Source organism: Streptomyces sp. NPDC030222, assembly GCF_055573115.1.
In genome coordinates this window covers 1-55,104 of sequence record NZ_JBVICA010000012.1, presented here as the reverse complement: position 1 = coordinate 55,104, position 55,104 = coordinate 1, and the positions used below count along the sequence as shown (strand labels likewise).

Genomic DNA, 55,104 nt, shown 5'->3' with positions numbered 1-55,104 from the left:
TGCTCGCCGTCGTCGCCCGGCACACGTTCGGCATCGACCTCGGGAACGAGACCGCGGACATCATCACCGACATCCTGGACGCCGCTCCCACGGTCGCCTTCGCGGCCGACGTCGGAGTGACCGTCGTCTTCGGACTGCTGTGGCTGCTGGGTGTGCTGGTGCTGGCGCTGCTCGTGTCACGCCGTGCGCCGCTCCCCGTGCGGCTCGTCCGGTACCAGGAGCCGGTGCGGCCGGCAGCGCACGCGATGGTGCTGCTCCTGCTCACGTACGTCGTGCTCGGGGTACTCACGGCCCTGGTGGTGGCGGGCACCCGCGGTCGTCCTGCCGAGACGTTCGCCGTGATCCTGCTGGGTCTGCCCAATGTCGTCTGGCTGGCGTTCGGGCTCGGGCTGGGCGGCGTCTGGGAGGGCAAGGTGGAGACACCGCTCGGGCTGCCGATGCCGGGGGTACTGGACAAGGTGCTGAGGGGCTCGGAGGTCAGGACGCTCAGTATGGGGACCCTCGCCGAGCACGACGCCAGGGTGTGGTGGCTGGCGGTCGTGGCGGGGGTGGTGCTGCTCGCCGCGGCGTTCGTCATGGCCGTCCACTCGTCCGCCCGGACACGGCCCTGGCAGCACGCCCTGCATCTGGGCGTCGCGCTGGTGCTGACCATGCTGATGATCTGCCTCACCACCCGGATCTCCGCCCGGCTCGGCCTCTCCCTGCTCGGGATCGGGGACGTGAGCGGGCTGGGTGGTGAGGTGCTGCTGCGGCCGCGGTGGTGGACCAATCTCGGATTCGCCCTGCTCTGGGGGCTGATCGCGGGCTTCCTGGGCGGTCTGCTGGCCCGGCCGGTGCACCGGCGCGGCCAGGTCGGCGCGGACACCGCCCCGCCCGCCCCTACGGTCCCGCCGGAACCGCCCAGTCCGCCCGGACCGTAGGGACCACCCGGCCCGCCGGACCGTCGCGGGACGCCACGTAGCCAGGACTCCGTCGGGAACCCCGCCTCCGCCGGACCGTTCACCGGCCGTCCCACCGGTGCCGCGGCGCGGGGAACACGGGCAGTGCCCAGCGGGGAGGCGGCGGGGGCGCCCCCGGCTCACCGATGACCGGTGTCGCCGTGACGACCAGGGTGGGCGGATGCCCCTCGTCCTCCGCCCCGGGGGCATCCGGGGCCGCCGCACCGGCGACCCGGAGCGCGGACACGAACTGCAGGCAGGTGTCGTACCGCTCGTCGGGGGACTTGGCGAGCGCCTTCGCGAGGACGCCGTCCAGCGCCCGCGGGAGGTCCGGCCGCAGACTGCTGAGTACGGGCGGCGGATCGTACTGGTGGGCCCAGAGCAGGGCCATGTCGTCGTCACGGCGGAACGGCGGCGCCCCGGCCAGCATCTCGTGGACCACACAGCCCAGGCTGTAGACGTCGCACCGGCCGTCGACCGGCCGGCCCGAGATCTGCTCGGGGGCCACGTAGTCGAGCGTGCCGACGAACTGTCCGACGCTGGTGAATCCGGTGAGGGACAGCGACTTCTTCGTCAGCCCGAAGTCGGTGAGGTACACGTGCTCGGGGTGGTCGCTGTCGGTGCCCTCCGCGACGAGGATGTTCCCCGGCTTCACGTCCCGGTGGACCAGGTCGTGGGCGTGGGCCGCGTCCAGCGCGGACGCCACCTGGGCGGCGATCCGGCCCGCCGCGTCGACGGGGAGCGGTCCCTCTCGGTCCAGCAGGGCCCGCAGGTCGCACCCGGCGACGTAGCGCATGGCGATGTACAGCAGGCCTTCCGTCTCGCCGGCCTCGAACACCGGCACGATGTGCGGATGGTCGATGGCGGCGGCGACCCGGGACTCGTGGGCGAAGCGCTGCCGGAAGACATCGTTTCGGGAGAGCTGCGGCGCCAGCAGCTTCAGCGCGACGGTGCGGTCCAGACGCAGGTCCCTGGCACGGTAGACGACGGCCATGCCGCCGCGGCCGAGCTCGCTCTCCACCTGGTATCCGGCGATGCGCCGCCCGATCAGGTCGGATGGCCGTCCGAAGGGCGTCTGCGCGGCGTCGTCGCCGTTCACGTACGGTCACCCGTCGGCGGGACGATCCGGGTCGGTTCCGGTGCGGGCGTTACCGGCGGCCGGTCCGGCCCCGGCGGCGGGTCCTCCGGTGCCCCGTGCGCCGCCGAGGGCCCGGCGGACACGGCGTACGTGGTGAAGCCCATCCCGTCCGCGTACACCCAGCGATCGTGATCGGGGTCGTACAGCCACACGGCGTCCCCGTCGACGACGACGCCGACCCGCAGGTCCCGGACGCGGCGGCGGAAGGTCTCGGGGTCCGTCCTGCCGGAGGCCAGCTCCTCCGCGGCCTGCCGGTAGCGGTCCAGGGTGCCGGCGGCACGGCCGAGCAGCGGCCGCGGATCCGCGGCCCTGGCGGGCGGCCGGCCCGCGACGGGCGGCTCGGCCGGCACGGGCACCAGCAGCCGGCCGTCGACCCACGCCGACCAGCCGTTGGAGCACAGGACCCGGCCCCAGTCGCCGCGCCGTTCCGTCAGCTGCACCGGGAGGAAGGGGTCGAGCGGTTCGGTGGGGCGTGAGGTGTCGGGGGTCTCCCATGTCGGGAGTCCCTCCCGGGGGACGACATGGGTGGGTACGAACTCGGGGTCGAGAGGGCCGGGGGTCACCATGGGCCGCCCCTATTTCCGCATGATCGCGGGTTCATGGCGCCTCAGGAGCCGGGCGACGAGGAACCCGAAGACCGCGGAGAGCACGACGAGCATCGCCAGGTCGATCAGCCATACGTCCACCTCGTGTGCGAACAGCGGGTCGGCCGCGAGCTCCCCCGGCACGATCCTCGACAGTCCGATGGTTCCGGCCATGGCACCGAGCGCCCACCGGGACGGCACCAGCCAGGAGAGCTGTTCCAGGCCGGGCACTCCGTCGAGGCGCAGCAGCGCGCCGCAGAACACCACCTGGACGATGGCGAGGAGTACCAGCAAGGGCATGGTGACCTCCTCCTTGCGCACCAGGGCGGAGACCACGAGCCCCAGCATCATCGCGGTGAAGGAGAGCAGCGCCACGGAGAGGGCGATCTCCGCGAGCGGCGGCAGCAGGACTCCTCTCCCGTTCGGCGCGTTGGTGTCGACTCCGGCGAGCCCGACCAGGGTGAGGACCACGGCCTGCACCACGGTGATGGTGCCGAGCACCACCACCTTGGACATCAGATAGGCGGAGCGCGACAGCCCCACGGCGCGTTCGCGCTGGTAGATGACCCGTTCTTTGACGAGCTCGCGGACCGCGTTGGCGGCGCCGGTGAGCACCCCGCCCACGCAGAGGATCAGCAGGACGTTCATCGCGCTCTCACGGGTCAGTTCGCCGCCGGCCAGTGCACGGGCCATGGCACCCATCACGAACGGCAGGGCGATCATGATGACGAGGAAGGTGCGGTCAGCGGCGAGGGCGGCCGCGTACCGGCGGACGAGGGTCACCAGCTGCGCGCCCCAGCTCTGGGGCTTCGGCGGCGGGACGACGGCGGCGTTCTCCTCTTCGGGGTGCGGTATCCGGGGCTGCGTGGTGGCGCCCTCGATGTACCGGGCGTGGTACGCGGACTTCCGGTACTGCGCGGCCCAGTCCCGCGCGCGGTCGTTCTCGAAGGCCTCGAACGCCTCGGGCCACTCCGCGAAGCCGAAGAACGGCAGGGTGTCCTCGGGTGGTCCGTAGTAGGCGATGCGTCCGCCGGGGGCGAGGACCAGCAGCCGGTCGCAGACGTCCAGGCTGAGCACGCTGTGGGTGACGACGATGACCGTGCGGCCGTCGTCTGCGAGCCCGCGCAGCATGTGCATCACGGAGCGGTCCATGCCCGGGTCGAGCCCGGAGGTCGGTTCGTCGAGGAACAGCAGGGACGGCTTGGTGAGGAGTTCCAGCGCGACGCTGACCCGCTTGCGCTGGCCGCCGGAGAGGCTGTGGATGGGCAGGTCGGCGCGCTCCTGGAGGCCGAGTTCACGGATCACCTCGTCGACCCGTGCCCGGCGCTCCTCCTTGGCCGTGTCCTCGGGGAAGCGGAGGCGGGCGGCGTAGCCGAGCGCGCGGCGCACGGTGAGCTGGAGGTGCAGGATGTCGTCCTGCGGCACCAGCCCGATGCGCTGGCGCAGCTCGGCGTAGTCGCGGTAGAGGTCGCGGCCGTCGTAGACGACGGTGCCATGTTCGGCGGGACGCAGCCCGGTGAGCGCGTTCAGGAGGGTGGACTTGCCGGCGCCGCTGGGCCCGATCACGGCGAGCAGGCACTTCTCGCCGACAGGGAAGGAGATGTGGTCGAGCAGCGTCCTGCGGCCGCCGTCGACGGTCACGGTGAGGTCCTGGACGTCGAGTGAGACCTCGCCGCTGTCGACGTACTCCTGCAGCTGGTCGCCGACCAGGCAGAACGCGGAGTGGCCGATGCCGATGATGTCCCCGGACACCACCGGGGCGCGGGTGACCGGCCGGCCGTTGAGGTACGTGCCGTTGTGGCTCCCCAGGTCCGCGATCTCGTAGCTGCCGTCAGGGCGGACGTCGAGTTCCGCGTGCCGGCGGGAGACGACCAGGTCGTCTATGACGAGGTCGTTGTCCGGGGCACGGCCGATGCGGACGGTCCGGGTGGGGAGCGGCCTGACGGTCGTCGGCCGGCGGAAGGTGCCGGTGGCCGCGGGTGCGGAGACCTCGGAGGGCCGTGCGGCCGTGGCGGGTGGCGGCGGGGGCGGCGGTTCATGGCCGACGAACCGTGCACGGGGGCCTTCGGAGGGGTGTCCGAAGGAGATGACGCTGCCGGGGCCGACACCCCAGGCGTCGATGCGCCGGCCGTCCGCGTAGGTGCCGTTGGTGCTTCCCTCGTCCTCCAGCGTCCAGTGGTCGGCGTCGGCCCGCAGCAAGGCGTGGTGCCAGGAGACCCTGGCGTCGCTGAGGACGATGTCGCTGGAGGGGTCACGGCCGATGTGGTAGATCCGGCCCGGGCTCATCACCGTGGAGTCCTCGCCGGTTTCCAGGACGAGTTCGGGCGCGGTGGGGTGCTGTGGCCGCTCTCCCATGCCTGGATCTTATCGATGTATCCCGGTGTGCGCCTGATGTCATCGGTTCCGCGGAACTGCCGCGAACCTCGGTCCGGTAGGCGTCGGCAACAGCGCGAAAAGCCTAGGGGGTGCGTGGGGTCTCGGGATCCCGGCAACGAGGGCCGGTGAGCCACCCGGGGCCGCGATCCACCGCCGATACGGTGAATCGCACGGCGACAGCCGGCTCGTTGCCGTGCGCCACGGCCCCGCGCCGCGCACCCGCCGACGAGACGACGTCCGCCGGCGACACTGCTGCACACCGAGGCGGGGAGGAATCCCCGGAATTCGATTCCGGACCCGCTGCCGGACGAAGCGGAGCGCAGGCGGCCAGCGCCGTGGCCGCCGCCCATGACAGGCCACGGCACCGGCCGCAGTCCATTTCCGGCCAATGATGCCGGCCGGTAACTTCGCGAAATCGGCATATCGCCGAAACGGGCAGCAGAAAGCGGCCGTCCGGGCTTCATCGACCGCACACCAGCAATGATGAACGACGCACGTCCGAATATCTTCGGTCGGTTCTTGGGAAAAATTTCCAGCGAAATCAATGGACTTCCCGTCCGGATCACCCGCAGGCCGTACAGGGGGCGCCCGACCAGATGAACAGGAACGCACTGCGAGCCTTCCTGAGCGAACGGCGCGCCCTCGTCGACCCGGAGGTGCACGGTTTCGTCCGGCACCGCGGCCAGGGCCGGCGGGCCCGCGGGCTCTCCCAGCACCAGGTGGACCAGCTGCTCCACCGGACCATGGGCACCTACCACCGGCTGGAGTCCGGCTCCTACCCCAACCCGCCCGCCGCACTGCTCCGGGACGTCGCCCGGCTGTTCGGATTCAACGAGCAGGAGTGGGTGGCGCTGTGCCGCTACGCGTTACGGGCCGACCCACCGGGTCCGCTGAGCCCGCTGTCCGGCAAGGAGGTGCCGGGAGTGTGGCAGGAGGCGGTCGACGGCATACGGCACATCGCCTACGTGACCGACTCCTCGTGGAATCTGCTGGCCTGCAACACGCCCTTCACGGAGCTGTTCCCGGACGGCCGGATCCCCCGCAACACGTTGCACTGGATGCTTCTCTCCCGGGAGGCCCGGAGCATCCTCACGGACTGGGAGAACGCCTGGGTCCCGCTCGTCCTGTCGCAGCTGCGGGCCGGTCTCGCCGCGGGCCCCGGCGACACCACCCTGCGCCGGATCGAGCAGACGGTCATGGACGACCCGGTGACCGGCAGGCTGTACGAGACGTGCAGCGCCGCCCTGCGCGCCGACTGCGAGGAACGGCCGCTGCGTCATCCGCGCAGGGGGCCGGGATGGGCCACGATGTGTGCCGCCCAGCCGACGACCGCCCCCGGGGCCCGGATGACGATCCTGATCTTCCACCCCGGCCGGCGGCGCAGCGGGGGGCCGACGGGAATGCTCCGGGCGAACTGACGGCAGCCGTCCGCGGCCGCCGCCTCTGCCGACCGCCGCCGCGCGCGGGCTCCGGGTCGCCCGGTGGCGGCTCGGGTCACACCCGCCGGTCGGAGACCACGGCGGTCAGTCCGTAGTCGAGTTCGTACCCGTCGACGAGCAGCGCCTCGACGGTGCGGGTGGCCGGATCGATGTCCGCCACCAGGCCGTCGCCCGCGAAGCGGGGGTACCCCGAGGCGCCGGTCTGGCCGGTGGCCGTGACGATGCCCGAGCGGATCGCGGCCTCCGGCGAGGGCGTCTCGCCGCCGCCCTCGAGATGCGCCGGCACGAGCAGGACCTCGAAGCGCTGTGGCGTAGTGCTCATGCCACGACGCTAACAGGGTGTGGCGCCACCGCTCGCGGAACGCGGCACAGCCCGTGAGGGGTGTCCGCGTTCCGCCCCTGCGGGGCCGGGATCAGACCCGGCGCGCCACGCCCGCGTAGACGGGGATCGTGTCGTCGCCGTCGGCGGGCTCCTCGAAGGCGAGCTCCGGATGCCAGCCGGCCGCGAGGACCACCCCGGGCTCGACCGGTCGCAGAGCGCCGAAGAGGCTCTCGATCTCGCTCCTGGAACGGGGGCGGAGCGTCACCCCGCCAGCCTTGTACAGCTCGACCGCCCGTGCCGAGCCGGTCGGGTCGAAGTCGCCGGTGACCTGCGAGATCACCAGGCAGCTGCCGGGCGCGAGTCCGGCCGTCAGCCTGGCCGCCAGGCCCGCGGGGTCGTCCTCGTCGCCCAGGAAGTGCGTCAGGGCGATCAGGGAGACGGCGACCGGCTCGTCGAAGTCGAGGGTGGACTTGGCGAGTTCGAGGATGCGGTCCGGGTCCCGTACGTCCGCCTGGATGTACTCGGTGACCCCTTCGTCCGTCGAGCGCAGCAGGGCCTCGGCGTGACGCAGCACGATCGGGTCGTTGTCGGCGTAGACGATGCGGGCCTCGGGCACGATGCCCTGGGCGATCTGGTGGAGGTTGGGTTCGGTGGGGATGCCGGTGCCGACGTCCAGGAACTGGCGTATGCCGTTCCGGGCGAGCCAGGCGGTCGCGCGGTGCATGAACGCCCGGTTGACGCGTGCGATGTCCCGGCCGCGCGGTTCGAGGGCGAGGAGCTGTTCGGCCAGCGCCTCGTCGACCGGGTAGTGGTCCTTGCCTCCGAGGAACCAGTCGTACACCCGGGCGGGGTGTGGCTTGCTGGTGTCGATCCGGGCGGCTACGGGCTCGGTTCCGGTCATGCGGCGCTCCATTGGTCAGTTGGTGGTCGCGGGGGGACGGGGACTGCGGGGCAACGGGGTCACGACATCAGGAAGTCCGCCTGCCCGGCCTTCGCCCCCTGGATGAAGGCGGTGATCTCACCGGTGGTGTAGATCAGGGCGGGACCGCCGGGATCGCTCGACTGTCGTACGGCGACTCTGCCGTCGGCCAGCTTCATGGCCTCCACACAGTTGCCGCCGTTGCCGCCGCTCCAGGGCTTGTGCCAGCCCTCCGTCGGGAGGTCGGCGGCGGGCATGCCGTTGTATATGCGATCCATTCACAGCTCCTTGCGGAAGTCCCTGAGGATTTCCTTCGTGCGTTGTGCAGTTGCCGCCTGGGCGGCCATGCGGTCCATGACCTCGAGGTGGGTGGCCACTTCGGTGCGGGCGTCGAGGTAGACGGCGCCGGTCAGGTACTCGCTGTAGACCATGTCCGGGAGTTCGGGCACGGCGAAGCGGAAGAGGACGAAGGGTCCGTAGGTGCCGGGATGGTGGCCCGAGGAGAACTCGGCGATCTGCAGCGTGACATGGGGCAGTTCGGCCGCGGCGAGGAGCCGGTCCGCCTGGGCCCGCATCACCTCGGGTTCGCCGACCGGCCGACGCAGCACGGTCTCGTCCATGACGACCCAGAGCCTGGGGGCGTCGGGCCGGGTGAGCAGCGCCTGCCGTTCCATGCGCAGGGCGACGTGCCGTTCGATGTCGGCGGGCCGGGTCTGGCCGATCGCCCCGGACTGCATGACGGCGCGCGCGTAGTCCTCCGTCTGGAGCAGTCCGGGCACGAACTGCGGTTCGTAGGACCTGATGAGCGAGGCCGCGCCCTCCAGGCTGACGTACATGCTGAACCAGTCCGGCAGGATGTCGTGGAACCGCTGCCACCAGCCGGGCTTGTTGGCCTCCTCGACGAGGACGAGGAAGGTGTCCAGTTCCTCGCCGCCGATGCCGTAGGCCTGCAACAGCATCTGGACGTAGGGGATTTTGAGGGCGACCTCCGCTGTCTCCATCCGGCGGACGGTGGCGGGGGCGACGCGCAGCACCCGGGCGGCCTCGTCGCGCTTGAGGCCGGCCTTCTCCCGGAGGTCCTGCAGGCGCCTGCCGAGAACGACCTGGCCCACGGTCGGTGCGGACCGGGGTTCACTCACGACTGCCTCCCGGGGTGAAGTTGCGTGCAGTCTGTCATGCGCTGACAGACTGACACACGGCACTCTGCACTTTTCATAGTGGCTCTTGCTAAGTGGACATCTTGGGTACATAGTGACGGTCGTGAATCGGTTCACACGACTGCGGCACGGAGGGGGAACGGCGACAGCGCCGTCGACCGCGGCCCCCGCCGACGTCCGTGTCGTGCCGGAAGGCCCGGCGCCGTCACCGGCCGCGCACCTTGCGGACGTCCGTGGTGCGTCGTACGGCGCTTCTCCCCCACCGTTAGGAATGCGCCGTGGTCTCTGGTAGCGCGATGACCTCACCTCCCGCCCTGCTCGGACGGCAGCCGGCCTTCGAGCGGTACCGCTTCGAGCTGGCCGCCCGCCCGGATTCGGTGTCCCGGGCCAGACATCTGGTCCGCACCCGGCTGGACACCTGGGCCGTTGACCGGGCAACCGGCGACACCGCGACGCTCGTGGTCTCGGAGCTGTTCACCAACGCCGTCGTGCACACCGCGAGCGGTCGCATCGTCTGCGAACTCCTGCACGGCAGGAGCGGACTGCGCATAGCCGTGCAGGACGAGGGCCCCGGGCCGGGCGACGGCCCGCAGGTGTGCCCGGCCCCGGAGGACGAACACGGACGCGGGCTGCTGCTCGTGGCCGCCGTCAGCTCATCATGGGGCTCCCAGGTGGCGGGCGACGGAACGGGCCGGATCGTGTGGGCGCAACTGCCGCACACCGACGGGCCCGCATGAGCCGTCCGACGACGCTCGACCTCCTGGCCCGGCTCTCCCGTACGCGGGGCCGTGCGCCCTCGGGCTCGGCGCACGGGCCGCGGCCACTGCCGGTTCCCGGCGCGCTCACGACCACACTCGGCTGCGATGCGGTGGGCATCCCCGAGCGGTTCGGGCTGCGCCTGATGAACCGGCTCCCGAGGGTCGGCTGCGTGTTCGCGGAGTCCGGTGTCTGGTGGTGGATCGTGCCGTCCGGCTCCGACGTCGAACTGGCCTGGCCCGAGCCCGTGCAGTACGTTCCGGGCGCCGTGGTGCGGGCCGTGCGGCCCCGGCTCGTCCGCTGCCCCGCGAGCGGCAGCCCGTACACGCCACCGATCCCGCTGTACCTGATGTCCTGTCAACTGACCGGTGTTGCACCGGTGTGGTCACGCCGCGGAAGCGACCGGTTCGAGGGCACGCTGCGCGGATGAGCGGCGTCAGCCCGCGGCGTGGAGGGCGAGCAGCAGCCGCCACACCTGCGCGGCGAAGGCGTCCGGACCGGCGTCGACCAGTCCGTGGAGCCAGTCGGCGAGGATCCCGGTGAAGACCGCCGCGACCGCGGAGCCCACCAGGTCCGGATGGGGTGCGCCCGCCCGGGCCCTCTCGTCACGGGAACGTTCGCGCAGTTCCCGGTGGAGGAGCTCGCCGAGCGGCCCGCCACCGCCGGGCCGCAGCAAGGTCCCGTAGAGCGCGGACCGCTCCCGGACCGCGGCGAGGAACTCGACGAGCGCGGCAGGCGGGCCCGCCGGGGGTGGTGCGGTGCGCTCGGCGTCCTGCCAGGCATGCAGGGCGTCCACCGCCTCGCGCACCAACTCCGCGCAGGAATCGACGGCCAGCGCCTCCAGATCGTCGTAGTGAAGGTAGAAGGTCGCCCGCCCTACGCCTGCCCGCCGGACCACGGCGGAGACGCTCAGCTCGGCGAGGGTCCGGCCGGCGCACTCGTCGAGCAGCGCCTCGCGCAGCCGTCCCCTGGTCCGCGCGGTGCGCGGGTCCACGGTGTCGCGCGCCGTCATCCGGCGACCAGCACCGCGGCGAGCGCGACCGCGCCGGGCAGCGCCTGGGCGACGAGGATGCGGCGGTTGGCCGTGAGTGCGCCGAACACGCCCGCGACGACGACACAGCACAGGAAGAAGACCTGGACGCGGAATCCGGCGGGCTCCGCGGCCACGAGCCCCCACACCAGACCGGCGACGAGGAAGCCGTTGTACAGGCCCTGGTTGGCTGCGAGGGGCGCGGTGCGACGGGCCGTGTCGGCGTCGAACCCGGAGAGCCGACGGCCCGGCCCGCGCTCCCAGAGGAACATCTCCAGCACCACGAAGTAGCAGTGGATCGCCGCCACGACCCCGACGAGCACCTGTGCCGTTGTCCCCACCTGTCGCCTCCTCCTCGGCCCGGCCCGGACGCACCCGAAGCCATTTCCTGGACAACTGTACAGGAAGTCGCCGACAGGCTGAGCCCGGGCTACTGGACGCCGTGGCCGACGGAGTCCAGGAGCCGGGCGGTGTGCAGCCGGCCCGCGTACTCGACCAGGCGGATCAGTACCTCCTTGCCCGAGTCCCGATCCCTGGCGTCGCACAGCACGACGGGGGTCCCCCGGTCCAGATCGAGGGCTCCGGAGACGTCCTGGGCACCGTAGGCACGGGCCCCGGGGAAGCAGTTGACGGCGACGACGAAGGGGATGGCACGGTGCTCGAAGTAGTCCACGGCGGGGAAGCAGTCCTCCAGCCGCCGGGTGTCGGCGAGCACGACCGCACCGAGGGCTCCCTGGGCCAGCTCGTCCCACAGGAACCAGAAGCGGTCCTGGCCCGGGGTTCCGAAGAGGTAGAGCGACAGCCCGGAACGGATGGTGATGCGGCCGAAGTCCATCGCCACGGTCGTGGTGGCCTTGCGGTCGACACCGCCCGTGTCGTCGACGGACCGGCCCGCCTCGGTGAGCACCTCCTCGGTACGCAGCGGACGTATCTCGCTGACCGCTCCGACCAGGGTGGTCTTGCCCACCCCGAATCCCCCCGCGACCAGTATCTTCAGAGCGAGGCCGGCTCCGTCGTCGCCGACCGGGGCGGAGTGTTCGGGGGACATCGATCACTTCTCTCGACGAGTCAGGGGCGCGCGGGGCTCTCAACGGGAGAACCGTGCGCCAGTACGAGTGACGCATCATGGCAATGAATGCCCCGGCCTCGAGCGGACCGACCGTTCTCTACGGGTAGTGACCGCTGGACCACCGTTAGTTGACCGTATCGGCACGCTTTCCAGTCCGTTGGTTGCTTCTGCGGCCATGCGTAGAGCCGCTCAGCTGCGCTCCCAGGCAGCTCGCCAGCAGACCGGAACAGGCCCCGGGTCCGGTCCCGGCCGAACGTTGGTGAACCTGGCCGATCCCGTCAGGCGGCGGCATCCATGGCGTATGAAGTGGGGGCGCCGAAGTACGTTCGCCTCGCTCAGACCATTCAGCATCGCAACGAGGACGGCACGTACGCGCCCGGCACCCGCGTGCCCAGAGGGAACCAACTGGTGCAAGCTTCGGGATGTCCCGCCCGACCGTCGTCCGGGCGCTGGAGCCGCTGAAGCGCGACGGCCGGCTGGAGTCCCCCTCCTGATCCTCGACGTCCCGGACGTCATGGTCGACGCGATCACGGGTTGGGAGCCTGGCGGAGCGGCGCGCATGCGGGCCCGCCACATGCAGGTCGCGGGGACGCCGCTGCGCAGAGCGGCGCAGCAAGTCGGAGACGTCGTCTGGGAGCAGCCGGGCACGGGTTCGGAAGCCGAGACGGACGAACGCCGGAGGGCCGGACCACGTGATGCGGTCCGGCCCTCTGAGCCGGCGAGGGATACGGGATTCGAACCCGTGAGGGGTTGTTCCCACCACACTTTCCGATCACGGTGGTGGTGGACGTCCGCGCTACCGGTCGACGGCGCCGATCCAGCGCAATACCGCCGCGAGCGTTCCGTCCTCCAGGGTGCAGAGGACGTCGATGGCTCCACGGTCACCCGGGTACGGCGGGATCCCCGCGGCGGTCAGCGCCGCATGGAGCGTCAGCTTGCGCCGGTCCGGGGCCGGCAGCCGACGGGAGAGACGTTCCTCCGCATGGGGCGCAGCGAGCAGGAAGTCGTTCTCGGCGCGGGCGAGTTCACCGTCGCCTGCGAACGGCGGCGCCCCGAAGTCCCGAGCGAAGGGCTCGGAGAAGTCCCGTGAGGACGGCCGGGGGAAGTCCTGCACGGACGGCTCCGGGTGGTCCTGCGCGGCCGGACAGCGGTAGGGGTCACGGAGCGCGGTCGGGCTCGTCCACGGCGCTGCGGTGTACTGATCGTTCATCAGGCTCTCCTCCGTGGGGCGGAATGGTGCCGGGGAGGACCGCCCGCGCACACGGTCCGGTTGCACCCACGGCCAGGGATCCCCCGATCGCACCAATCGGCATCTCGTCGCACCGTCAGCTCGTCATCACGCCATCGGGTCCGCCCGGCCGCGGCGGCGGACCAGCCGAGCGGGCCGGGCAGGCCGAGCGGGCCAAGCGGGCCGTGCCGACCGACAGGGCCGACAGGGCCGACAGGGCCCGAGAAGCCGAGCAGAACCGGAGGGGGGCCTCCCCTTTCAGCCCATCGCCACGGTGATCAGGACAACCGAGTCCTCCGACGCCTCCACCACGTGACGGGCCTGCGGCACCTGCAGCAGATCGCCGGTCCGTGCCTCCCAGTCGTGGCCCCCGGACGACAGCCTGACACGGCCGAGCAGCACCTGCAGCGTGGCCTCACCGAGGTTGTCGTGCTCGCTGAGCACCGTGTCGGCCACCAGCGCCACCACCGTCTGCCTCAGCCTCCGCTCATGGCCTCCCACCACCGTGGAGGCACTCCGCCCGGCCGATGCCGTCCGGGCCGCCTTCAACTGCTCACGGGCAATCGCGTCGAGCGAGAACTTCTCCATGCCGTCCAGCTTCGCGGACCTCGCCGTCATCCGCGCATCGGACCGCGCCGACCGCCCGTGTCCGGTCCTTCCCGTCCCTCCCCGTCCGTCACCCGGACACCACGCAGGGGTTGCTGCGCCCGGAGGACCACGGGACGGTCGGAGCATGGCCACGAACCACCGCATAGCCATGGACCTGGGAAGCTCCACCGTCCGGCTGCGCTCGGACGACCAGATCTGGCGGGCGCCCCATCTGGCCGTCGTGGACGAGGACGGCCAGGTCCGTACGTGGGGCGACGCCGCCCGGGTCCTGGTCGGACGCACCCCGCAGCACCTGCGGCTGGTCAGCCCCGTACGGGCCGGCGCCGTGTGCGACTTCGACGCCGCGGTGTCGCTGCTCACCGCCGCCCTGCACGAGCGGGCGCAGGGGAAGCGCAAGGGGCGGCCCGGTGCGGGGGTCATCTGCGTGCCCGACGGTTCGACGGCCATGGAACGCAGTGTGCTGCGCCAGGTGTGCGAGGACTCCGGGATCAAGCAGGTGGAACTGATCTCCCAGTCGGTCGCGGCGGCTGCGGCCCTCGGTGTGGAACAGGACCAGCCGTCGGGGTCCATGCTGGTGGACGTCGGCAAGGACCGTTCGACGGCGACGATGATCGCATTCGGCTCCCCGGTGGAGTCGCGGACCGTGCGCCGCGGATCGGGTGCCGTCAACGATCGCCTGGTGCAACGCATGCGGGAGGAGTACTCACTGGCGATCAGTACCGAGGCCGCCGAAGAGGTGAAACTGGCCGTGTCGGAGACCCGCGGTCCGGTCGCCGTGCGGGGCCGGGACCTGGAGCACGGCACGCCCTGTGTGTACGAGCTCAGGCCTTCGGAGATGGCCGAGCTGCTGCACCGTACCTATGAGGACGTGCGGCAGGTGGTCACCGAGGTGCTGGACGCGAGCCCGCCCGAGCTCGTCGACGACATCCTCGACCGTGGCCTGCTGCTGTGCGGCCAGGGATCCTTGACGTACGGCCTGGGCGACTACCTCCGCGAGACGCTGCGGCTGCCGGTGCACGAACCGGTGATGCCGGGGGACGCATGCGTCGAGGGGGCATGGGCGCTGAGGCAGCGAGGCTCCGTGCCGGCGCACCGGTCGGCCGAGGTGCCGGAGGACGCGGTCGGCTGAGGTGCCGGAGAACGCAGTCGGCCGAGCCCTGTGCCGCGTGAGACGCCGGGCGCAGTACCCCGCGCAAGGAACCAGCCCCTGTTGCCGCGTGGGAGACCCGTCCCTGTGCCGCGGGAGGAGGGGTGGCCCGGACGGCTCAGAGGACGGGCGGCCAGAGTCCGCGGACGGTTCAGAGCGCCACGGGCCGGCTCAGAGCGCCCGGAGACCCTCGATCACCTCCCTCAGGATCCGCACGTCCGGAAGGACGGCGGCCGGCACCGGCCGGCGCACCTTCACGCGGCCGCCGTCGAGGAGATCCCCGAGCAGCACACGCACCACGCCCACCGGCAGGTCGGCACCGGCGGCGAGTTCGGCGACCGACCGGGGCAGGTCACGGCAGAGGGCCAGCAGCATGCGGTGCTCCGGGCCCAGCAGTGACTCGTCGGCGTCGTCGGGCGGGGCCTCTGCGACGACCAGCGCGACGAGGTCGAACCACGGCCCGCCGCGACCCGGTTCGGTCCGGCCCCCGGTCATCGCGTAGGGGCGGACCAGGGGGCCGGCCTCGGCGTCGTACCAGCGGCCGCCCCGTGGGGGCTCGGTCATCGACGTCGTTCCTCCATGCGGGACCGTCCCGTCAGCCCGCCGCGGGGGGCTGCACGGGGTGGCGCGGTGGGGTGCCCAGATGCTCACCGACCCGGCTGACCAGCCGGGCCATCTCATAGGCGATGAGGCCGACATCGGCGGCCGCCGTGCTCAGCAGGGCCAGGCAGGAACCGTCGCCGGCGGCCGCGACGAACAGGAAGCCGTCGTCCAACTCCACCATCGTCTGGCGGACCCCGCCCGCCCGGAAGTGCCGCCCGGCGCCCTTGGCGAGGCTGTGGAACCCGGAGGCGACGGCGGCCAGGTGCTCGGCGTCCTCGCGGGACAGCGCGCTGGAGGCGCCGACGGCGAGGCCGTCGCCGGAGAGCACCACCACGTGCCGTACGTCGCGGACCCTGGCCGCGAGATCGTCCAGGAGCCAGTCGAGGTCGCCGACGCGGGGCGCGGTGTCGGTCCTGTGGTGCTCGATCATGCGGGGTCTCCTTCGCTGGAATCCGTGCCTGCGCTGGAAGAGGTGTCCTCGGCGTGCGCCGTACGGGAACGGCTGCCGGAGTACGGAGGGGCGGCGCCGCCCCGGGCCCAGCCATGGACGTACGCCGTCATGCGGTCCCTGGCCTGTTCGGGGCTGCGCTCGTCGAGGGATCCTGCGTCGTGCTCGTCCGCGGGTGCGGGGGCGTGACGCAGCTGGTGGGCGAGGCAGGCCTGCCGGACCCTGCGCGGGAGAACGCCCGGTTCGGTGGGTCCTCCGTGCGGCGGGACGCCGGGGACACCGCCGTGGACCGCCGGGCCGGGGGTGCTCACGAGCCCGCCGGAGGCGGTCCGGCCGGGGCGGGGCCGTAGCGCGGTGACTCCTTCGGGGACGGAGCGGTCGGCCGCCGCGACGTCCGTGTCCGGCGGCCCGGGCGCATCGCGGCGGGCGAGGCGCTCATGTCTCGTGTCGCCGACGGGTGTTCCGGTCTCCTGCGCCCCTTCCGGCTGATCGCCTTCGGTCCGATCGGTGTGACGAGCCGCCGACCGCTGGGGAGAAGACGGTTGCTCCGCAGGATCGGAGACGGGTCGGCCGCTGGCCGGGGTTCGGCCGGTCGACGCCGAAAGCGGTCGTGCCGACGGCGCCGGCTCGGTGGCGCCCGCCGTCACCGTGGTCGTGTGGAGCAGCGCGGTGGGCAGCAGGACGACCGCGGTCGTGCCTCCGTACGGCGAGGTCCGCAGCCGTACCTTGATCGAGTGACGGGCGGACAGCCGGCTCACCACGAACAGTCCGAGCCGGTCGCTGTCGAAGAGGTCCAGGGACTCCGACTCCTCGATCCGCCGGTTGGCCTGCGCGCGGGCTTCGCTGCCCATGCCGAGGCCCCGGTCCTCGACCTCCAGGACGTAGCCGTTGCCGACGGGTTCGCCACTGATCCTCACCATGGTGTGCGGGGGTGAGAACTGGGCGGCGTTCTCGACGAGTTCGGCGAGGAGATGGGTGAGGTCCGCCACCGCACCGCCGTTCACGGCGGCCTCGGGGAGGTGGCGGACCTCGACCCGTGCGTAGTCCTCGATCTCGGACACGGCGGCGCGTACCACGTCGGTGAGCGGCACGGGCATGCGCCAGGCCCGGCCGGGGGCTGCGCCGGACAGGATGATCAGGGACTCCGCGTGGCGGCGCATCCGGGTGGTGAGGTGGTCGAGTCTGAAGAGGTCGTCGAGCTCCGCCGGGTCGTCGGTGCGGCGTTCCATGCGGTCCAGCAGGGAAAGCTGACGGTGCACCAGGACCTGGCTCCGCCGGGCGAGGTTGACGAAGACCCCGGAGATCCCGTCGGCGAGTTCGGCCCGTTCGACAGCCGCGTCCAGGGCCGCCCGGTGCACCGTGGTGAGAGCTTCGGCGACCTGTCCGATCTCGTCCTGCGGGGGAGGTCCTCCGGGTGCCTCGGCCGTGACGTCGAGCTTCTCGCCCGCCCGGAGCCTGCGCATGGCCCGGGGCAGTTCGTGCCGGGCGATTCCGAGGGCGCCGTTGCGGAGGCTGACGAGTTCGACGACGAGGCCGCTGCCGATGCGCACCGATATGACGAGCGATACGGCGACGGCCGCGAGTCCGAGCAGGACGGCACCCTCGGCGGGGGTGAGGGCTTCCGGGGCGACGGCGTCGTCGCCGCCGGGGGTGTCGTGGGCCGCCGTGCCCGTCTCGATGTCGCGCATTCCCCGGCGCACGTCCGAGAGGGTCCGCTGCCAGGTCGCGGGGACGGCGCGGGCGGCCCTGCGCCCGGGAGTGGCGGCGAGCACCTCGTCCTCGGCGGCGGTCAGAGCCGCGTAGGTGTCCGACCCGGTGAGGGACTGCCAGGCGGTCCGCCGGGGGCCGGGGAGATCGGGGCCGGCGGACTCGATGATGCTGCGGCGGGTCTCCACGGCGCCGGTCAGCCGTCGCAGCTGTGCCGCGTCGAGTGTGCCGGTCAGTCGTGCCGAGGCGAGCAGGGCGTCCTCGCGGGACAGCATCTCGTCGGCCCGGGCGAGTTCGTGCAGGACACGGGCGTCCGTGCCGCGGCCGGTGTCCCGGATGCCGGTGAGCGCACCGGACACGCCGAAGGCGGTGGCAACGGCGTCGGTGTAGCGCCGGTAGGTGCCGTCACGGTCGGCGCCGCCGTCGAGGAGGTCGGTGCGCAGCGCCGCCAGTTCGCCGACGCCGGCGACGAACCGCCCGAGGCGGTCGGCGAGTTCGGGCGGCAGGTCGCCCCCCTCGGCGACGGTGTGGCCGTCACCGAGGACCAGGCCGGCCACCGCGCGGTCGGTGCGACGGGTCTGCTGCCGGAGGGCGGTGGCGCGGTCGTCCGTCGGCGCGGCGGCCTGGACCACCGCGGCGCGGCGCTCCGCCTGGAGGTGGGCGACGGCCACGGCGAGGGGCCCGCCCACCGTCCGGTCGGCGTGCCGGGCCCGGCTCTGACGGGCGATGTCCTGGGCCGTGGTGACGGTGGCGAACCCCCAGAGGGCGAGGAGCGAGACGACGGGCACCATCAGCAGGCAGACGATCCTGGCGCGGACGGTCCGCGGGCGCAGTCGCGGCCGCCGCCGGGGGGACGCCTCCCGATCGCCCGGGGGGACGGGGCCCGCCGGTCCACCGGGCGATCGGGAGGGCTGGTCGACGGCGTTCCGCGGCAGGCCGGACATTCCGTGCTCGCACGGGGTGTCCTGCTCGTCTGCGGGTGGGCCGGCGTGCGCACGCCGGCCACGGGACGCCCGTCCGGGCGGCGCGGGCGGCCTGCCGGCGCCGGAGTTCCTGCGGGGTGTTCGCACGGGGGTCCTCGCTTACGGATACGGGGATGTGGTGCGCCGGGCCGGCCGCGGGGGCGGCCGGTTGACGGGGCGGGGCGGCGGGGCGGTGACCGGCGGGTGGGCGGTGGACGGGCCGACGGACGTCGCCCCGGCGCGAAGGCGGGAAGCCGACACGGGGAGGGTGTACCGGCGGGGTGGGGGCGGTGAGGCCCTGGCGGTGGCCGACGGAGGTACGCGCTACCCGCCGGGACCGGTGCCCGACGGAGGTACGGGAACTCCGGCGCAGCTTGCCGGTTCTCCACCGCCTCCCCGGGCGACGGGACGTTCCTCGCCTACGGCCCCGCGGTCCCGAGCCGTTCCGCCATGGCGTAGGCGGCACGCTCGCGGGCGGTCGGGGACAGCGCCACGAAGGCAGAGGTGAGGAAGAGATACGACCCGAGGCCCACGGCGAGGGGGAAGACGAACTGCATCGCCGTGGCCCCGGGAAGCACGTCCCGCGACGGGACCACCTGCACGCTCACCGCGATCATGCCGGTGTAGTGCATGCTGCTGACCGCCGCTCCCATGACGAGGGACGCGGCGGCTACGGACACCGGTGACGTGATGTTGAGGGCGGCCCACAGGGCTGCCGTGGCGGCGACGACGGCGACCACCACGGAGACCGCGACGAGTACGGGGTCGTAGTGCACCGCGCCGTGGAGCCGCAGCGCCGCCATGCCGAGGTAGTGCATGCTCGCCACGCCCAGTCCGGTGGTGAGTCCGCCGACCAGCAGGGCTGCGACGCGGTTGCGTCCGTAGCCGACGGCGAAGAGCCCGCCTCCGACGACGACCATCGCGACGACGAGGCTGAGGACCGTGAGCGGGACGTCGTAGCGGATGCCGGTCCCGGTGACGCGGAACCCGAGCATGGCGACGAAGTGCATGGTCCAGATGCCGGTGCCGATCGCGGACGCGGCGGTGATCAGCCAGTTGCGCCGGGAGGATCCCCCGGCCTCGAGGGCCCGTACGGTGCAGCGGAGCCCGAGTGCGGCGCCGATGCAGGCCATCGCGTACGACAGCGCAGGGGTAAGCCAGCCGAAAGCGGCGTGGTCCAGGTGTCCCATGGCCAGGGGACGCTAGTCCCGCCGGGAGCGCCTGGCGGGGGCGCATTGCGAAAGCTGCCCGAATATGACACAGAGATGTTCCCGAACGACCGCCCGCGCTCGAACCTGTGCGCCGGACGCCCTCGCCGAGCATGAGGGATCATGGCCCCATGGCCGAGGACCGTAAACACGTGGACGACCGCGCGTACGTGGACGACCGCGCGCATGGAGACGACCGCTCACACGTACAGGAGTTCTTCACAGCCCGCGCGGCGGACTGGGACAGCCGCTTCCCCGACGACGGTCCCGCGTACGCGGCGGCCGTCGCGGCACTCGGGCTGCGGCCCGGCGACGTGGTCCTCGACGCGGGCTGCGGGACCGGGCGGGCGCTGCCTCCGCTGCGCGCAGCCGTCGGCCCGGCCGGCACGGTCCTGGGGCTGGACCTCACGGCGGCGATGCTCGCCGCGGCCGGGCGTGCCGGGCGTGACCGCGACGGGCACCTGCTGCTCGCCGACGTCGCCCGGCTCCCGCTGCGCACCGGGGTCCTGGACGCGGTCTTCGCCGCGGGACTGATCGCCCATCTGCCCGAACCGACGGCGAATCTACGGGAGTTGGCCCGTGTGGTGCGCCCCGGCGGTCTGCTGGCCCTCTTCCACCCCATCGGACGGGCCGCCCTGGCCGCACGGCACGGTCGCCCGGTCACCGCCGAGGACCTGCGCGCCGAGGCCAACCTCCGCCCGCTGCTGGCCGGTTCGGGCTGGCGGATGACCTCGTACACCGACGAGGACGCGCGCTTCCTGGTGCTGGCCGTGCGCGCGGAGGGAACGGCTGCGGACGGATCATTCGGCGGGTGAGGCCTGGCGTCGCTCGTGGGGTACGGGGCAGCCGCGCGCTCCCGGCACCGGGAAGGTGCCGAGCCCGGCCACCTCGTAGCCGTCCGGGTATCCCTTGATCTCGGGGTTCTGCCGTGCGTAGTGGGGCGCCCTGCGCGGCGGCAGCAGGCGCACCGCCCGGGCCCGCAGCCGGAGCGCGCCCCCGACCAGCGCCCGCACCGCGCCGGAGGGCCGTTCGTACCGGAAGGCACGCAGCAGGGAGTCGTCGAGCAGGGCCAGGCTCGCGGAGCGCACCAGGGGTGCGAGCGCGCGCGGATACCAGGACGCCATGAGGTCCAGCGTGGCGTCGGAGACGGAGCGTGCCGCCTCGTCCCATCCGAAGTGCTCGGCCTCGTAGGAGTCGAGGCAGCGCTCGAACTCCTCGTAGGACTGCGGGACGTCCTGGATGCCCAGGTGGTGGCCGAGCGTGCGGTAGTACGCGGCGCAGGCACGCTGCTCGTGCGAGGACAGCCGGCGCCAGCCGTAGCTGTCGAGCCAGCGCTTGGGCATGACGACGAAGGTGCACAGGACGTAGCGCATGTCGTCGTTGCTGATGTCGTAGCTGCGGTGCATCCGGTTGATCCGGCGGATCGCGGTGCGCCCCGTGTCGCTGTCGAAGCCGTGCTCGACCACCGCGTCGAGGAGGAGCGCCGTGTCGTCGTACCGCTTCTGGGAACGCTCCGTCAGCTCCGCGGTCTGCGCGAGCAGGCGGCCGATGCTCGGAACGGCGTAGGTCCGGTAGAGGGCGAGCTCCAGTGCGCGGGTGAAGTCCCAGGGGAACTCGTACGTCGCCGTCAGGCGGTAGATCCGCAGGAAGTCCCTCTCGGGATCGAGCTGCTGGATCTCCTTGAGCCGGTCGTAGCGCTTCACCGGACCACATCCCCTTCGGTAGATCGGGATCCAACTCTATTGCCACGGGGAAGACTTCGAATGTCGCACCCCTGCTCGACCGATAACGAAAGCGAAGGTGGTCGCGTGCTCGCCGCACTCCGCAGGATCATCACCGTCGGCCGCCGCCGCGCCGTCGCTCGTCCGGCACCGCCGCCCCGGCCCCGGCCGCACAACATATTCGAGGCCGCTGCGGCCTACGTCGCGGCCTCTGCCGAGGACGACGAGCGGGGAATCGACGAGGCGGCCGGCTGGGTCTCGCCGGAGGCCCTGTCGTTCGGGGTGAGCGAACTGGCGCGCCGCGCCGTGCTGGCCCTTGCACGGGAGCGCGGGGAGTCGCCCCGGGTGGTCGCGCACGCACTGCTCGGGCTGCCCGTCACCGCACCGGACCGCCGCGCATGATCATCGGGCGGCTGCGGGGCCTTTCCGGCCGTTACCCCTCGACGTGCCCGATACCCACTGGTTAGGGTGCGCCGACGACGAAGCAAAAGGGAGGATTCCGTGGCCGCCACCGACGACGCCGCAGCCGTCCCGCAGGGCGCCGCCACGGCCGGTGCGGACGACTATGACGACGCGCTGCTCGTACTGACCGCGACCCTGCTCACGCCCGCGAAGTTCCCGGGCGTGCTCGGCGACGACTTCCCCGAGGCCTGCGCCACGCTGGGTGTCCCGCCACACGCCGAGGGCTACGGAGTGGTGCTCGGGCAGGACGGCAGCGGTGCGCGCTGGACCGTCGTCGTCGACGACGTCTCCCTCGTCGCGGTGGCCATCGCCTCCTGGGACTGCGGCATGGAGTACGACCTGTCGCCCGACGAGCGGACGGTCGTCGCGGCGCTGCCCGGCTGGCCGCTGGCGCTCGCCGTGGCGGCCCCGAACGTCCCCGCGCCGCACGATCCGGAGCCGGAGGAAGGCCCGGACGGCAGCCCGGTCGTGCCGCTCAGCCCGCCCGACGGCTCCCGGTGGGGTCCCGCGCAGCGGAGGCTGGGGGCGGACGCGATCGCGGGGCAGTGGGAAGCCTGGCGAGCACAGATCGACGAGTCGGAGTTCGTCACCCCCGAGGGCGGCCGGGACGCGGCCGGGACCGGCGCCGGCGATGACGCCACGCCGGCGTCCGCGGACGGCACGGGGACGCCTCCTGACGCGGCGGACGCGTCGGCCGACGCCGAGGAGCAGCCGTCCGGCGGCACGGGCGTGGCCGGGGACGACGAGGGGCCGCGGGCGGGTGTCCGCCGGGCGCTCGCCGAGGCGCGCCGCTACCTCGACGAGCCGCCTCCGATCGGGCGGATCCGCTCGTCGTTCGCCACCGGCGAGGCCCGTACGATCCGCGCGGACGGGCCGGGCTGGTCGCTGGTCGCCCGTACGGACGACATCGCGTTCGTCCTGCTGGACGACGCGCCGGGCGAGGTCCTGCCGGTCGGCCGGGGGCCGGAACTCCCGGGCCTCCTGGAAGCGCTCGACAAACTCGCGGCCCGGCCGGACTGACCGTCCGAAGCACGTCCGGCACAGCGGGACGGACCCTCGCGGCGCCGGGCATTCCCTAGCGCCCCAGCTCCTTGCGGGTGATCCGGCGGACCCGGCGGCGCTGGGCAGGGTCCAGGGCGAGGTAGGCCACGGCCGGGACGCCGAGGATGACCAGGAGCGCGTACCAGAAGCCGATCAGCGGGATCAGGACGAGTCCGGCCACCACGCCCACGATGGCGATCTTCGCTCGGTTCGACATGTCGGTCGCCTCCTCAACACGGCCCGAAGGCCTGCCTGCATCCTCTCAACGTGCCGGGGCCCTGCCGGGTTCCGCGCAAGGTCGCGTCCGACCGCGGCGAGAACCGCTCGCCGAACCCAATATGACCCAGATCACCATTCCGCCCCATCCGGCCGACGGATTCCGGGTGTACCCTCAGCGGCTCCGGCTTCACTAGTCAAATTTGAGGAATACGCCATCCCCGTGCACAGGCCGCCCACCCGAACCCCCTCCGAGATCGCCGAACTAGCCCGCTGCTCCGTCGTCTTCCTGCCCGCCGCCCCCGCACGCGCCGGATGGTTCGCCTTCTGGCACCCCGACGGCACCGAGCCGCCTTCCGGAGAGGGTTCCCTGGGGGAAGTGCCCCTCGTCGGCGACGACGCCCTTGTCCATGACGTCCGGGCGCGCCTGCTTCCGGTCGGCGACGCGCTTCCCGTGCTCACCCGGGCCCGGGTGAGCCCCGGCGCGAGCCCGTCCGCCGCGTTCTGGGGAGCCGCCGCCGTCCTCGCCCTGCAGCTCACCGCACGAGGACGACTGCTGCCGGGCCTGACCGGGGAGGACCACGACGTGTGGCGGGTCGGCCCGCTCACCGCGGAGGACCTCGAACGGGTCCGTACGCTCGCCGCGTCGATGCCGCCCCGCGCACACGCCGTGCCGCTCGACCGGCACGAGCCGGTGCGCCTGCCGGAACCGGAACGGCTGCTGAGGGCGTTCCTGGACGCCGTCGCGGACGTCATGCCGCGCACGCCCGCCGCGGCACGCGCAGCAGGGGGCCCGGCGTTCGCGGCAGCGGAGCCCCAGCGGCTGCCCGAGCACCGGGCCTGGGCCGCGGAGGTCGCGGCGGGGCACGACGCGGGCGTGCGGATCTCGCTGCGGATCGAGCTTCCCGGACTCGCGGTGTCCGGAGCCGGCGGTATGGACCCCGACGGCGACCAGGGCCCCGCCTTCCGGGCCGTGCTCCAGATCCACAGCGTCGGCGACCCGCTGCTGGTCGCGGACGCCGCCGAGGTGTGGGCCGGAACAGGTCCGGCCGGCGCTGCCTTCGGGCCGCGCGCCCGGATGGACGCACTGGTCGCGCTGCGGCGCGCCGCACGGGTCTGGGCGCCGCTCGCCCCACTGCTCTCCGAGGCCGTGCCCGACGCGATCGAACTCGCCGACGAAGAGGTCACCGGCCTGCTGGGGGAAGCGTCCGGGGCACTGGCCGCCGCCGGTGTCCAGGTGCACTGGCCCAGAGAACTGGCCAGGGGGCTCACGGCACGGGCCGTGGTGGGCGGACGGGACGACGGCCCGCGCGACGGCCCCGCGTTCCTCCCGGGAGGCGCCCTGCTCGCCTTCGAGTGGTGGTTCACACTGCACGGCTCGCGGCTGACGCGCGAGGAACTGGACCGGCTCGCCGAGGCGAGCAGGCCGGTGGTCCGGCTGCGCGACCAGTGGGTGCTGGTCGATCCGCTGGACGCCCGGCGCGCCCGGGAGCGCGGGGACCGCAAGCTCGGCCCGGCCGATGCCCTGGGCGCCGTACTGACCGGGGAGCTGGAGGTCGACGGGCACCGTGTCGCCGTCGACGCTGCCGGTCCGCTGGCCGCGCTCCGCGAGCGCATCGCCGACCCCGAGGGCGGGCCTGCGGAGATCGCCCAGCCCGCCGCTCTGCGGGCACAGCTGCGCGACTACCAGGTGCGCGGGCTGAACTGGCTGGCGCGGATGACCTCGCTCGGGCTCGGCGGCTGCCTCGCCGACGACATGGGCCTCGGCAAGACGATCACGCTGATCGCCCTTCATCTGCACCGGCAGTCCGAGCCGGGAACGGCCGGTCCGACCCTGGTGGTCTGTCCCACGTCGCTCATGGGCAACTGGCAGCGCGAGATCGGCAGGTTCGCGCCGGGCACACCGGTGCGCCGCTTCCACGGAGCGTCACGGAACCTGGAGGGGCTGGCCGACGGCGAGGTCGTCCTGACCACGTACGGCACGATGCGGCTGGACGCCGGGAGCCTGTCCGGCGTCGTGTGGGGCCTGGTCGTCGCCGACGAGGCGCAGCACGTCAAGAACCCGTTCTCCGCGACCGCGAAACAGCTGCGGACGATCGGAGCCGGGGCGCGGGTCGCCCTGACCGGAACGCCCGTGGAGAACAACCTCACCGAACTGTGGGCAATCCTCGACTGGACGACCCCCGGTCTGCTCGGCCGGCTCGGCACGTTCCGCGCCCGCTACGCGCGTCCCGTGGAGGGCGGCGATCCGGCGGCGGCCGAGCACCTTGCGCGGCTGGTCCGCCCGTTCCTGCTGCGCCGCCGCAAGTCCGACCCGGGCATCGCGCCGGAGCTGCCGCCCAAGACGGAGACCGACCGCGTCGTGGCCCTCACCGCCGAACAGGCCGGTCTGTACGAGGCGGTGGTGCGCGAGACGCTCGCGGAGATCTCGGGCTCCGACGGCTTCGCCCGGCGCGGCCTGGTGATGAAACTGCTCACGTCCCTCAAGCAGATCTGCAACCACCCGGCGCAGTACCTGAAGGAGGAGAGTCCCCGGATCGAGGGCCGCTCGGGCAAACTGGAACTGCTCGGCGAACTGACCGACGCGATCGTCGCCGAGGGCGCGGGCCTGCTCGTCTTCACCCAGTACGTGCAGATGGCCCGGCTGATCGAACGCCATCTGGCCGAGCGGGGCGTGCCGGCGCAGCTGCTGCACGGCGGCACTCCGGTGGCCGGGCGCGAGGAGCTGGTGCGGCGCTTCCAGGACGGTGAAGTGCCGGTGTTCCTGTTGTCGTTGAAGGCGGCCGGCACCGGTCTGAACCTCACCCGGGCGGGCCATGTCGTGCACTACGACCGCTGGTGGAACCCGGCCGTGGAGGCCCAGGCCACCGACCGCGCGTACCGCATCGGGCAGACCCGGCCCGTCCAGGTGCACCGCCTGATCGCGGAGGGCACGATCGAGGACCGGATCGCGGGGATGCTGGAACGCAAACGGGAACTGGCCGACGCCGTGCTCGGCGGTACGGGCGAGGCGGCGCTGACGGAGCTCTCGGACGCCGAGCTGACGGACCTGGTGGAACTGCGAGGGGGAGCACGATGACACAGGGCCATGACGAGGAGCGGACGTTGACCGTGCCGCCGCCGGCAGGGGGACGCGGCTTCGCGGCCACATGGTGGGGGCAGGCCTGGCTCAGGGTACTGGAGGACTCCGCACTGGACGGCAAGCAGCTGAAGCAGGGCCGCCGGTACGCCAGACAGGGCGCGGTCGGAGCGGTGATGGTGCGTCCGGGACGGATCACGGCCATGGTGCAGGGTCACCGCAGTGACGTACTGCTGCGGCAGCTCGACGACGGGGAGTGGGACCGGTTCCTCGGCACGGCCGCCGGCCGGGCAGGCCATGTCGCGGCGCTCCTCGACCGGGAGATGCCGCCGCACCTGGTGGAGGACGCCGAGGCGGCGGGTGTGGAACTGCTGCCCGGGATCGGCGATCTGGAGCCCGCGTGCGACTGCGAGGGCTGGGACCACTGCCGGCACACCGCGGCGCTCTGCTACCAGGTCGCCCGGCTGCTCGACATGGACCCGTTCGTCCTGCTGCTGGTGCGTGGCCGGGGCGAGCGGCGGCTCCTGGACGAGCTCCAGGTCCGCAGCGCCACTCCGGCCGGTGCCGGAGAGGCCATGGATCCCGCTGCGGCAGCGGGGCCGGAGGGCGTCGCGGCCGAAGAGGCCTTCGCCGCGAGGGACATCGTGCCTCCGCTCCCCGCTCCCCCGCCGCTCCCGGACGGGCCGGGCCGTCCGGCGTCGCTCGTCACGGGCCGGCAGCCGGGCCGCGGTGTCGACGTCGAGGCCCTGGAGTTCCTGGCGGCAGACGCGGTGGCCCGGGCCCACCGGACGCTGGCCGAGGCGCTGGCCCCGGGTCATGGGGACCGGTGGCCCGAACCGCCGTTGACGGTGGACCAGGACTCGGTTCGGCTGGCGGCGTCGGGCCCCTGCCCGAGGATCGCGGGCCGACTGGCCGAGGGGACGGGACGCAGCCGCGGGGAGCTGGAGCTCGCCGCTCTGGCCTGGCGCTTCGGCGGGGCGGCCGGGCTCCGGGTGCTGGAGGAGGAGTGGACGCCCGACGCGGAGGAGTCGGCCCGGGCCCGGGCGTGTCTGGACCGGGTGTGGGAGGCCACCCGGGGCGGGGACGCAGGCGGTTCCCCGGCGGACGGTGGACTTCCCGTGCTGCGCGGGCACCGGAACCACTGGACGGCGGCCGCCGCCGGCGTCCAGCTGCGGTACGGGCGGGACGGCCTGTGGTGGCCGTTCCACCGCTCCCGGGACCGGTGGACCCCGTCGGGCCCCGCCTGCCAGGATCCGGCGACGGCACTGGCGACCGCCATATCGTCACACCATTCCCCGATCTGCTGACACACCGCCGTCGGTCCTCCCGGAGCTCCCGGGAGGACCGTACGGTGGGGCCGCCCGGGGCTCTCGAAGCCTTCCTCCCTGATCTGCCTCCAGGGGTGGCCATGGAACCCGTACCGCCGAGCCGTCGGCGTCTGCTGTGGGGCTCGGCCGCCGCGGCGACCGGTGCGCTGCTGTCGGCCGCCGCCCCGGCCGCGGCCGGGGAGCCGGCCCTCACGGACTACCCGTCCGCGCGCTGGACTCCCGCCTCGACCGCCAACTACACGGCGTCGAGCCGCCCTTCGTCGTACCGGGTCCGGTACGTCGTCATCCATGTGGCGCAGGAGACCTTCGACGGCACTCTCGGCACCTTCCGGAGCCCGGCCGCCAAGGTGTCGTCGCACTATGTGGTGCGGTCCTCGGACGGCTGCATCGCGCAGTGCGTCCGGGAGAAGGACGTCCCCTGGCACACCGGCCACTGGGACTACAACACCCGCAGCATCGGCATCGAGCACGAGGGGTGGGCGGACAGCCCAGGGTACTTCACCCATGCGATGTACGAGCGGTCGGCCGAGCTCACCGCCGCGGTCTGCACGGCCTACGGAATCCCCAGGGACCGGGCCCACATCCTGGGCCACGACGAAGTCCCCGGTTCCACGCACACCGGACCCGGGCCGCACTGGGACTGGGTCCGGTACATGAGGCTGGTCAACTTCGCGTGACGGCGGTCCGGCCGGCCGGACCGCCGTGCGGTTGACCACGACGGCGGCGTCCGACCGGACGGCTACATATTGATCATGTGACCGGCCAGGCCGTGCACGGCCTCCTTGACCGCCTCTCCGAGGGTCGGGTGGGCGTGCACATTGCGTGCCACCTCATGGACCGTCAGGTCCCACTGCTGTGCGAGCGTCAGCTCGGGGAGCAGTTCGGTCACCTCCGGGCCGACGAGGTGCGCGCCGAGCAGCTCTCCGTACTTCCCGTCGCTGATGACCTTGACGAATCCCACGGGGTGCCCGAGTCCGTGCGCCTTGCCGTTGGCGGTGAAGGGGAACTTGGCGACCCGGACGTCGAAGCCCTGCTCGCGTGCCTGGGCCTCGGTCCAGCCGAAGCTGGCGATCTGCGGCTGGCAGTAGGTGGCGCGCGGGATCATGGTGTAGTCCAGCTCCATGGTCTCCGCGTCCGCGATGGTCTCGGCGGCCACGATGCCCATGGACTCGGCGGCGTGGGCCAGCATCAGTTTGGCCGTGACGTCGCCGATCGCGAAGATGTGCGGCACATTGGTGCGGCAGCGCCCGTCGACGTCGATCGCACCGCGCGGGGTCAGCCGCACACCGGTGTTCTCCAGTCCGTAGCCCTCGACGTTCGGTGCGAACCCGATGGCCTGGAGGACCTTGTCGGTTTCCAGGACCCTGCGCTCGCCGCCACGGTTCACGGTGACCCGCACCCGCTCGCCCGACTCGTCGATCGCCTCGACCGCGGTGCCGGTGAGCACCTCCACGCCGAGCCTGCGGTAGTGCTTGGCGAGCTCCTTGGAGACCTCCTCGTCCTCCAGGGGCACCATACGGTCGAGGAACTCGACGACGGTCACCTCGACGCCGTAGCTGCGCAGCACATAGGCGAACTCGACCCCGATGGCCCCCGCGCCGGCGATCACGATGCTGCCGGGCAGTTCCTCGCTGAGGATCTGGCTCTCGTAGGTGACCACGCGCTCGGACAGCGCGGTGCCGGGCAGCAGCCGGGGCGAGGCGCCCGCCGCGATGATGCAGTGCCCGAAGGTCACCGTCTCCGTGCCGCCGTCGGTCAGTGCCACCTGCAGGGTGTGGTCGTCGGTGAAGGTGCCCCGCCCGTCGAACTGGGTGACGGCGTTCTTCTTCATCAGGTAGTGGACGCCCTTGACGCGGCCGTCGGCGACCGTGCGGCTGCGCCGGAAGGCCGCCCCGTAGTCCACCGAGACCCCACCGGTGACGGTGATGCCGTAGGAAGCGGCTTCGTTCGTGACGAACTGGGCCATCTCCGCGTTGCGCAGCAGCGCCTTGGAGGGGATGCACCCGACGTTGAGGCAGACCCCGCCCCAGTAGCGCTCCTCCACCACCGCGACCGTCAGGCCGAGTTGTGCGCTGCGTACCGCCGCCGTGTACCCGCCGGGCCCGGCTCCCAGGACAAGAACATCGAAGTGTCGACTCACAAGGGGAACCCTTCTATCGCGCGCGCAGGTGTGCAACCCGATCCGCCGCGAGGCCGTGTGATCTTCGACTCGACGGGGTCCGCCGTCACCCGAAGGGGTGTGTTTTCCGGCGTGTTCCCGGCCGATCGGCGAGCCTTCATTCCCGTCTGGTGAACTCCCTGCTGTCCTGGGTCAGTTGGGGCTACGCGCGGGGGGTTTCCATGGGACTGGGACGACGGTTCGCCGGCCGGGTCGGTGCGACGGCGACGGTGCTGGCCTTCTGCGGTGCCCTGACCGGTGCGGGGATCGCGGGCGCCGTACCCGCCTCGGCGGCGGGCCCGGCGGGCGGAACCCGCCGGGCCACGGCGGCCCCCGGACTGTTCGGGGAGCCGGTGGCCGTGGCGCCGGGCGTCGTGTACCGCGAGTTCGACATCCCGGCGTGGAAGGGCACCGCGCACGGCCATCTGCTCACGGTCGACCTGGACGAGCCGAAGGTGTCCGTCGACCTGCTGTACCCGGGGGCCGTCGCGGCCCGGGAGCCCCTGTCGTCGCTGGCCAGGGCACGGGGTGCGGTGGGCGGCGTCAACGGCGACTTCTTCAATCTCTCGGAGGCCCAGCATCCCGGGGTCACGGCCACCGGCGCCCCGGTGGGACCCGCGGTCGCGTCGGGCCGGGCGCTGAAGGCCGCGGTGCCGACCGGGCAGCGGTTCGGGCCCGCACTGCCGCCCGGCACCACGACGCGGGACGTCCTCGGGGTGGGCGTCGACCACAGGGCGAGGATCGGACGGTTGACGCTGGACGGGGAGGTGCGCATGCCCCACGGCACCGTGCCGTTGCGCGGCCTGAACCAGTACGCGGTGGCCGTGGACGGCGTGGGCGCCTTCACCGCCGACTGGGGCTCGGTGTCCCGGATGCGGGCGGTGTGCGGCACGGACACCGACCGCGCGGCCCCGTGCACGACCGACACCCATGAGGTGACCGTGCGCCACGGCCGGGTGGTGGCGGTGTCGGGGACGCCGGGCAGCGGCCCCGTCGGGCCCGGCACGACCGTGCTGGTCGGCCGGGAGGCGGGTGCCGCGGCACTGCGCGGACTGCACGAGGGCGACAGGGTGGAGGTACGGCACCGGCTGGTGCCGGTGGCGGCACGGAAGGTGCCCTGTCTGTTCGCCGTCGGCGGCTACCCCGTGCTGGCCGATGGTGAGCCCCTGGCCGGGCTGGACCGGACCGCCACCGCCGTGCGCACCGCTCTCGGCGTCGCCGACGAGGGCCGGACCCTGCTGCTGCTCGCTCTGGACGGCGGTGTGCTGTACCGGACGGGCTTGACCGTCGAGGAGGTGGCCCGGCTGATGGCGCGGCTCGGGGCGGACGAGGCGCTCAATGTGGACGGCGGCGGCTCGTCCACCCTGGTCCTGGGCGCGCCCGGCACCCCGGCGACGGTACGCAACCACCCCAGCGGGGGCGCCGAGCGCGCCGTGCCGAACGGCATCGGGGTGTTCTCGAACAGGTGAACGTCGCGGCGTCGCCGCGCGCATGTGCCCCGTACTGGCTAGCGTGACAGACCGGACCAGAAGTCGACAGGAAGAGGTCTGGGTCATGGCCGTACAACCAGAGGGCACGCCATGCTGGGCCGACGCCATGTTCTCCGATCTGGAGGGCGCGAAGCGGTTCTACGCCGAGGTGCTGGGCTGGACCTTCGGTGAGTCGTCGTCGGAGTACGGCAACTACACACAGGCGTATTCGGAGGGCAAGGCCGTGGCCGCCGTCGTCCCGCCCATGCCGGGCGCGGAGGGGCAGTCGGCCTGGTGTCTGTACCTTTCGTCGCCGGACGCGGCCGGGACCGCCCGGAAGATCAAGGACAACGGCGGCGAGGTGCTGATGGAGCCGATGCAGGTCGGCGAGTTCGGCACCATGTGCCTCGCCAGGGACCCCGGCGGCGCCGTCTTCGGCGTCTGGCAGGCCGGGACGCACGAAGGGTTCGAGAAGCAGGGCGAGCCGGGGGCGTTCGCCTGGGCGGAGGTGTTCACCCGGGACCCGGGCAAGGTCGATGCGTTCTATCCGAAGGTCTTCCCCTTCGGGACGAAGAAGATGATGGACGAGAACGTCGACTACAAGCTGTTCACCGTCACCGACCAGCCCGTCCTCGGCCGGATGAAAATGGGCGACGACTTCCCGGCCGAGGTCCCGTCGTTCATCCAGGTCTTCTTCACCGTCCGCGACTGCGACGCGGCGGTGGCGGCGGCCCAAAAGCTCGGCGGTCAGCTGCACTTCGGGCCGATGGACAGCCCCTTCGGCCGGTTCGCGGCCCTGACCGACCAGCAGGGCGCGGCGTTCGCCGTGATCGACGTCGCCACCACCCAGGGCGAGGTGCCCGAGATGGTCTGACCGGCGCGTCCGGCCCCGGATGCGGACCGGTGCCCGGGGCCTCACGGACCCGGGCACCGGCGCTGTGTCATCCCCGCCCCGGACCGGGGCGATGCCGGCCAGGCCCCCGCCGCACGCCGTACCGTCGGGGCCGAAGGTGACCGGTATCCGGCAGTTGTTGTCGTGCGGCCCCCGATACCGGTGAGGTGCCCGCCATCAGACCTTGCCGGTAAGGAAGTCGGCCGCGGTGAGGTACCGGCCGTCGATGCCACAGGCGTCGGTGGGCTCCTTGCCGGAGCGGACGGCAATCTCCCCGACCGTGTCGCAGCTTCGGTCCCCGCCGTCCGCACGGGCGTCCGCACGGAACTCGGCGTCGGCGTCCGTTGTCACGACCGTACGCCCGAGGCGTCACGACCGGGGTACGCCCGAGGGTCGGCCGAAGGTACCGAGTCCGTTTTCGTCGAGGTACTCGATCCGGAGGGCTCCGGCGAGCCCGCCGCGTTCCGTTGTCGTCCGGAGCCGTCGGATCGCGGGGCGGGCCCGCCGGGTCCGGAGCAGTGAGGTACGGGCATGTCGCCCGCGGCCCGCACCACCGGATGCCCTAATCTCCGCATACCCGACGAGGGAGGACATATGACCTCAACGAGCCTGGGTGACGCTCCCCTGGTCACCCGCCCCCGGAGAGGACGCCGGGAGCGGTTCGGCTCGTGGTGTGCCCGCCACTTCGTCGTCGTCCTCATCGGCTGGGCCGCGGCTCTCGGCGCACTCCACGTCCTCGACGGCGCGATGGGGGGCCCGTACCCCGACGGCCTGCGGCTCCCGGGCACGCCGTCCGCCGAGGGGCGGAAGGCGCTCGACGCGCACGGGGCCGGGTCGGGCGGGGCGGGCGCCCGGATCGTGCTGCACGACGCGGGCGGACCGCTCGTCGCGGCGCGGAGCCGGATCGACCAGGCCGTGGCGTCGTTGAAGGAACTCCCGCACATCACCTCCGCGCAGGGACCGCTGCGTCCCACGACGGCCGCGGCGACCGGTCCGCTCTCCGCCGACGGACGGACCGGCTACATCGCCGTCCGGTTCGACACCAGTCCCGCCGCGCTGGACCGCGACTACCTCGACGGGGTCGACGCCGCCGTCGCGCCGCTGCGGGCGGCGGGGACGGAGGTCGCCTACAGCGGACCGCTCGCCGAACTCGCACGGCACGGGACACGGGACTTCACCGGTGAGGCCATCGGCTCCGCCGTTGCCGTCGCCGTGCTCCTGATCGGCTTCGGCGGCGCGATCGGGGCAGGACTGCCCCTGGCGCGTGCCCTGATCGGTGTGGCCGCCGGGCTGGGCTGCTTCGGGCTGCTCGCCGCCGTGTTCACCTTCGCCGGCGTGTCACCGAGCGTGGGTCTCGTGATCGGCCTGGGCGTCGGTGTCGACTACGCACTCCTGGTGATCACCCGTCATCGCCGGCTGCTCATGGCCGGAGCCGACCCGGTCGCCACGGCGGGCCGGGCCGTGGCCGCCGAGGCCCGGACGGTGCTGGTGTCGGGCTCCGTCGTCACCGTCGCCCTGGCCGGCCTCCATGTGTCGAGGGTGTCCTTCGTCGGCATGCTCGGGGCCGCCGCCCAGGCCGGAGTCCTCGCGGCGGTACTGGCGGCCTTCACCCTCGTCCCCGCCCTCCTCGGACTGGCCGGGCGAATGCCGGGCCTCCTCGCCGTACGGCGCCCGGCCCCGGATCGTCCCGCGGCGGGCCCCCGAGCGGGCGTCCGGGCGGTGCCGTCGCAGCGCCCGGGCCTGCTGAGCCGCCACGCCCGCAGCGTCACCCGCCGTCCCGGGAGGTACCTGGCGGGCGGACTGCTGGTGATCGCGGTGCTCTCCGTCCCCGCCTTCGCGCTGCGGGCAGGGCACATCGACCACGGATCGGATCCCGCGGACTTCACCGGCCGCAGGGCCCACGACCTGATCGCGCGGGCCTTCGGTCCGGGGGCCAACGGGCCGCTGACGGTGGTCGTCGACCAGAGCGAGGTGCAGGAGGCGGACCGGCCGGCCCTGGCGTCGAGCGTGCGGAAGGCGCTCACCGGCGTGCCCGGGGCGGCCGGTTCCGGTCGGCTGCGGCCCGCGGGCGACGGCGACGTCCTCGTCACCACCGTCGTACCGCGGGGACGGCCGCAGGACGCCTCCACCGCCGCGCTGGTCCGCCACCTGCAGGACGCTGCGCTTCCCGAGGCGGTTTCCGGTACCTCGGGCAGGGCCCACCTGACCGGCACGACGGCCGCGCAGGCCGACTTCCGGCAGGTCATGGAGGCGCGTCTGCCGTTCATCGTCGCTGCGGCCGCGTTCCTCTCCTTCCTGGGCCTGCTGGTGGTGTTCCGCGGTGTGCCGGCGGCGGCGCAGTCCGCGGCGCTCGGCCTGCTCTCCGCCACGGCGGCGTACGGGGTGGTGGTCGCCGTGTTCCAGTGGGGGTGGGGCGGCCCCGCGCTCGGCGTTCCAGCGGGCGTGCCCGTCGAGACCTGTGTGCCCGTGATCGTGTTCGCCGTGGTCCTCGGCCTGGGCACGGACCACGGGGCGCTGCTGCTCACCCGCGTCCGGGAGGGGTGGGAACGGACCGCGGCCGCCCCGGAGAGCGTCGCCCACGGTCTGCTCACCACCGGGCGGGTGATCACCTCCGCCGCGCTGGTCATGGTCGGGCTGTTCGCCCTGTTCCTGCTCGGGGATTCCGTAGTGGTCAGGATGCTCGGCGTGGGTCTGGCGGCCGGCGTGCTGGTCGACGCGCTGGTCGCGCGGCTCGTGCTCGCACCGGCGGTCCTGGTGCTGCTCGGCGGGCACGCCTGGTGGACGCCCCCGGCTCTGGACCGGAGGCTCCCCCGCTTCGGCCGGAGGAGCGCGCCGGGGGCGGCCGGGGAGCGTCAGCCCAGTTCGAGGGTGGTGATGCCGTAGACGCGGTCGTGGGCGAACGGGCGGACCGGACCGGTGTACATACGCGCGGTCTCGAACGTCGGCACCAGGCCGCGTTCCTCCGCGATCCGCACGGCCGCGGCGTTGGAGGCCGGGACGTCCACGGCGACCGGAAGCGGACCCGCGTCGGCGCCGAGTGCGTCGAGGAGGGCCGCCGCGTCGTCGGGGGTGTCGGCGAACAGCGGGCCGATCCGGGCCAGTTCCCCGGCCGGGCGGATCACGCCGTAGCCGGTGAGGCGCCCGTCGGCGATCCGGGCGACGGCGCGGTGCCCGGGTGCCGTCAGCCACCGTTCCACGAACCGGCCGCGGTCGGCGGGGTGGCAGGCGCTGTCGTACGCGACGATGTCGGACAGCGCGACCTCCTGCGCGGGGACGACGCCCTTCGCGGCGGGACGGCCGGGCAGGTGCCCGACATGGCGTGCACTGCGGTGTTCGAGCGCGAAGCCGGAGCGGCGGTAGTTGTCCTGCTGGGCGGGGACGCCGTCGAGGCCGACCGTGCGGTCGCCTGCGTGGGCGAGTCCGGCCCGCCAGGTGGCGATGCCGTGGCCACGGCCGCGGAGGTCCGGGCGGACGAGATAGAAGCCGAGGAAGGCGAACCGTTCGTCGTAGTTGACGACCGAGACAGCGGAGACCGGTTCGCCGTCGATTCTGCCGAGGAAGAAGCCGTGCGGGTCTTGGGCGAAGAAGCACGTGGCGTCGGCGGTGCCCGGGTTCCAGCCCTCCTGCGCGGCCCAGCCGCGGACGAGTGACCAGTCGTCCAGGGTGGCGGGCGCGACCTCCAGCGGTCCCGGGACTCCCGGGTGCGTCGTGGGACTCATCCGGTCAGGCTGCCGTGACGGGTGGGCGCGCGCAAGCAACGCGGGCACCCGGGCCGGTGTGTCGGCGTGCCGGGTGCCCGCGGCTGCACGGTTCAGTCGTCGATGCGGTCCATGACCTCGCCGAGGTCCACGAACTTGAAGCCGGTGGCCTCCCGTTCGCCGTCACCGGGGGTGGCGTGGCCGTCCTGGACGACGAGCAGGCCGCGCGGGTACTTCCGGCCGAGTGGCGCGTTGAGCACGGCCGCGCCGTCGCACTCCTCGGAGCCGTCGAGCGTCTGCGAGCGGGCGGCGACGCGGAACCCGCCCTCGTACTCGTTGTCGTCCCCGACCTCGCGGTCGTAGAGGGCGAAGGTGTTGTCGCCCTGGCTGGAGACCAGTACATAACCGTCGCCGTCGTGCTCGGTGAGCAGCGTCAGGCCCTCCACATCGGCCGAGACACGGGTGCCGCCGTAGCCGGGGTCGGCGCCCGGGGTGCACTCCTCGGTCTCCTCGTCGTAGACGCCCGGGACGCCGAACTCCCTGACCTTGTCGACCAGTACGGGCGCGGCGGTGAGGTCGGCGCGCATCCGCCAGATGCCCACGTCCTCCTGGCCCGCGTAGAGCATGCCGTTGGCCGGGTCGACGACCATGCCCTCCACCTGCGGGAGTTCGCCCGGTTCGGCGCAGGGCGTCCAGGACTTGCCGTCCGGCAGCCGGAACGAGGACGGGAGGTCGAGGGTGCGCACCTCGCGGTAGCCGACCCGGCCGCCGGTGGTGGCGGTCAGCTCGACGAGAGCGACGCGCGTCCGGTTGCGCCGGCTCACCAGCGCGTACGAGCGGCCGGTGGACCTGTCGGTCCAGGTGGCGAGGCCGTAGGCGGTGCGCTGGTCGTTGATCTCGTCCTGGCCGGCCGAGAACACGGGCGGTGCGGCGGGGTCGGTCACATCGGTGAGCGGGCCGCCGGGCCGGTCGCGGTCGATGCGGTACACGCGCAGCCGGTCGTTGCCGCGGTCGCTGACCACCGCCACGTCGGCGCGGCCGGTCGTGAGACGCAGGCCGTGGACGAGGTCGACGTTGTTGAAGCGTCCGGGAGCGTCCTCGGGTCCGGGCGGGGCGGGGGCGGCGACGGACTGCACCTGGGCGGCGTCGAGGTCGTAGACACGGAGTCCGCCCTCCTTGGCCGTGGCGATGACCAGGCTGCGACCCGGGTCGGCGGTGTTGCGCCAGATCGCCGGGTCGTCGGCGTTGGCGTTGCCGCCTGCCTCGTCGTCGTACAGCGTGGACGTCTCGGCTCGGGGGGTGACGGCGGGCAGCGGATCGCCCGCGCGGGTGTGCGCCTGGGCGGGTATGTCCGCGCCGAGCGTCGCCGCGAGGGCGGCACTCATCACGAGGGCTGCCGACCGGACGGGACGGTGCAGGGCCACGAGCACGCTCCTTGATGTCGGGGACATGACGATCATCCGCGCCAGAGGGTGCTTCTCCAGGATGACGCCGCGGCGTCCCGGACACGAGCCCGAAGTGTCCGCGCTGTGAAATCGACGTCCCCTGCGCGGCCCGACGACGCTCAGGGACGCAGCCTGCCGACCACGTCGGCGGTCGCCGTGACCGCTTCCTGAATGGTCGGCGCCATGCTCGTACCCGCCAGGAAGAAGCCGAGCAGGGCACACACCAGGGCGTGGGAGAGCTTCAGGCCGCCGTTGCGCACGAAGATCACCACGAGGATGAGAAACAGCAGCACCACTGAGATGGAAATGGCCATGACCGAGCCTCCTCCGCCACGACGCGCCCGGGCCGCGGCTTTCCGGCGCCAGTGTGTCGGAGGTCGGGCACCGGACGGGCGCATGTCGTGTCCGCCGTACGGGTGTTGTGTGCCCGGGAGCGACATGCGGGACGGAGCCGACCGGCCGGGGGCGCGGTACGCCCGGTTCTCGCACCGTGGGGCACGGGCCTGTTGGGGCCCGTCGGCGGGTCCTCGTGGTCCCGTCAGGCCTTGTTGGGGGGTGCGATCCGTCGGGCACTGTTGCGGGGCGTCGTTTCCGTGGGGCCCTTGCCGGGGACGTCGCTCCCCGAGACCGGCGTCGAACCGGGCCCTGAGGAACTCGGCGCGTCCGGTGCGGGCCGGCGGATCGGCGGCGAGCAACTCCTGTGCGAGGCCGCGCAGTTAGGTGGCCGCCGTCATGCCGTGCCCCCTGCTGCGACGACGACGAGGCGTCCGGTGGTGGTGCCGTCGGCGACGCGCTGGACGGCCGACGCGGCCTCCTCCAACGGGACGCGCTCGCTGACGTAGGGCTTGACGGCCCCACGGGCGGTCAGGGCGGTGAGTTCCTCGTGGCAGGCGCGGACCGCGGCGGGGTCATGGGTGTTGTAGAGGCCCCAGTGCAGTCCGACGATCGAGTAGTTCTTCACGAGGACGTGGTTGAGGGCGGGGGCGGGTACGGTTCCGCCGGCGAATCCGACGACCAGGATCCGGCCCTCGAAGGCGATGCACTTGGTGGACTTCGCGTAGGCGTCGCCGCCGACCGGGTCGTAGACCACGTCCGCGCCGCGTCCACGGGTGGCGTCCTTGACCGCGGTCACCAGGTCATCCGTACGGCGGTCGATCACCAGGTCGCAGCCGAGCTCGCGGGCGACACGTACCTTGTCGGCGCCGCCGACGACTCCGATGACGGTGGCGCCCGCGGCCTTGCCGAGCTGTACGGCGGCGCTGCCGACGCCGCCGGCCGCCGCGTGGACCAGGAGCGTCTCGCCGGGCTGGAGGCGGGCGCGCCGGTGCAGTCCGAACCAGCCGGTCTGGTAGCCGATGTGCAGTGCGGCCGCTTCGGCGTCGTCCAGGGCCTCCGGGGCGGGCAGGACGGCACGGGCGTCCACCGTGACGTACTCGGCGAAGCCACCGTGCGGAAGGGCGGGGTTGGCGATGATCCGGCGACCGTCCTCGGTCTCGCCGCAGATCTCCACGCCGGGAGTGAACGGCAGCGGCGGCCGGATCTGGTACTGGCCGCGGCAGAGCAGGGCGTCGGGGAAGTTGACGTTGGCGGCGCGCACCCTGACCAGGAGCTCACCCTCGCCGGGAACGGGCGTAGCGGTCTCCTCAAGACGCATCACCTCCTTCGGCTCGCCGTTCTCGTGCACTCGCCATGCCTGCATCAGGGGCCTCCACATACGTCGGCGTACGTCGGCGTCCTCGGCGGGAACCGATGGGCGCATACTAAGCGGTCGCTTTGGCCAGCGGAACACCTCCGGCCGACCGATCCCGTTCCGGGCCCGCACGGAGGGTCGCCCAGGCGGGCGGACTCGGCCGGCGGACAGAACGTGCCGGGCGGCGGGCAGGACGGGCGGGCAGGACGGGCCCGGGCGGGATCTGCCTCGCGGGATGCTGCCTGCGGTACGTTCCGGGCGGGACGATCGGTGCGGCGATCGGGCGGGGCGATCAGACGGGAGGATCGGACGGGACGTGACGACCGGATCGCCGGACGAGTCGCCCCGAGGTGGCGGGATGAGACGCCCCGGTGGGGCAGGATGAGACGTATGGCGCTTCATCCGCTGCTGGACCTGAACGAAGTGCCCGCCACCGGGATGGCCCCCTGCCTGGCCCGGATGGGCCATATCTTCACGGCCTTCCGCCACCAGGACTCGGGGTCGGTGTCCTACGGGGTCCGTCTGCCGGACGGCGAGCGCTGGTTCGTGAAGGAGGCGCTCACCCCGGCCGCCCGCGAGTCCCTGGAACGCGGATGGGCTTTCCACCGGGCCGTGAAGCATCCGGCGATCGTGCCGCAGGTCCACCGGATCGAGGCGAGCGGGGCCGGGCCGGCCGTGGTCATGCCATGGTGCGAGGGCGAGGTGCTCTACCACCCGACGGCCTCCACTCCCGGCGACCGGACCAGCCCCGGCAGCCCCATGGCCCGGTTCCGCGCCCTGCCCGTGCACGAGGTGCTCCATGCGCTCGACAGGGTGCTGGACGCGCACATCGCCGTGGAGGCCGCCGGACACGTGGCGGTGGACTTCTACGACGGCGCGCTGCTGTACGACTTCGGGCACCGGGTCATGCGGCTCGTCGACATGGACGAGTACCGTCCCGGCCCCTTCGTCCTGGAAGCGGACCGGCTGCCGGGATCCCGCCGTTTCATGGCGCCCGAGGAATGGGTGCGCGGCTCGCTGATCGACACCCGTACGACCGTCTTCACCCTCGCCCGGGCGCTGCGCCTCCTGCTGGACGCCGGGGACGAGGAGCACGCCTGGCGCGGCTCGGCGGCCCAGCTCGAGGTCCTCGAGAGGGCCACCCATCCGGACCCGGCCCGCCGTCCGCCCACGGTCCGCGGCTTCACGCTCGCCTGGCGCGCCGCCTGCCGCATCGAGCCCGACGTCGGCTGGCCGCACGACTGACCGGGCCGGCGCCTGGTCCTGGGCCACTTCCGGTACCGGCGCGTGGCGTCACCTTCCCCGCCGGTGCGGGGCAGGGATTCAGCCGGAGAACAGTTCGAAGGCGACCGCGGGCCGGCCGTCGAAGCGCGGGGCCAAGCGCTCCGCGTTCTCGGTCAGGAAGTCGCGCACGTACTTCTCGGGATCCTCGTCCGTCAATGCCCCGAGGTACGAACGGTGTTCCAGCAGGGACTGCACGGACCGCTCGAATCCGGGCCCGGCGTCGACCGCGTGGGTGGGCGAGGGGGAACCGGCGACGGCCACCCAGCGCACACCGTCCCACGGTTCGAGGCCCCGCTCGGCCAGCTCGGGGAAGATCCAGCGGTTGCCCGCGTCGGCCGCGGCGTCGAGGGTGGCCCGGCCCACCGCGCGGTGGTCGGGGGTGTTCCACAGACCGCCTCCCCAGGTGTCCCGGTGGTTGAGCGTGACGACCAGTTCGGGCCGGTGGCGGCGGATCGCGGCCGCGATGTCCCGGCGCAGGGCCACGCCGTACTCGATCACTCCGTCCCGGTGGTCGAGGAACTCGACGGTGGTGACGCCCACGACGGCCGCGCTCGCCCGCTGTTCGGCCTCCCGGCGAACCGCGCAGGTGTCGGGGGCCATTCCGTCCATGCCGGCCTCGCCCCGTGTGGCCAGGACGTAGGCGACGTTCCGCCCGGACTCCGTCCAAGCGGCGACGGCGGCCGCACAGCCGTACTCGAGGTCGTCGGGATGGGCCACGACGGCCAGCGCGCGCTCCCAGTCCTCGGGCATCGGGCGGAGCTGATCAGTGGTCATGGGCCGCAGGATACGGTCCGGATGACGCTGACACACCGGCGGCGGTGCCGCCGTCCGTGTCGGCGTCGGCGTCGGCCCCCGTGCTGCCCGTCGTACAGCCCGGGGCGAGGTCCCCGGTGTGGCCCACCGACAGCGTGGAGAGCAGTTCGAGGGCGAACGACGACAGGCCGCCCCGGCGCACGCGGCCCGACGCGGCGGGCTCGGGGACGTCTCTGGCGAGTGGCGCGGCCGGCAAGGCGACGCTTCGCCGCTTCGGCACCGTTCTCCGCGTCGCTGCGAGTGGAGACCGGCGAGCCGTGCGAACTCGGCCCCCACGACGAGCCGGAACCCGCGGCCGCGGGGCACGCCGTGTCAGTGGGTCAGTGTGGCCTTGAGCACGACGATGATCACACCGAGGAACAGGCTGACGGCCCCGGAGGCCACCACCAAACCGCGGGAGGCACCGGCCCGGGCCGCCGCGAAGGCGGCCCAGCCGACCTGTCCGGCCACGGCCACGGCGAGGGCCAGCCACCCGCCGCCCACCGGCCCGAGACCCAGGAGCGGGCTGATCGCGAGGGCGGCGGTCGGCGGCACGGCGGCCTGCACGATCGGCCACTCGGCGGCACAGACCCTGCGGATCTCCGCCCGGGTCAGCGGCTGGCCGACCAGCCGGTCCCCCGCCAGGCGCGCGTAGACGTGCGCGGCCCAGAACACCAGGCCCGTGCAGAGCAGGAGCACGACGAGGTTGAGCCGCGGGTACAGCCCGGGCTCCCCGCCCCCGGAACCGGCGCCCGCCACCACCGAGGCGGCCAGGAGCGATCCGTAGACGGCTCCGCCGTAGTCGGCCCGGCCCGGCGCCTGCGGTCCGGCCCCCGGCGGCCGGCCGGGAGTGTCGTGTGTCATGCCTCCATGATCGGCATACGGTCCGTGCCCCGCGCGGGAAGTGCGCGCCACCGGTCGGGTTCCCTCACACGTTCGAGGGATTGCTGATGCGAATAGGCCCCGCGCCTCCCTGACGGTGCGTGGGACATGCCGGAGCAGCCGGAGCCCGTCGGCCGCCCGCTCGACCGCGGGTACTCCTCGACGGACCGGACGACCCGCGCACGACGCCGGCCTGGTTCGAACATGCCGTCCTCTTCGGTGTGTTCGTGGCCGAGGTCCGGGCGGAGGTGCCGCCGGAGGGTCGCCGGAGCGGGGGCGGCTGCACTGCCGGAGCCGTGGCCGCCTGGACGGCGCCGCGGCGTCTCGCCCCTCGGCCGGTCGACGCACGCGGGGCGCCATCGGCCTGGGCGCGGACGCCCCGTCGTTCTCCGCCGTTCACCTGCGCTTTCCCGGCCCGACCGGCCGGGAGACAGGTGGTGGTCGCCCTCTTGACCGATGGTGTGCCGACCGGTGAGAGTTCATCACTCCCATCACTCTCCGCATACTTCTCCCCAAAGGAATTGCCGTGGAAGAACTCACCCTCGCGCCCGCCCCGGCCGCCGGACTCGTCGTCCGGCGGGCGGCGGGCGCCGGGGAGCTCGTCGCCTTCGCCGAGCTGTACCGCGATGTCTTCGACGACACCGTGCACGGGATCAGCCCGCGCCTGCTGTCCGCGATGAACACACACAGTGGTGTGGTCATCGGCGCCTGGGAAGGCGAACGGCCGGTCGGATTCACCTACGGCTTCCTGGCGCAGGAGCCGCACAGCGGCCGGCTGTACCTGTACTCGCAGGCGGCCGGGGTGGTCGCGGACCGCCGGAACAGCGGGCTGGGCCGGGTGCTGAAGCGGGCTCAGGCGGAGGCCGCGCTGGCTGCCGGGGTGACTCTGATGCGCTGGTCGTACGATCCGCTCAAGTCCCGCAACGCGCACTTCAACCTGGACGTGCTGGGCGGCCGGGCACGGGTGCTCATGCCGGACTTCTACGGCGAGGAGCCGCACGGTCTGGCCACCGACCGGCTGATCGTCGACTGGGACCTCGCGGTCCCCGCGCGTCCGCGGGACGAGGAATGGGCCGGACTGCCTCCCGCGCCCCTGGAGGCCGGTCACGTCGTCCGTACCGGCGACGGCCGTGCACTGCTGACCGTCCCGGACTCCTGGCCCGACCACGACCGGTTCACCCTGCGCGAGGCACGGACGCTGCAGGGTGCGGTGGCCGCCGAACTGACGGGCCTGCTCGCGGACGGCTACGCGGCCGTCTCCTGCCGCCGGGTGCGGCCGGGCCAGGCGGCGTACCTGCTCGTCCGCGAGGCCTGACCGGGCCGGCCGCCCGGCCGTCCTCCGCGTGCCCCGCGCCGCCGCGGGAGCCACGCACCACCATGGGACCCGCGCACCGCCGTGGGCGGCACCCGTCCCGAGTGCTTCTCGGAGAGTGCCGCCCATGCCCGTGCCGTCCCCCGTTCACCGGCCGGCCGGGCGGCGGGCAGTGACCAGCCACGCGACACTGCGCAGCCATACGGCACCGTCCGCTTCGTGGGCACGCAGTACATCGGTCAGGGTGCGGGAAGCGAGCTTCAGCTGCTCGGCTCCTGCCTGGGCGAGCATGTGACGTCCGGGACCCGAGTCCAGCATGAAAGCTGCCGCGTCCTCTGCGTCCCGTCCCCAGTTTCCGGCCGCCTCCACTCGCACGGCTTCAGCGCCTTCGAAACCGGCGGCGGACAGGATGCCGAGCGTGCGGTCGAGGTCGGCGAGTGAGAACATTCCCGGCGCTCCCGGCTTGCCGAAGTCCCCGACCGGGAGAATGCCGCGCAGCGCGTCGAAGGCCTGGATCCACTCGTTTCCCTCGGGCTCCGACGCGCAGATGAAAGCCGCACGGCCACCGGGACGCAGTGCGCGTCCGATGTTGGTGAAGGCAGCAACGGGATCGGCGAAGAACATGACGCCGTAGCGGCTGAGGACCACGTCGAATTCAGCGGGCGTGAAGGGGTGGACCTGGGCGTCTCCTTGACTGAAGGACACGTTGGCCAGCCCCTCGTGCCGCGCGCTCGCGCGCGCTCGTTCCAGCATGGGCTCCGACAGGTCCACACCCAGGGCCCGGCCTTCGCGGGCCCGGCCGGCGGCCAGCCGGGTGCTCCGGCCGGCTCCGCAGCCGATGTCGAGGACATTGTCCCGGTCACCGACCGCAGCCGCGTCGAGAAGCGGTTGGTTGAAGCCGTCGTTGATCGCATCCCACCGGTTCTGGTTGCGCGCCCACTGGCTGCCTTCGTAACCGTTCCACGCGTGCGCCTGACTTGTGTTGACGAGGTGATCCATGCGATGCCTCCAAGCATGCCGCCGGACACGGCACTAGAATGGGCGTATGCCCAAACAGTATGGGCGAGCGCCCATACTTGCAATGGGTTCCCTGGAAGGAGTCCTGATGTCACCGCGTGGAGTGGCGATTCCCGATCTGCGGGACCGGCTGTTCGCGGCCGCGGAACGGGTGGTGGCGCGCGACGGCGTCGCGGCCCTGACAAGCCGGGCGGTCACGGCCGAGGCGGGCTGCGCCAAGGGAGTCCTGCACACTCACTTCGCCGGCCTGGACGAGTTCATCTCCGAGCTCGTCCTGGACCGCTTCGCACGCAGCGCCCGGCACGCCGAAGAGCTGAACGGGCGGGTGGGCCACGGTCGCGTGGCGGACAATCTCGCCGAGGTCGCGATCGCCCTGCTGGACTCCCTGGACCCGGCGGTCGTCGGTCTGGCCATGACCCGCCCCGGCGCTTCGCTCCACACCCGCCAGGCACTGGAGTCGGGTGCGCCGGGCTTCACGGCCATGCAGCAGTCGATCACCGGCTACCTGGAGGCGGAGCGGCAACTCGGCCGCGTCGCGCAGGACATCGATGCCGCCACCACCGCGCTCGCGCTCGTCGGTACGGTCCACCACCTGTTGATGACCCGCAGCCCCGACGCTCCGCCGGACGCACGGGAGACGACCGAACGTCTTGTCGCCCTGTTGCTGGGGGACGGTTCGCAGGGCGTTCACACGTCGTGATGCCCCGACAGGCCGCACCCGCACGGCCGGCGGTGGCGTATCGCATGTCAGGGAAACTGGGCGCAGGCCGGCGAGGACGACGCCGACGAGTCGGTCGACTGCCCCCTCCCTCGACCACGAACCGCTTGATGAAGGTCCTGCCACCGTCCCGCGACCCGTGGACGGCGGTCCGGGTGGCGGCCGGCCCTTCACGGGGCATGGCGCGGCGGGGGGCCGGATGCGGAGGTCGCGGCTGTGGCCGGCGCTTCCCGTGGGAGCCGGAGGCGTTTGAGGGCGAGTGCGTTGACGGCGACGATGATGCTCGAGCCGGACATGGTCAGGGCCGCGATCTCCGGGCGAAGCACGAGCCCGGTCGCGGGCTCGAAGACGCCGGCGGCGATGGGCAGGGCGATGGCGTTGTAGCCGATGGCCCAGCCGAGGTTCTGCCGCATCTTGCGCAGGGTGCCCCGGCCGATGCGCAGCGCGGTGGGTACGTCGAGGGGGTCGGAGCGCATGAGTACGACGTCGGCCGTCTCGATGGCGACGTCCGTTCCGGCCCCGATGGCGATGCCGAGGTCGGCTTGGGCGAGGGCGGGCGCGTCGTTGACACCGTCCCCGACCATGGCCACCTTCCTGCCCTCCCGCTGCAGTTCGGCGACCTTGGCCGCCTTGTCTCCGGGAAGGACCTCGGCGATCACGGTGTCGATGCCCAGCCGACCGGCGATCCGCTCGGCCGTGGCCTTGTTGTCGCCCGTGAGCATGACGACCTGAACGCCCAGGGCGTGCAGCTCGGACACGGCGATGCCCGACGTCTCCCGCGGCGCGTCGGCGATGGCGATCAGCGCTGCCGCTCGTCCGTCGACGGCCGCGATGATCGCGGTGCGGCCCGTTGCGGCCAGTTCGTCACGCCGGGCGGCGAGCGGGCCGAGGTCGACGCCCTCGCGCAGCGCCAGCCTGCGGTTGCCGACCGCGATTCGGTGGCCGTCGACCACTGCGGTGGCGCCGTGACCGGGCACGTTCTCGAAATGGCGCGCATCGGCCGCCGGAACCCCCTGCGCCTGCGCGTACCGGACGACGGCATCGGCCAGAGGGTGTTCCGACTCGCGCTCCACGGCCGCCACCAGGCGCAGCACCTCGCGCTCGTCCGCTCCCGGCGCGCTGACCACCTCCGTCACCTCGGGTTCCCCCTTGGTGAGCGTGCCGGTCTTGTCCATGACGACGGTCCGGATGCCTGCGGATGCCTCCAGAGCGGCCGCGTTCTTGAAGAGGACGCCGCGGCGGGCGCCCAGACCCGTACCCACCATGATCGCGGTGGGCGTTGCAAGCCCCAGCGCGTCCGGGCAGGTGATGACGACGACGGTGATGGCGAACAGCATCGCGGCGCTGAACGGCCGGTCCGTGGCGAGCAGCCACACTGCCAGGGTGAGCGCGCCGCCGACGAGGGCGACGAGCACCAGCCAGAAGGCGGCCCGGTCGGCCAGTCGCTGGCCCGGCGCCTTGGAGTTCTGGGCCTCCTGGACCAGCTTCACGATCTGGGCGAGCGCGGTGTCCGAGCCGACCCGGGTGGCACGGACCCTCAGGGTGCCGTTCGCGTTGAGAGTGGCGCCGACCACCGGCGAGCCGGGGGACTTGTGCACCGGCAGGCTCTCCCCGGTCACCGTCGACTCGTCGACCTCGCTCTCGCCCGCCTCCACGACCCCGTCCGCGGCGATCTTGGTTCCGGGACGGACCAGCAGCAGATCGCCTGCAGCGACGTCCGCGGTCGGCACCTCGACGGGCTCACCGTCACGCACGACCACAGCGCGCGGCGGGGCAAGGTCGAGCAGGGTGCGGATCGCGTCGTTGGCACCGCCCCGGGCCCGCATCTCGAACCAGTGGCCGAGCAGCACGAACGACGCCAGCACCGTGGCCGCCTCGTAGAAGACGTCGCCGCCCCCGCTCAATGTGATGACCAGGGAGTACAGCCATCCGGCGCCGACCGCGACCGCTACGAGCACCATCATGTCGAGCGTCCGGGCGCGCAAGGCCCGCACCGCCCCCTGGAAGAAGATCGTGCACGAATAGAAGATCACCGGAAGGCTCAGCAGCAGCGCCCACACGTCCTGCCGCAGCCCGAAGGGCACCGGCGCCTGCAGACCGAACACCTCCTCGCCGATCGGCGACCAGATCACGATCGGCACGGAGAAGAGCGCGGCCACCAGGAAGCGGTTGCGCATGTCGGCGACCATGGCTGCCATCGACATGGCGCCATGGCCGCCGTGGCCCATCATCTCGTCCGGAGAGCGCTGGTCCTCTGAAGCCGCGGGTGCCCCGGAGGGGGGCTGGGGGAACCCGTGGGCCTCGGGTCCGGCCGTCGCTGCCGGGGGACCGGGCGGAAGCCCTGGCGGATCGGGCTCGACCATGGGGTCGCAGATATGGGACGGCACGACCTGGCCTGCGCAGTGGTAGCCGCACTCGGTCACCCACCGCCGCAGCTCGGCCAGCGAGGTCTGCCGCGGATCGAAGACGACCGTGGCCGCCTGCGCCACGGGGTTGACCTCGACGTCCACCACACCGGGACGCCGGCCGAGCACCGATTGGACCGTGCTCTGCTGCGACGCCCAGTTGAGACCGCGTACATCGAGCACGGCTGTGCTGCGCTCCTTGGACGGAGCCGCCGACCGGCGTTGCTGGTGGTCGCCTGGGAGATCGGGCATGGTCACAGCTCCTCGTGGCTGCAGTGCCGTCGGCCGGAACGACGCCCCCACCGCCCTGCCTGCCAAGCTCGGCAGCGATTCGGGCACAGCACCAGTGTCACGCGTGCATCGGGGACCCGCCTGGCTGGTCGACCTCTTCGGGTCCCGCGTCCCGATCACCGGCCCCGCCCATCCCAGGCGGAGGCCCCCGCGAGTCACCGCACGGACGCCGCCGGCGGACACTCGCGCACGGCGCCGTACGCCAGGAAGTACGCGGGCACCCGGTTGAGCCACCGCGAGGTGCCGACCAGCCGCGAGAGCCGCCGGGCACGCCCGGCGTCGCCGAAGGGCGGGCGCCCCGTCAGCACGGGGGCGATGACCTGGGCGTGGGCGATGCGCTGCAACCCCTGCGTCACCGCGGTCGTCGGCCAGCGGCGGCGCTGGACCGCCCGTACGTCCCGTAGGCCGACCTCGCCCCTGAGCAGTGGCTCGACGAGGTGCCGTGCGGCCGCGACGGCGTCCTGCACGGCGAGGTTGATCCCGATGCCGAACACCGGCGACATCGCGTGCGCGGCGTCACCGATGCACAGCAGCCCCGGCCGGTGCCAGCGCCGCAGCCGGTCCAGACGCACGTCGAGGAGCTTCACCTCGTCCCAGGAGCGCAGCGCGTCCACCCGGTCCGCGGTCCAGGGGACGGCGTCCCCGAAGTCGGCCATGAACCGCCCGAGACCCGCGGCTCGCCGGACGGCGTCGGTGCCCTTGGGGATCAGCGCGGCGCACTGCCAGTAGTCCCCTCGGTCGATCATGGCCGTGAGGAACCGGTCGCCGGCGCCCCCGACGAGCCCGTGCGGGTCTCCCTCCCGCCTCGGCAGCCGGAACCACCAGGCGTCCATCGGGCAGGCGAACCTGCGCAGCCCCAGCTCGGGGAGCGACCTCGCCGACGAGCCCCGGCCGTCGCAGGCGACGGTGAGCGTGGCCCGCAGCTCGCCGGTCCGGCCGTCCGAGGTCCGGTACCGCACCCCGGCGACCCGTCCCCGCTCCATCAGATAGGAGGTCGCCTCCGTGTTCATCCGCAGGGTGAAGGACGGCTCCCGGCGCGCCTCGTCCGCCAGCAGGGCGAGGAGGTCCCACTGCGGCACCATCGCCACGTAGTTGTACGGGCCCGGGAGCGCTCCGATGTCGCCGACCGTGACCAGTGCACCGTCCGGCCCGAGCGGCAGCTGGACCGTGGTCACCCGTCGCTGCGGCAGTCGGGCGAACCGCTCGGCCAGTCCCAGGTCGTCCAGCAGCGCCAGGGTGGACGGATGCACGGTGTCGCCTCGGAAGTCGCGCAGGAAGTCGCCGTGCTTCTCCAGGACGGTCACCCGCACCGACGCCCTGGCCAGGAGCAGGGCGAGGACCATGCCGGCCGGACCGCCGCCGACGACGCAGCAGGTGGTCCGCTCCCCGGCGCTCGGCGCCTTCGATGGAATCACCGGATCGGTCATACCGGTAGATATACCCTCAAGATCGGGTAAGCCAGCATTGAACGGTGGGGGCGTACTGTGGAGGCGTCATGAGCCAGCAGCCGGTCCTTCTGCCCTACGGCGACCCGGCCTTCGTCAGGGACCCCTTCCCGCTCTACCGCCGGCTCCGCGACGAGGGCCCGGTGCGCCGCGCGATCATCGCGGGCGGGCTGGAGGCGTGGCTGGTCACCCGGTACGAGGACGGCCTCGCGGCCCTGTCCGACCCACGGCTGAGCAGCGACGTCCGCGACGCCTCGGACCCCCGGGTCATGGAGCAGCTCCCGGCCACGGAACGCGAATCCATGCTGAGCAACATGCTCCGCTCCGACCCGCCCGACCACACCCGGCTGCGCCGCCTGGTCTCGAAGGCGTTCACGGCGCGCAGGGTGGCCGGGATGAGGCCCCGCGTCCAGGAGATCACCGACCGGCTGCTCGACACGGTCGTGCCCGCCGGCCGGGCGGAACTCGTGGCGGACTTCGCGCTGCCCCTGCCGGTCACCGTGATCAGCGAACTCCTCGGAGTGCCCCTCGACGACCGGTACGACTTCCAGCAGTGGACCGACGACATGCTGCTGCGACGAGCGGAACGCCCCGACCCGGCCGTCGTGGACGAGGCGTGGCGGCGGATGCGCGCGTACCTGACGAAGCTTCTGGAGAACAAGCGGGCCCGTCCGGAGGACGACCTGCTCAGCGCTCTGATCACCGCACGGGACGACGAGCAGCGGCTGAACGAGGACGAACTCGTCGCCATGTCGTTCCTGCTGCTGGTCGCCGGGTACGTCACCACGGTCAACCTGATCGGCAGCGGCATCGCCGCACTGCTCGCCCACCCCGACCAGCTGGCGGCGCTGCGGGACGATCCGGAGCTGCTGCCAGGTGCGATCGAGGAGTTCCTCCGGTACGACGGACCGGTCAACCCGGGCATCGCGCGGTTCGCACGCGAGGACGTGTCCATCGGGGGTGTCACCATTCCGCGCGGCGCGACCGTACTGATCGCCTCGGCCCTCGCCGACCGCGATCCGGCGAGATTCCCCGACCCCGACCGGCTGGACATCACCAGACGGGACAACGCCCACCTCGCCTTCGGGCACGGCATCCACTACTGCCTGGGAGCGCCCCTGGCCCGGCTGGAGGGGCAGATCGCGATCGGGACGGCGCTGCGCCGGCTTCCCGGCCTCGCCCTCGCCGTGCCGCCCGGAGAGCTGCGCTGGCGGCCGGGCGGGCTGCGCGGCCCGGCTGCCCTCCCCGTCACCTTCACCCCGGGCGGCGGGCGCTGAGGCACCGGCGGAGTCCCGTGCCCGGATCCGGCACCGCGTCCTTGCGGGCCGGGCTGGGCGCCACCGCCGTTCCGGCCCCGCACGGGAAGGCCGGACCTCACACCGGCGCCGCTCCCGGAGGGTGGATGGCGCCCGCCGTGGCCGTCAACGGAGCACCGCTTCCGCCCCAGCGCAGCGCGACGATCTCCGCCGCCACCGACACGGCCACCTCCTCCGGTGTACGGGCCCCGAGGTCGAGGCCGACCGGCGAACGCAGCCGCGACAGCTGCGCATCGTCGAGTCCTGCCTCGCGCAGCCGCTTCATACGGTCGTCGTGCGTACGCCGGCTCCCCATCGCCCCGATGTAGGCGGCCGGGCGGCGCAGTGCCTCCTCCAGCAACGGCACGTCGAACTTGGGGTCGTGCGTGAGGACGCAGATCACCGTGCGGGAATCGGTCTCGGTGCGCTCCAGATACCGGTGCGGCCAGTCGACCACGACCTCCACGCCCTCCGGGAACCGCTGGGCCGTGGCGAACACCGGACGTGCGTCGCAGACCGTCACCCGGTAGCCGAGGAAGCCGCCGATCCCGGCCACGGCGGCCGCGTAGTCGATCGCGCCGAAGACCAGCATCCTCGGCGGCGGCGCGAACGAATGCAGGAACACGGTGACGTCGTCCTCGCGACGCTGTCCCTGCGGCCCGTAGTGCCGCAGACCGGTTGCGCCCAGCGCGAGTCCACCTCGGGCGTCGGCGGCGACCGCCACGTCGAGCCCTTCCGATCCGAGCGAGCCGGACACGGAGTCCGGCCACACGGCCAGGGTGGCACCGCGCGGCGCCGGACCGTCCGTCACCGCGGCCACGGTCACCGGGCGGTGGGCGGCGACCGACTCGGCGACGGCCCCGAAGGACGGGTCGGTGTCCGGGGAGACGGACCGCACGAGCAGAGTGATGCGGCCGCCGCAGGTCAGTCCGACCGCGAACGCGTCTTCGTCGGTGTATCCGAAGGACTCCAGCCGGGCCCGGCCGTCGGCGACGACGTCCTTCGCGAGGTCGAAGACCGCGCCCTCCACACAACCTCCGGAGACGCTGCCCACGACCTCGTCGTCCGGCCCGACCGCCATCGCCGCGCCGGGTCCGCGCGGGGCACTGCGGCTCACCTCGACGACCGTGGCCAGCCCGAACGGCTCACCGGCCGCGTACCACCGGCTCAGTGACGGCAGGATCTCCCGCATGGTCGGCTCCTCTCGGGCCTCCCTCCCCCAGCCTTCCGCGCCGCGCGTCGGCGGGCCTCCCGGCGGGGCGGGAGAGGGGCCTGCGTCGGTCTAGACCGGGTGCCCCTGCCCGTCCGTACGGTCGGCCTGGCTGGAGAACTTGGACAGGAACACGTCGAACCGGCCGTCGGCCCTACGGCTCATGGTGCCCCCGTCCTGCCAGATGCCGTTCTCGTCCCACCACTGACTGCCGTAGGGGTCGCCCTGGTTCTGGTGGATGTTGTGCATGCCGAGACCCTGGTCGAACGGTTCGCCGAAGATCACGACGGTCCGCCCGGGGACGAGGACGGGCTCGAGCGCGAGGGCGGCGTCGAGATTGGACCCTGAGACCCACGGCCGGGGCCTGCTCAGCCTGTCGAGGATCGCCCGCAGCCGGTCCGGCGGCCGGCCGATCAGTGCGCAGCCGCGCCGGTGCGCAAGCGCCGGGTGCCGGAGGTAGTCGAGCGCACCCGTTCCGGGTGCACGGATGAGGTCGTGGTAGCCGGGCGGCAGGGCTGCCACCGGGCCGAGCGCCGCGGCGTCCAGGGTGAAGACCTTCCACTGGACACCGGTGGCGGACTGCTTGCTGTCCACGTCGACCGCGCACCGGTAGCGCCCGGCGGGTGCGTCGACTTCGAGGTTGATGTGGAACCAGCGGCCCTGTGTGTCGGGCTGGTCCCGGAAGTGGCGGTGCAGCGTCCCTGACAGCACGCCGTAGGCGTCGAGCGGCATGCCGCCCAGTCAACCACCGGCTACGGTCCGTGGTAGGTGACTCGCTGGGGGACGCAGCGCCCCGGGCCCGTGCGGTGCAGCAACGGGTGAGGGTGCCTGCGCGGCATCCGGCCTGCTGTGGAGGCACCGGCGCGGGGCAGCACGGCGTGCGTGCGGCCCCCATGCGTGCAGCACCCGGTGCGTACGGGCCCCGTGCGTACGGGCCCCGTGCGAACGGCGCCCCGTTGTGCGTACAGGCCCCGTGCGTACGGCAACCGTGTGTGCCGTGCCTGGATCCGGCACGGCACACTCCGTGGAGTTCCGTCCGAGGACGGAAGGTCAGGCGTGCATGCGGCGGCTGCGGCGGATGAGCAGGTACCCGCCCAGAACCGCTGCGCCGCTCGCCAGCGAGGCGGCGATCGCTTCGCCGGCGCCGGTCTCGGCCAGGGACGGGGGCCCGGCGACGACCGGCGGCGTCACGGGCTCGACAGGGGTCACGCTCGGGGGCTCGACCGGAGTCACGCTCGGGGGTGTGACCGGGGTGGCGGTGGTGGGCGGGGCCGCGGGGGTGTCCGTCGTCGGCGGCGTGACCGGAGTGTCCGTGACGGGCGGCGTCACCGGAGTACCCGTCGTGGGTGGCGTCACGGGGGTGTCCGTCACCGGCGGCGTCACCGGAGTACCCGTCGTGGGCGGGGTCACCGGCGTGTCCGTCACCGGCGGCGTCACCGGAGTACCCGTCGTGGGCGGGGTCACCGGCGTGTCCGTCACCGGCGGCGTCACCGGAGTGTCCGTGACGGGCGGCGTCACCGGAGTGCTGGTCGCCGGCGGCGTGACCGACGTGCCCGTGCCGCCGTTGGCGCACCCGTTGCCGAACGCCGGGTTCAGCAGTCCCACGACGTTGACGGTGTTGCCGCACATGGTCACGGGCAGGTGCACGGGCGCCTGCACGACGTTCCCGGAGAGGACTCCCGGGGAGTCCGAGGCGAGTCCCTCGGCGCCCGCGTCCGCCTGGGCCACCCCGTAGGAGGACGCGAGGATGCCCGTGGCCGACGCGGCGACGACCACGCACTGGTTCAGAAACTGGCGCATCTTTTCCTTCAGTTGTGTCAGGGCACACGACCGTGCCCTCCCTGTGCCGGCGGCTCGGTGAGCCCGGGAACACTCCTGGCGTGTGGGTCACGCGGCCCGGATCCCGTCCGAGCCGAGGAGCAGCGGAGCCGACAGCCCCTTCAACGACGCAGCGGCGAACCGGCAACCCCCGGGAGGGCTTCTCGCTGCCCAATCACTCGAACGCGCGCGGTATTACTGAACTACCGGCCTCCGGTTGGGCGAACTCCGCGGTGGTTGAGCGGTGTTCCGGTGCCGGGTCGCGGACCGCGGGACAACCGGGGAGTCCCGCCACCGATACGGACGGTCACTCCGCGACCAGCACGGCCACACCGGTGATCCGGCCAGCCGCCAGATCGGCCAGTGCCCGGTCCGCGCTCCGCATCGGATAGCGCGTCACCCGCACGGCGGGCCGCAGTCGTGCCGCCTCTGCGAGAAACGACCGGCCGTCGTCACGGGTGTTGGCGGTGACGCTGCGCACCGTGCGTTCCTGGAAGAGGTGCCGCTCGTAGTCGAGCGCCGGCATGGCCGTCAGATGAATGCCCGCGATGGCGAGGGTGCCACCCCGGTCCAGGGCCTCGAGCGCCGTCGGCACCAGGCGTCCGGCCGGGGCGAAGAGGATCGCGGCGTCCAGGAGCTGCGGCGGCGGGCCGGATCCGGCGGACACCGCCCCGAGCTCCAGCGCCAGCCGCTGCGCCTCGTGCGATCGTGTGACGACGTGGACGTACGCCCCGCGGGCCACCGCGAGTTGGGCGGTCAGGTGCGCGGAGGCGCCGAAACCGTAGATGCCGAGCCTGCCTCCGGAGGGCAACTCGGCCCGCTCCAGCGCGCGGTAGCCGATGATGCCCGCGCACAGCAGGGGCGCGGCCTCCTCGTCGCTCCAGCCTTCGGGGAGGCGGTAGACGTAACGGGCGTCCACGACGACCTGGTCGGCGAAGCCCCCGTGGATGTCCCAGCCGGTGTAACGGGAGCCCGGACAGAGGTTCTCGCGTCCGGCGCGGCACTGACGGCAGTGTCCGCAGGTCCCCGCCAGCCAGGCGGCGCCCAGTCGGTCACCGGTCCGGAGATCGCGCACCTCCGTACCGACGGCGATCACCTCGCCGACCACCTCGTGCCCCGGAGTGCACCTCGGCATTCGGGGCGGCAGGTCCCCCTCGGCGAGGTGCAGGTCGGTCCGGCAGACCCCGCACGCACGGACCCTGAGCAGCAGCTCGTACGGACCCGGCTCCGGCATCTCACGCTCCACGAGCCGCAGGGGTGCGGAGGCGATCGGCGCCGGGTGCTCCACCACCCAGGCGGTGCCGGCGGCAGGGCTCCGAGGTGCCATCGTCGTTCTCCTGACACGGCCGCGGGTGAGCAGGCGAGGGCGTACACGCGCCCGTGCGGGCTCCGGACGGTCCGACGGCACATGGCGCACGGGCCGGGCCCGGTCGCCGGTGGCGGAACGCGCCCGGGCGGCCGATGGCTCCGGTCAGTCGGTTCGTCCCGGTCCGCCTTCCTGCTTCTCGTCGTCGACGATCTCCGCGTCGACCACTTCGTCGCCGTCGTCGGCGGGCCGGCCCGTGCCCGTCCCCTCACCGCCCGCGGCCTGCTGCGCCCGCGCGTCGGCGTACATGGCCTGGCCGAGCTTCTGGGAGACCGCGGCGAGCTTCTCGGTCGCGGTGCGGATCTCGGCCGTGTCCTCGCCCTTGAGCTTGTCCCTCAGCTCGGTGACGGCGGTCTCGACCTCGCTCTTCACCTCGCCGGGGACCTTGTCCTCGTTGTCCTTGAGGAACTTCTCCGTCTGGTAGACCAGC

General features: G+C 72.9%; 53 protein-coding genes and 1 pseudogene (1 of these 54 only partly in view). 19 read left to right on the top strand and 35 right to left on the bottom strand.

Translation table 11 applies throughout. The annotated features are described in order from the left end of the window. A protein-coding gene (locus ACZ4Z5_RS18795) for a streptophobe family protein (protein ID WP_468264343.1) crosses the window boundary here: on the top strand, positions 1 to 920 show its 3' portion. Its footprint begins 313 nt before the window's first position; the window shows 920 of its 1,233 coding nt (coding positions 314-1,233); its start codon lies off the left edge, out of view; its stop codon occupies positions 918 to 920. Positions 921 to 999: 79 nt separating this feature from the next. Here the strand turns inward: ACZ4Z5_RS18795 and ACZ4Z5_RS18790 are convergent, their stop codons facing one another. Genes ACZ4Z5_RS18790 through ACZ4Z5_RS18780 form a run of 3 tightly spaced genes read right to left on the bottom strand, consistent with a single transcriptional unit; the run spans position 1,000 to position 5,015 of the window. Further along, positions 1,000 to 2,037 (bottom strand): serine/threonine-protein kinase, encoded by a 1,038-nt coding sequence (locus ACZ4Z5_RS18790; RefSeq protein ID WP_468263972.1) that lies wholly within the window; start codon positions 2,035 to 2,037, stop codon positions 1,000 to 1,002. Continuing rightward, complete coding sequence (locus tag ACZ4Z5_RS18785; RefSeq protein WP_468263969.1) at positions 2,034 to 2,642, bottom strand: hypothetical protein; 609 nt, start codon at positions 2,640 to 2,642, stop codon at positions 2,034 to 2,036. The genes ACZ4Z5_RS18790 and ACZ4Z5_RS18785 overlap by 4 nt, the downstream gene beginning before the upstream one ends. A gap of 9 nt (positions 2,643 to 2,651) precedes the next feature. Next, positions 2,652 to 5,015, bottom strand: coding sequence for an ABC transporter ATP-binding protein/permease (locus tag ACZ4Z5_RS18780; protein ID WP_468263967.1), 2,364 nt, complete (start codon positions 5,013 to 5,015; stop codon positions 2,652 to 2,654). A 617-nt stretch (positions 5,016 to 5,632) separates the two neighbouring features. Between ACZ4Z5_RS18780 and ACZ4Z5_RS18775 the strand changes: the two genes are divergently transcribed. Next, positions 5,633 to 6,454, top strand: a complete 822-nt coding sequence (locus ACZ4Z5_RS18775) for an MmyB family transcriptional regulator (protein ID WP_468263964.1) — start codon at positions 5,633 to 5,635, stop codon at positions 6,452 to 6,454. A gap of 76 nt (positions 6,455 to 6,530) precedes the next feature. On the opposite strand, the gene ACZ4Z5_RS18770 is transcribed toward ACZ4Z5_RS18775, so the two are convergent. The 4 genes from ACZ4Z5_RS18770 to ACZ4Z5_RS18755 form a co-directional block, all read right to left on the bottom strand. After that, complete coding sequence (locus tag ACZ4Z5_RS18770; protein ID WP_468263962.1) at positions 6,531 to 6,797, bottom strand: hypothetical protein; 267 nt, start codon at positions 6,795 to 6,797, stop codon at positions 6,531 to 6,533. 91 nt (positions 6,798 to 6,888) lie between these two features. Further along, positions 6,889 to 7,698 (bottom strand): SAM-dependent methyltransferase, encoded by an 810-nt coding sequence (locus ACZ4Z5_RS18765; RefSeq protein WP_468263959.1) that lies wholly within the window; start codon positions 7,696 to 7,698, stop codon positions 6,889 to 6,891. A gap of 59 nt (positions 7,699 to 7,757) precedes the next feature. Further along, the gene (locus tag ACZ4Z5_RS18760; RefSeq protein ID WP_468263957.1) at positions 7,758 to 7,994 is read right to left on the bottom strand and encodes a DUF397 domain-containing protein; all 237 of its coding nucleotides are present in this window, start codon (positions 7,992 to 7,994) and stop codon (positions 7,758 to 7,760) included. Further along, positions 7,995 to 8,855: a helix-turn-helix domain-containing protein gene (locus tag ACZ4Z5_RS18755; RefSeq protein ID WP_468263954.1), complete on the bottom strand. Its 861-nt coding sequence runs from the start codon at positions 8,853 to 8,855 to the stop codon at positions 7,995 to 7,997. 296 nt (positions 8,856 to 9,151) lie between these two features. Between ACZ4Z5_RS18755 and ACZ4Z5_RS18750 the strand changes: the two genes are divergently transcribed. Continuing rightward, on the top strand, positions 9,152 to 9,610 hold the full coding sequence (locus ACZ4Z5_RS18750) for an ATP-binding protein (protein ID WP_468263952.1): 459 nt from the start codon (positions 9,152 to 9,154) through the stop codon (positions 9,608 to 9,610). Next, entirely contained in the window at positions 9,607 to 10,059 is a 453-nt protein-coding gene (locus tag ACZ4Z5_RS18745) for a hypothetical protein (RefSeq protein WP_468263949.1), read from the top strand. The genes ACZ4Z5_RS18750 and ACZ4Z5_RS18745 overlap by 4 nt, the downstream gene beginning before the upstream one ends. Before the next feature lie 6 nt (positions 10,060 to 10,065). Here ACZ4Z5_RS18745 and ACZ4Z5_RS18740 read toward each other — a convergent pair whose 3' ends face one another. The 3 genes from ACZ4Z5_RS18740 to ACZ4Z5_RS18730 form a co-directional block, all read right to left on the bottom strand. Beyond that, positions 10,066 to 10,641, bottom strand: a complete 576-nt coding sequence (locus ACZ4Z5_RS18740; RefSeq protein ID WP_468263946.1) for a TetR/AcrR family transcriptional regulator — start codon at positions 10,639 to 10,641, stop codon at positions 10,066 to 10,068. After that, positions 10,638 to 11,000 (bottom strand): DUF1304 domain-containing protein, encoded by a 363-nt coding sequence (locus ACZ4Z5_RS18735; RefSeq protein ID WP_468263943.1) that lies wholly within the window; start codon positions 10,998 to 11,000, stop codon positions 10,638 to 10,640. The genes ACZ4Z5_RS18740 and ACZ4Z5_RS18735 overlap by 4 nt, the downstream gene beginning before the upstream one ends. A gap of 89 nt (positions 11,001 to 11,089) precedes the next feature. Beyond that, a complete protein-coding gene (locus tag ACZ4Z5_RS18730; protein ID WP_468263940.1) occupies positions 11,090 to 11,707 on the bottom strand; it encodes a GTP-binding protein in 618 nt (205 codons plus the stop codon). Between the two features lie 315 nt (positions 11,708 to 12,022). Here ACZ4Z5_RS18730 and ACZ4Z5_RS18725 point away from each other — a divergent pair. Further along, positions 12,023 to 12,213 (top strand): annotated as a pseudogene (locus ACZ4Z5_RS18725) (GntR family transcriptional regulator); the annotation flags it as partial. Positions 12,214 to 12,524: 311 nt separating this feature from the next. On the opposite strand, the gene ACZ4Z5_RS18720 reads toward ACZ4Z5_RS18725, so the two are convergent. Then, positions 12,525 to 12,938 (bottom strand): hypothetical protein, encoded by a 414-nt coding sequence (locus ACZ4Z5_RS18720; protein WP_468263937.1) that lies wholly within the window; start codon positions 12,936 to 12,938, stop codon positions 12,525 to 12,527. Between the two features lie 276 nt (positions 12,939 to 13,214). Continuing rightward, positions 13,215 to 13,574, bottom strand: coding sequence for a cupin domain-containing protein (locus tag ACZ4Z5_RS18715; RefSeq protein WP_468263934.1), 360 nt, complete (start codon positions 13,572 to 13,574; stop codon positions 13,215 to 13,217). Between the two features lie 115 nt (positions 13,575 to 13,689). On the opposite strand from ACZ4Z5_RS18715, the gene ACZ4Z5_RS18710 reads away from it, so the two are divergent. After that, positions 13,690 to 14,694, top strand: coding sequence for a rod shape-determining protein (locus ACZ4Z5_RS18710; protein ID WP_468263932.1), 1,005 nt, complete (start codon positions 13,690 to 13,692; stop codon positions 14,692 to 14,694). 189 nt (positions 14,695 to 14,883) lie between these two features. Here ACZ4Z5_RS18710 and ACZ4Z5_RS18705 read toward each other — a convergent pair whose 3' ends face one another. The 4 genes from ACZ4Z5_RS18705 to ACZ4Z5_RS18690 all read right to left on the bottom strand — a co-directional run bounded on the left by ACZ4Z5_RS18705 (position 14,884) and on the right by ACZ4Z5_RS18690 (position 19,622). Further along, positions 14,884 to 15,276 (bottom strand): DUF742 domain-containing protein, encoded by a 393-nt coding sequence (locus ACZ4Z5_RS18705; RefSeq protein ID WP_468263930.1) that lies wholly within the window; start codon positions 15,274 to 15,276, stop codon positions 14,884 to 14,886. Between the two features lie 31 nt (positions 15,277 to 15,307). Continuing rightward, positions 15,308 to 15,745, bottom strand: coding sequence for a roadblock/LC7 domain-containing protein (locus ACZ4Z5_RS18700; protein ID WP_468263928.1), 438 nt, complete (start codon positions 15,743 to 15,745; stop codon positions 15,308 to 15,310). Then, positions 15,742 to 18,261 (bottom strand): sensor histidine kinase, encoded by a 2,520-nt coding sequence (locus ACZ4Z5_RS18695; protein WP_468263925.1) that lies wholly within the window; start codon positions 18,259 to 18,261, stop codon positions 15,742 to 15,744. Before ACZ4Z5_RS18695 ends, ACZ4Z5_RS18700 begins: the two co-directional genes overlap by 4 nt. 590 nt (positions 18,262 to 18,851) lie before the next feature. Continuing rightward, positions 18,852 to 19,622 (bottom strand): MHYT domain-containing protein, encoded by a 771-nt coding sequence (locus tag ACZ4Z5_RS18690; RefSeq protein WP_468263922.1) that lies wholly within the window; start codon positions 19,620 to 19,622, stop codon positions 18,852 to 18,854. Between the two features lie 149 nt (positions 19,623 to 19,771). Between ACZ4Z5_RS18690 and ACZ4Z5_RS18685 the strand changes: the two genes are divergently transcribed. Next, positions 19,772 to 20,455, top strand: coding sequence for a class I SAM-dependent methyltransferase (locus ACZ4Z5_RS18685; protein ID WP_468263919.1), 684 nt, complete (start codon positions 19,772 to 19,774; stop codon positions 20,453 to 20,455). On the opposite strand, the gene ACZ4Z5_RS18680 is transcribed toward ACZ4Z5_RS18685, so the two are convergent. Beyond that, the gene (locus ACZ4Z5_RS18680; RefSeq protein WP_468263916.1) at positions 20,441 to 21,343 is read right to left on the bottom strand and encodes an oxygenase MpaB family protein; all 903 of its coding nucleotides are present in this window, start codon (positions 21,341 to 21,343) and stop codon (positions 20,441 to 20,443) included. The two genes, ACZ4Z5_RS18685 and ACZ4Z5_RS18680, sit on opposite strands and share 15 nt — an antisense overlap. A gap of 60 nt (positions 21,344 to 21,403) precedes the next feature. Between ACZ4Z5_RS18680 and ACZ4Z5_RS18675 the strand changes: the two genes are divergently transcribed. Continuing rightward, positions 21,404 to 21,763 carry a hypothetical protein gene (locus ACZ4Z5_RS18675; protein ID WP_468263914.1) on the top strand — a complete coding sequence of 120 codons (360 nt, stop codon included), beginning with the start codon at positions 21,404 to 21,406 and terminating at the stop codon, positions 21,761 to 21,763. 99 nt (positions 21,764 to 21,862) lie between these two features. Continuing rightward, positions 21,863 to 22,843 carry a hypothetical protein gene (locus ACZ4Z5_RS18670; RefSeq protein WP_468263911.1) on the top strand — a complete coding sequence of 327 codons (981 nt, stop codon included), beginning with the start codon at positions 21,863 to 21,865 and terminating at the stop codon, positions 22,841 to 22,843. A gap of 55 nt (positions 22,844 to 22,898) precedes the next feature. On the opposite strand, the gene ACZ4Z5_RS18665 is transcribed toward ACZ4Z5_RS18670, so the two are convergent. Then, positions 22,899 to 23,081, bottom strand: a complete 183-nt coding sequence (locus tag ACZ4Z5_RS18665) for a hypothetical protein (RefSeq protein ID WP_468263908.1) — start codon at positions 23,079 to 23,081, stop codon at positions 22,899 to 22,901. A gap of 222 nt (positions 23,082 to 23,303) precedes the next feature. Here ACZ4Z5_RS18665 and ACZ4Z5_RS18660 point away from each other — a divergent pair, with 222 nt between their 5' ends. The 3 genes from ACZ4Z5_RS18660 to ACZ4Z5_RS18650 all read left to right on the top strand — a co-directional run bounded on the left by ACZ4Z5_RS18660 (position 23,304) and on the right by ACZ4Z5_RS18650 (position 28,164). Continuing rightward, complete coding sequence (locus tag ACZ4Z5_RS18660) at positions 23,304 to 26,159, top strand: DEAD/DEAH box helicase (protein WP_468263905.1); 2,856 nt, start codon at positions 23,304 to 23,306, stop codon at positions 26,157 to 26,159. After that, positions 26,156 to 27,466 (top strand): SWIM zinc finger family protein, encoded by a 1,311-nt coding sequence (locus ACZ4Z5_RS18655; protein WP_468263903.1) that lies wholly within the window; start codon positions 26,156 to 26,158, stop codon positions 27,464 to 27,466. Before ACZ4Z5_RS18660 ends, ACZ4Z5_RS18655 begins: the two co-directional genes overlap by 4 nt. 101 nt (positions 27,467 to 27,567) lie before the next feature. Next, on the top strand, positions 27,568 to 28,164 hold the full coding sequence (locus ACZ4Z5_RS18650) for an N-acetylmuramoyl-L-alanine amidase (RefSeq protein ID WP_468263900.1): 597 nt from the start codon (positions 27,568 to 27,570) through the stop codon (positions 28,162 to 28,164). A 62-nt stretch (positions 28,165 to 28,226) separates the two neighbouring features. Here ACZ4Z5_RS18650 and lpdA read toward each other — a convergent pair whose 3' ends face one another. Continuing rightward, a complete protein-coding gene (lpdA, locus tag ACZ4Z5_RS18645) occupies positions 28,227 to 29,627 on the bottom strand; it encodes a dihydrolipoyl dehydrogenase (RefSeq protein WP_468263897.1) in 1,401 nt (466 codons plus the stop codon). A gap of 200 nt (positions 29,628 to 29,827) precedes the next feature. Here lpdA and ACZ4Z5_RS18640 point away from each other — a divergent pair, with 200 nt between their 5' ends. Beyond that, positions 29,828 to 31,114 (top strand): phosphodiester glycosidase family protein, encoded by a 1,287-nt coding sequence (locus ACZ4Z5_RS18640; RefSeq protein ID WP_468263894.1) that lies wholly within the window; start codon positions 29,828 to 29,830, stop codon positions 31,112 to 31,114. Positions 31,115 to 31,199: 85 nt separating this feature from the next. Beyond that, positions 31,200 to 31,988, top strand: coding sequence for a VOC family protein (locus ACZ4Z5_RS18635; RefSeq protein ID WP_468263892.1), 789 nt, complete (start codon positions 31,200 to 31,202; stop codon positions 31,986 to 31,988). A 195-nt stretch (positions 31,989 to 32,183) separates the two neighbouring features. Here the strand turns inward: ACZ4Z5_RS18635 and ACZ4Z5_RS18630 are convergent, their stop codons facing one another. After that, entirely contained in the window at positions 32,184 to 32,357 is a 174-nt protein-coding gene (locus tag ACZ4Z5_RS18630) for a hypothetical protein (RefSeq protein ID WP_468263889.1), read from the bottom strand. 243 nt (positions 32,358 to 32,600) lie between these two features. Between ACZ4Z5_RS18630 and ACZ4Z5_RS18625 the strand changes: the two genes are divergently transcribed. Then, on the top strand, positions 32,601 to 34,889 hold the full coding sequence (locus ACZ4Z5_RS18625) for an MMPL family transporter (RefSeq protein ID WP_468263886.1): 2,289 nt from the start codon (positions 32,601 to 32,603) through the stop codon (positions 34,887 to 34,889). Here ACZ4Z5_RS18625 and ACZ4Z5_RS18620 read toward each other — a convergent pair. From ACZ4Z5_RS18620 to ACZ4Z5_RS18605, 4 genes are all read right to left on the bottom strand, one after another. Then, positions 34,859 to 35,725: a GNAT family N-acetyltransferase gene (locus ACZ4Z5_RS18620; protein ID WP_468263883.1), complete on the bottom strand. Its 867-nt coding sequence runs from the start codon at positions 35,723 to 35,725 to the stop codon at positions 34,859 to 34,861. The genes ACZ4Z5_RS18625 and ACZ4Z5_RS18620 overlap by 31 nt on opposite strands. Positions 35,726 to 35,817: 92 nt before the next feature. Beyond that, the gene (locus ACZ4Z5_RS18615; protein WP_468264341.1) at positions 35,818 to 37,089 is read right to left on the bottom strand and encodes a phytase; all 1,272 of its coding nucleotides are present in this window, start codon (positions 37,087 to 37,089) and stop codon (positions 35,818 to 35,820) included. A 179-nt stretch (positions 37,090 to 37,268) separates the two neighbouring features. After that, the gene (locus ACZ4Z5_RS18610) at positions 37,269 to 37,463 is read right to left on the bottom strand and encodes a hypothetical protein (protein ID WP_468263881.1); all 195 of its coding nucleotides are present in this window, start codon (positions 37,461 to 37,463) and stop codon (positions 37,269 to 37,271) included. Positions 37,464 to 37,879: 416 nt separating this feature from the next. Next, entirely contained in the window at positions 37,880 to 38,848 is a 969-nt protein-coding gene (locus tag ACZ4Z5_RS18605; RefSeq protein ID WP_468263878.1) for an NADPH:quinone oxidoreductase family protein, read from the bottom strand. 381 nt (positions 38,849 to 39,229) lie between these two features. On the opposite strand from ACZ4Z5_RS18605, the gene ACZ4Z5_RS18600 reads away from it, so the two are divergent. Beyond that, positions 39,230 to 40,084, top strand: coding sequence for a protein kinase family protein (locus ACZ4Z5_RS18600; RefSeq protein WP_468263875.1), 855 nt, complete (start codon positions 39,230 to 39,232; stop codon positions 40,082 to 40,084). A 78-nt stretch (positions 40,085 to 40,162) separates the two neighbouring features. Here the strand turns inward: ACZ4Z5_RS18600 and ACZ4Z5_RS18595 are convergent, their stop codons facing one another. From ACZ4Z5_RS18595 to ACZ4Z5_RS18585, 3 genes are all read right to left on the bottom strand, one after another. Beyond that, positions 40,163 to 40,897, bottom strand: coding sequence for a PIG-L deacetylase family protein (locus ACZ4Z5_RS18595; protein ID WP_468263872.1), 735 nt, complete (start codon positions 40,895 to 40,897; stop codon positions 40,163 to 40,165). Further along, the gene (locus ACZ4Z5_RS18590; protein ID WP_468263869.1) at positions 40,887 to 41,132 is read right to left on the bottom strand and encodes a hypothetical protein; all 246 of its coding nucleotides are present in this window, start codon (positions 41,130 to 41,132) and stop codon (positions 40,887 to 40,889) included. Before ACZ4Z5_RS18590 ends, ACZ4Z5_RS18595 begins: the two co-directional genes overlap by 11 nt. 116 nt (positions 41,133 to 41,248) lie before the next feature. Next, complete coding sequence (locus tag ACZ4Z5_RS18585; RefSeq protein WP_468263866.1) at positions 41,249 to 41,779, bottom strand: hypothetical protein; 531 nt, start codon at positions 41,777 to 41,779, stop codon at positions 41,249 to 41,251. 544 nt (positions 41,780 to 42,323) lie between these two features. Here ACZ4Z5_RS18585 and ACZ4Z5_RS18580 point away from each other — a divergent pair. Beyond that, entirely contained in the window at positions 42,324 to 43,112 is a 789-nt protein-coding gene (locus ACZ4Z5_RS18580) for a hypothetical protein (RefSeq protein WP_468263863.1), read from the top strand. A 144-nt stretch (positions 43,113 to 43,256) separates the two neighbouring features. On the opposite strand, the gene ACZ4Z5_RS18575 is transcribed toward ACZ4Z5_RS18580, so the two are convergent. After that, complete coding sequence (locus ACZ4Z5_RS18575; RefSeq protein ID WP_468263860.1) at positions 43,257 to 44,108, bottom strand: class I SAM-dependent methyltransferase; 852 nt, start codon at positions 44,106 to 44,108, stop codon at positions 43,257 to 43,259. Between the two features lie 106 nt (positions 44,109 to 44,214). Between ACZ4Z5_RS18575 and ACZ4Z5_RS18570 the strand changes: the two genes are divergently transcribed. Further along, entirely contained in the window at positions 44,215 to 44,826 is a 612-nt protein-coding gene (locus tag ACZ4Z5_RS18570; protein ID WP_468263856.1) for a TetR/AcrR family transcriptional regulator, read from the top strand. A 188-nt stretch (positions 44,827 to 45,014) separates the two neighbouring features. Here the strand turns inward: ACZ4Z5_RS18570 and ACZ4Z5_RS18565 are convergent, their stop codons facing one another. Both ACZ4Z5_RS18565 and ACZ4Z5_RS18560 read right to left on the bottom strand, forming a co-directional pair. Beyond that, entirely contained in the window at positions 45,015 to 47,501 is a 2,487-nt protein-coding gene (locus ACZ4Z5_RS18565; RefSeq protein WP_468263853.1) for a heavy metal translocating P-type ATPase, read from the bottom strand. Positions 47,502 to 47,695: 194 nt separating this feature from the next. Next, entirely contained in the window at positions 47,696 to 48,955 is a 1,260-nt protein-coding gene (locus ACZ4Z5_RS18560) for an FAD-dependent oxidoreductase (RefSeq protein ID WP_468263851.1), read from the bottom strand. A gap of 80 nt (positions 48,956 to 49,035) precedes the next feature. On the opposite strand from ACZ4Z5_RS18560, the gene ACZ4Z5_RS18555 reads away from it, so the two are divergent. Next, positions 49,036 to 50,262 (top strand): cytochrome P450 family protein, encoded by a 1,227-nt coding sequence (locus ACZ4Z5_RS18555; RefSeq protein WP_468263848.1) that lies wholly within the window; start codon positions 49,036 to 49,038, stop codon positions 50,260 to 50,262. A 97-nt stretch (positions 50,263 to 50,359) separates the two neighbouring features. On the opposite strand, the gene ACZ4Z5_RS18550 is transcribed toward ACZ4Z5_RS18555, so the two are convergent. The 5 genes from ACZ4Z5_RS18550 to ACZ4Z5_RS18530 all read right to left on the bottom strand — a co-directional run. Continuing rightward, the gene (locus ACZ4Z5_RS18550) at positions 50,360 to 51,472 is read right to left on the bottom strand and encodes an XdhC family protein (RefSeq protein WP_468263845.1); all 1,113 of its coding nucleotides are present in this window, start codon (positions 51,470 to 51,472) and stop codon (positions 50,360 to 50,362) included. A gap of 90 nt (positions 51,473 to 51,562) precedes the next feature. After that, complete coding sequence (locus ACZ4Z5_RS18545) at positions 51,563 to 52,222, bottom strand: DUF2278 family protein (protein ID WP_468263842.1); 660 nt, start codon at positions 52,220 to 52,222, stop codon at positions 51,563 to 51,565. Positions 52,223 to 52,540: 318 nt separating this feature from the next. Next, positions 52,541 to 53,290, bottom strand: coding sequence for a chaplin (locus tag ACZ4Z5_RS18540; protein ID WP_468263839.1), 750 nt, complete (start codon positions 53,288 to 53,290; stop codon positions 52,541 to 52,543). Between the two features lie 325 nt (positions 53,291 to 53,615). After that, complete coding sequence (locus ACZ4Z5_RS18535; protein ID WP_468263836.1) at positions 53,616 to 54,635, bottom strand: zinc-dependent alcohol dehydrogenase family protein; 1,020 nt, start codon at positions 54,633 to 54,635, stop codon at positions 53,616 to 53,618. 144 nt (positions 54,636 to 54,779) lie between these two features. Continuing rightward, positions 54,780 to 55,104: Hsp70 family protein (locus ACZ4Z5_RS18530; protein ID WP_468263833.1), on the bottom strand; the 325-nt coding region annotated here is incomplete at its 5' end.

Coding starts and splice junctions, on each gene's coding strand:
- ACZ4Z5_RS18785 (WP_468263969.1), bottom strand. CDS start 2,642: ATGGTGACCCCCGGCCCTCTCGACCCCGAGTTCGTACCCACCCATGTC.
- ACZ4Z5_RS18780 (WP_468263967.1), bottom strand. CDS start 5,015: ATGGGAGAGCGGCCACAGCACCCCACCGCGCCCGAACTCGTCCTGGAA.
- ACZ4Z5_RS18775 (WP_468263964.1), top strand. CDS start 5,633: ATGAACAGGAACGCACTGCGAGCCTTCCTGAGCGAACGGCGCGCCCTC.
- ACZ4Z5_RS18770 (WP_468263962.1), bottom strand. CDS start 6,797: ATGAGCACTACGCCACAGCGCTTCGAGGTCCTGCTCGTGCCGGCGCAT.
- ACZ4Z5_RS18765 (WP_468263959.1), bottom strand. CDS start 7,698: ATGACCGGAACCGAGCCCGTAGCCGCCCGGATCGACACCAGCAAGCCA.
- ACZ4Z5_RS18760 (WP_468263957.1), bottom strand. CDS start 7,994: ATGGATCGCATATACAACGGCATGCCCGCCGCCGACCTCCCGACGGAG.
- ACZ4Z5_RS18745 (WP_468263949.1), top strand. CDS start 9,607: ATGAGCCGTCCGACGACGCTCGACCTCCTGGCCCGGCTCTCCCGTACG.
- ACZ4Z5_RS18740 (WP_468263946.1), bottom strand. CDS start 10,641: ATGACGGCGCGCGACACCGTGGACCCGCGCACCGCGCGGACCAGGGGA.
- ACZ4Z5_RS18730 (WP_468263940.1), bottom strand. CDS start 11,707: ATGTCCCCCGAACACTCCGCCCCGGTCGGCGACGACGGAGCCGGCCTC.
- ACZ4Z5_RS18720 (WP_468263937.1), bottom strand. CDS start 12,938: ATGAACGATCAGTACACCGCAGCGCCGTGGACGAGCCCGACCGCGCTC.
- ACZ4Z5_RS18715 (WP_468263934.1), bottom strand. CDS start 13,574: ATGACGGCGAGGTCCGCGAAGCTGGACGGCATGGAGAAGTTCTCGCTC.
- ACZ4Z5_RS18710 (WP_468263932.1), top strand. CDS start 13,690: ATGGCCACGAACCACCGCATAGCCATGGACCTGGGAAGCTCCACCGTC.
- ACZ4Z5_RS18705 (WP_468263930.1), bottom strand. CDS start 15,276: ATGACCGAGCCCCCACGGGGCGGCCGCTGGTACGACGCCGAGGCCGGC.
- ACZ4Z5_RS18700 (WP_468263928.1), bottom strand. CDS start 15,745: ATGATCGAGCACCACAGGACCGACACCGCGCCCCGCGTCGGCGACCTC.
- ACZ4Z5_RS18695 (WP_468263925.1), bottom strand. CDS start 18,261: ATGGTGCCCGTCGTCTCGCTCCTCGCCCTCTGGGGGTTCGCCACCGTC.
- ACZ4Z5_RS18690 (WP_468263922.1), bottom strand. CDS start 19,622: ATGGGACACCTGGACCACGCCGCTTTCGGCTGGCTTACCCCTGCGCTG.
- ACZ4Z5_RS18685 (WP_468263919.1), top strand. CDS start 19,772: ATGGCCGAGGACCGTAAACACGTGGACGACCGCGCGTACGTGGACGAC.
- ACZ4Z5_RS18675 (WP_468263914.1), top strand. CDS start 21,404: ATGTCGCACCCCTGCTCGACCGATAACGAAAGCGAAGGTGGTCGCGTG.
- ACZ4Z5_RS18665 (WP_468263908.1), bottom strand. CDS start 23,081: ATGTCGAACCGAGCGAAGATCGCCATCGTGGGCGTGGTGGCCGGACTC.
- ACZ4Z5_RS18655 (WP_468263903.1), top strand. CDS start 26,156: ATGACACAGGGCCATGACGAGGAGCGGACGTTGACCGTGCCGCCGCCG.
- ACZ4Z5_RS18650 (WP_468263900.1), top strand. CDS start 27,568: ATGGAACCCGTACCGCCGAGCCGTCGGCGTCTGCTGTGGGGCTCGGCC.
- ACZ4Z5_RS18640 (WP_468263894.1), top strand. CDS start 29,828: ATGGGACTGGGACGACGGTTCGCCGGCCGGGTCGGTGCGACGGCGACG.
- ACZ4Z5_RS18635 (WP_468263892.1), top strand. CDS start 31,200: ATGGCCGTACAACCAGAGGGCACGCCATGCTGGGCCGACGCCATGTTC.
- ACZ4Z5_RS18625 (WP_468263886.1), top strand. CDS start 32,601: ATGACCTCAACGAGCCTGGGTGACGCTCCCCTGGTCACCCGCCCCCGG.
- ACZ4Z5_RS18620 (WP_468263883.1), bottom strand. CDS start 35,725: ATGAGTCCCACGACGCACCCGGGAGTCCCGGGACCGCTGGAGGTCGCG.
- ACZ4Z5_RS18615 (WP_468264341.1), bottom strand. CDS start 37,089: ATGAGTGCCGCCCTCGCGGCGACGCTCGGCGCGGACATACCCGCCCAG.
- ACZ4Z5_RS18610 (WP_468263881.1), bottom strand. CDS start 37,463: ATGGCCATTTCCATCTCAGTGGTGCTGCTGTTTCTCATCCTCGTGGTG.
- ACZ4Z5_RS18605 (WP_468263878.1), bottom strand. CDS start 38,848: ATGCAGGCATGGCGAGTGCACGAGAACGGCGAGCCGAAGGAGGTGATG.
- ACZ4Z5_RS18600 (WP_468263875.1), top strand. CDS start 39,230: ATGGCGCTTCATCCGCTGCTGGACCTGAACGAAGTGCCCGCCACCGGG.
- ACZ4Z5_RS18595 (WP_468263872.1), bottom strand. CDS start 40,897: ATGACCACTGATCAGCTCCGCCCGATGCCCGAGGACTGGGAGCGCGCG.
- ACZ4Z5_RS18585 (WP_468263866.1), bottom strand. CDS start 41,779: ATGACACACGACACTCCCGGCCGGCCGCCGGGGGCCGGACCGCAGGCG.
- ACZ4Z5_RS18575 (WP_468263860.1), bottom strand. CDS start 44,108: ATGGATCACCTCGTCAACACAAGTCAGGCGCACGCGTGGAACGGTTAC.
- ACZ4Z5_RS18570 (WP_468263856.1), top strand. CDS start 44,215: ATGTCACCGCGTGGAGTGGCGATTCCCGATCTGCGGGACCGGCTGTTC.
- ACZ4Z5_RS18565 (WP_468263853.1), bottom strand. CDS start 47,501: ATGCCCGATCTCCCAGGCGACCACCAGCAACGCCGGTCGGCGGCTCCG.
- ACZ4Z5_RS18555 (WP_468263848.1), top strand. CDS start 49,036: ATGAGCCAGCAGCCGGTCCTTCTGCCCTACGGCGACCCGGCCTTCGTC.
- ACZ4Z5_RS18550 (WP_468263845.1), bottom strand. CDS start 51,472: ATGCGGGAGATCCTGCCGTCACTGAGCCGGTGGTACGCGGCCGGTGAG.
- ACZ4Z5_RS18545 (WP_468263842.1), bottom strand. CDS start 52,222: ATGCCGCTCGACGCCTACGGCGTGCTGTCAGGGACGCTGCACCGCCAC.
- ACZ4Z5_RS18540 (WP_468263839.1), bottom strand. CDS start 53,290: ATGCGCCAGTTTCTGAACCAGTGCGTGGTCGTCGCCGCGTCGGCCACG.
- ACZ4Z5_RS18535 (WP_468263836.1), bottom strand. CDS start 54,635: ATGGCACCTCGGAGCCCTGCCGCCGGCACCGCCTGGGTGGTGGAGCAC.